This is a genomic window from Paenibacillus sp. FSL W8-0919 (genome assembly GCF_038003785.1).
Lineage (GTDB): Bacteria > Bacillota > Bacilli > Paenibacillales > Paenibacillaceae > Paenibacillus_AQ > Paenibacillus_AQ lactis.
The window spans coordinates 5,561,423-5,619,093 of record NZ_JBBOPV010000001.1 but is presented as its reverse complement, the minus strand read 5'-3'; the positions used below and the strand labels follow the sequence as shown (position 1 = coordinate 5,619,093).

Annotated in this window: 60 protein-coding genes (2 of these 60 running past the window's edge); 55 read left to right on the top strand and 5 right to left on the bottom strand. The window is 52.8% G+C overall.

What is annotated here, in order from left to right; all coding sequences use genetic code 11:
- The 12 genes from NST44_RS25550 to NST44_RS25495 form a co-directional block, all read left to right on the top strand.
- Nucleotides 1-1,582, top strand: the 3' portion of a protein-coding gene (locus tag NST44_RS25550) for a glycoside hydrolase family 3 protein (RefSeq protein WP_028403700.1). Its footprint begins 59 nt before the window's first position; 1,582 of the gene's 1,641 nt are visible here — the last part of the coding sequence; its start codon lies off the left edge, out of view; it ends in the stop codon at nt 1,580-1,582.
- A gap of 172 nt (nt 1,583-1,754) precedes the next feature.
- On the top strand, nt 1,755-4,574 hold the full coding sequence (locus NST44_RS25545) for a stalk domain-containing protein (RefSeq protein ID WP_028403699.1): 2,820 nt from the start codon (nt 1,755-1,757) through the stop codon (nt 4,572-4,574).
- Between the two features lie 271 nt (nt 4,575-4,845).
- Nucleotides 4,846-5,313 carry a Fur family transcriptional regulator gene (locus NST44_RS25540; protein WP_007129695.1) on the top strand — a complete coding sequence of 156 codons (468 nt, stop codon included), beginning with the start codon at nt 4,846-4,848 and terminating at the stop codon, nt 5,311-5,313.
- Entirely contained in the window at nt 5,310-5,561 is a 252-nt protein-coding gene (yidD, locus tag NST44_RS25535; RefSeq protein ID WP_007129696.1) for a membrane protein insertion efficiency factor YidD, read from the top strand. The genes NST44_RS25540 and yidD overlap by 4 nt, the downstream gene beginning before the upstream one ends.
- Before the next feature lie 634 nt (nt 5,562-6,195).
- Complete coding sequence (metG, locus tag NST44_RS25530) at nt 6,196-8,184, top strand: methionine--tRNA ligase (RefSeq protein ID WP_210094693.1); 1,989 nt, start codon at nt 6,196-6,198, stop codon at nt 8,182-8,184.
- Nucleotides 8,185-8,380: 196 nt separating this feature from the next.
- Nucleotides 8,381-9,454 carry a metal ABC transporter solute-binding protein, Zn/Mn family gene (locus tag NST44_RS25525; protein WP_210094692.1) on the top strand — a complete coding sequence of 358 codons (1,074 nt, stop codon included), beginning with the start codon at nt 8,381-8,383 and terminating at the stop codon, nt 9,452-9,454.
- Between the two features lie 104 nt (nt 9,455-9,558).
- Complete coding sequence (locus NST44_RS25520; RefSeq protein ID WP_007129699.1) at nt 9,559-10,308, top strand: metal ABC transporter ATP-binding protein; 750 nt, start codon at nt 9,559-9,561, stop codon at nt 10,306-10,308.
- Nucleotides 10,309-10,328: 20 nt separating this feature from the next.
- A complete protein-coding gene (locus NST44_RS25515) occupies nt 10,329-11,159 on the top strand; it encodes a metal ABC transporter permease (RefSeq protein WP_186311071.1) in 831 nt (276 codons plus the stop codon).
- A 16-nt stretch (nt 11,160-11,175) separates the two neighbouring features.
- Complete coding sequence (locus NST44_RS25510) at nt 11,176-11,889, top strand: cytochrome c biogenesis CcdA family protein (RefSeq protein WP_007129701.1); 714 nt, start codon at nt 11,176-11,178, stop codon at nt 11,887-11,889.
- Nucleotides 11,890-12,055: 166 nt separating this feature from the next.
- A complete protein-coding gene (mntR, locus tag NST44_RS25505) occupies nt 12,056-12,481 on the top strand; it encodes a transcriptional regulator MntR (protein WP_007129702.1) in 426 nt (141 codons plus the stop codon).
- A gap of 116 nt (nt 12,482-12,597) precedes the next feature.
- Entirely contained in the window at nt 12,598-14,154 is a 1,557-nt protein-coding gene (locus NST44_RS25500) for a family 10 glycosylhydrolase (RefSeq protein ID WP_007129703.1), read from the top strand.
- 84 nt (nt 14,155-14,238) lie between these two features.
- A complete protein-coding gene (locus NST44_RS25495; RefSeq protein ID WP_007129704.1) occupies nt 14,239-15,165 on the top strand; it encodes a patatin-like phospholipase family protein in 927 nt (308 codons plus the stop codon).
- Between the two features lie 63 nt (nt 15,166-15,228).
- On the opposite strand, the gene NST44_RS25490 is transcribed toward NST44_RS25495, so the two are convergent.
- Together NST44_RS25490 and NST44_RS25485 are read right to left on the bottom strand one after the other, a co-directional pair.
- Nucleotides 15,229-15,561: a hypothetical protein gene (locus tag NST44_RS25490; protein WP_007129705.1), complete on the bottom strand. Its 333-nt coding sequence runs from the start codon at nt 15,559-15,561 to the stop codon at nt 15,229-15,231.
- Between the two features lie 7 nt (nt 15,562-15,568).
- Nucleotides 15,569-16,561, bottom strand: a complete 993-nt coding sequence (locus tag NST44_RS25485; RefSeq protein WP_007129706.1) for a DUF1385 domain-containing protein — start codon at nt 16,559-16,561, stop codon at nt 15,569-15,571.
- 155 nt (nt 16,562-16,716) lie between these two features.
- Here NST44_RS25485 and NST44_RS25480 point away from each other — a divergent pair, with 155 nt between their 5' ends.
- The 31 genes from NST44_RS25480 (at nt 16,717) to spo0A (ending at nt 43,079) form a co-directional block, all read left to right on the top strand.
- Nucleotides 16,717-17,214, top strand: a complete 498-nt coding sequence (locus tag NST44_RS25480) for a YqhR family membrane protein (protein ID WP_007129707.1) — start codon at nt 16,717-16,719, stop codon at nt 17,212-17,214.
- A 77-nt stretch (nt 17,215-17,291) separates the two neighbouring features.
- Entirely contained in the window at nt 17,292-17,738 is a 447-nt protein-coding gene (gene aroQ / locus NST44_RS25475) for a type II 3-dehydroquinate dehydratase (RefSeq protein WP_007129708.1), read from the top strand.
- 52 nt (nt 17,739-17,790) lie between these two features.
- On the top strand, nt 17,791-18,861 hold the full coding sequence (locus NST44_RS25470; protein WP_007129709.1) for a M24 family metallopeptidase: 1,071 nt from the start codon (nt 17,791-17,793) through the stop codon (nt 18,859-18,861).
- 60 nt (nt 18,862-18,921) lie between these two features.
- Complete coding sequence (gene efp / locus NST44_RS25465; protein WP_007129710.1) at nt 18,922-19,479, top strand: elongation factor P; 558 nt, start codon at nt 18,922-18,924, stop codon at nt 19,477-19,479.
- A gap of 250 nt (nt 19,480-19,729) precedes the next feature.
- On the top strand, nt 19,730-20,983 hold the full coding sequence (locus NST44_RS25460; protein ID WP_028403693.1) for an aspartate kinase: 1,254 nt from the start codon (nt 19,730-19,732) through the stop codon (nt 20,981-20,983).
- Between the two features lie 175 nt (nt 20,984-21,158).
- The gene (locus tag NST44_RS25455; protein ID WP_007129712.1) at nt 21,159-21,425 is read left to right on the top strand and encodes a YqhV family protein; all 267 of its coding nucleotides are present in this window, start codon (nt 21,159-21,161) and stop codon (nt 21,423-21,425) included.
- Nucleotides 21,426-21,528: 103 nt separating this feature from the next.
- Nucleotides 21,529-22,527, top strand: a complete 999-nt coding sequence (spoIIIAA, locus tag NST44_RS25450) for a stage III sporulation protein AA (protein ID WP_340900956.1) — start codon at nt 21,529-21,531, stop codon at nt 22,525-22,527.
- Nucleotides 22,520-23,038, top strand: coding sequence for a stage III sporulation protein SpoIIIAB (spoIIIAB, locus tag NST44_RS25445; RefSeq protein WP_007129714.1), 519 nt, complete (start codon nt 22,520-22,522; stop codon nt 23,036-23,038). The genes spoIIIAA and spoIIIAB overlap by 8 nt, the downstream gene beginning before the upstream one ends.
- Nucleotides 23,039-23,053: 15 nt before the next feature.
- Entirely contained in the window at nt 23,054-23,257 is a 204-nt protein-coding gene (spoIIIAC, locus tag NST44_RS25440) for a stage III sporulation protein AC (protein ID WP_007129715.1), read from the top strand.
- Between the two features lie 10 nt (nt 23,258-23,267).
- Entirely contained in the window at nt 23,268-23,657 is a 390-nt protein-coding gene (gene spoIIIAD, locus NST44_RS25435; RefSeq protein WP_007129716.1) for a stage III sporulation protein AD, read from the top strand.
- A gap of 67 nt (nt 23,658-23,724) precedes the next feature.
- Nucleotides 23,725-24,885, top strand: coding sequence for a stage III sporulation protein AE (gene spoIIIAE, locus NST44_RS25430; protein ID WP_050954025.1), 1,161 nt, complete (start codon nt 23,725-23,727; stop codon nt 24,883-24,885).
- Between the two features lie 37 nt (nt 24,886-24,922).
- Nucleotides 24,923-25,648 (top strand): stage III sporulation protein AF, encoded by a 726-nt coding sequence (gene spoIIIAF / locus NST44_RS25425; RefSeq protein ID WP_340900951.1) that lies wholly within the window; start codon nt 24,923-24,925, stop codon nt 25,646-25,648.
- 14 nt (nt 25,649-25,662) lie between these two features.
- On the top strand, nt 25,663-26,301 hold the full coding sequence (gene spoIIIAG, locus NST44_RS25420; protein WP_007129719.1) for a stage III sporulation protein AG: 639 nt from the start codon (nt 25,663-25,665) through the stop codon (nt 26,299-26,301).
- A gap of 79 nt (nt 26,302-26,380) precedes the next feature.
- A complete protein-coding gene (locus NST44_RS25415; protein ID WP_251536890.1) occupies nt 26,381-27,244 on the top strand; it encodes a SpoIIIAH-like family protein in 864 nt (287 codons plus the stop codon).
- A 170-nt stretch (nt 27,245-27,414) separates the two neighbouring features.
- Nucleotides 27,415-27,915 carry an acetyl-CoA carboxylase biotin carboxyl carrier protein gene (gene accB / locus NST44_RS25410; protein WP_007129721.1) on the top strand — a complete coding sequence of 167 codons (501 nt, stop codon included), beginning with the start codon at nt 27,415-27,417 and terminating at the stop codon, nt 27,913-27,915.
- Nucleotides 27,916-27,970: 55 nt separating this feature from the next.
- The gene (gene accC, locus NST44_RS25405) at nt 27,971-29,314 is read left to right on the top strand and encodes an acetyl-CoA carboxylase biotin carboxylase subunit (protein WP_028403687.1); all 1,344 of its coding nucleotides are present in this window, start codon (nt 27,971-27,973) and stop codon (nt 29,312-29,314) included.
- A 120-nt stretch (nt 29,315-29,434) separates the two neighbouring features.
- Nucleotides 29,435-29,851, top strand: coding sequence for an Asp23/Gls24 family envelope stress response protein (locus NST44_RS25400; protein ID WP_007129723.1), 417 nt, complete (start codon nt 29,435-29,437; stop codon nt 29,849-29,851).
- Between the two features lie 70 nt (nt 29,852-29,921).
- Nucleotides 29,922-30,461 (top strand): alkaline shock response membrane anchor protein AmaP, encoded by a 540-nt coding sequence (gene amaP, locus NST44_RS25395; RefSeq protein WP_251536888.1) that lies wholly within the window; start codon nt 29,922-29,924, stop codon nt 30,459-30,461.
- 15 nt (nt 30,462-30,476) lie between these two features.
- Entirely contained in the window at nt 30,477-30,710 is a 234-nt protein-coding gene (locus NST44_RS25390; protein ID WP_007129725.1) for a DUF2273 domain-containing protein, read from the top strand.
- A 282-nt stretch (nt 30,711-30,992) separates the two neighbouring features.
- The gene (gene nusB / locus NST44_RS25385) at nt 30,993-31,451 is read left to right on the top strand and encodes a transcription antitermination factor NusB (RefSeq protein ID WP_007129726.1); all 459 of its coding nucleotides are present in this window, start codon (nt 30,993-30,995) and stop codon (nt 31,449-31,451) included.
- A 54-nt stretch (nt 31,452-31,505) separates the two neighbouring features.
- Nucleotides 31,506-32,366, top strand: coding sequence for a bifunctional methylenetetrahydrofolate dehydrogenase/methenyltetrahydrofolate cyclohydrolase FolD (gene folD, locus NST44_RS25380; RefSeq protein ID WP_007129727.1), 861 nt, complete (start codon nt 31,506-31,508; stop codon nt 32,364-32,366).
- A gap of 1 nt (nt 32,367) precedes the next feature.
- Nucleotides 32,368-33,735, top strand: a complete 1,368-nt coding sequence (xseA, locus tag NST44_RS25375; protein ID WP_007129728.1) for an exodeoxyribonuclease VII large subunit — start codon at nt 32,368-32,370, stop codon at nt 33,733-33,735.
- Entirely contained in the window at nt 33,719-33,997 is a 279-nt protein-coding gene (gene xseB / locus NST44_RS25370; protein WP_050954023.1) for an exodeoxyribonuclease VII small subunit, read from the top strand. Before xseA ends, xseB begins: the two co-directional genes overlap by 17 nt.
- Nucleotides 33,998-34,019: 22 nt before the next feature.
- Nucleotides 34,020-34,895 (top strand): polyprenyl synthetase family protein, encoded by an 876-nt coding sequence (locus NST44_RS25365; RefSeq protein WP_186311077.1) that lies wholly within the window; start codon nt 34,020-34,022, stop codon nt 34,893-34,895.
- Between the two features lie 124 nt (nt 34,896-35,019).
- Nucleotides 35,020-36,927, top strand: coding sequence for a 1-deoxy-D-xylulose-5-phosphate synthase (dxs, locus tag NST44_RS25360; protein WP_007129731.1), 1,908 nt, complete (start codon nt 35,020-35,022; stop codon nt 36,925-36,927).
- A 19-nt stretch (nt 36,928-36,946) separates the two neighbouring features.
- Nucleotides 36,947-37,813: a TlyA family RNA methyltransferase gene (locus NST44_RS25355; RefSeq protein WP_007129732.1), complete on the top strand. Its 867-nt coding sequence runs from the start codon at nt 36,947-36,949 to the stop codon at nt 37,811-37,813.
- 69 nt (nt 37,814-37,882) lie between these two features.
- The gene (locus tag NST44_RS25350; protein ID WP_007129733.1) at nt 37,883-38,374 is read left to right on the top strand and encodes a hypothetical protein; all 492 of its coding nucleotides are present in this window, start codon (nt 37,883-37,885) and stop codon (nt 38,372-38,374) included.
- A gap of 22 nt (nt 38,375-38,396) precedes the next feature.
- Nucleotides 38,397-38,846 carry a transcriptional regulator AhrC/ArgR gene (gene ahrC, locus NST44_RS25345; protein ID WP_007129734.1) on the top strand — a complete coding sequence of 150 codons (450 nt, stop codon included), beginning with the start codon at nt 38,397-38,399 and terminating at the stop codon, nt 38,844-38,846.
- Nucleotides 38,847-38,899: 53 nt separating this feature from the next.
- Nucleotides 38,900-40,639 carry a DNA repair protein RecN gene (recN, locus tag NST44_RS25340; protein ID WP_340900949.1) on the top strand — a complete coding sequence of 580 codons (1,740 nt, stop codon included), beginning with the start codon at nt 38,900-38,902 and terminating at the stop codon, nt 40,637-40,639.
- A gap of 100 nt (nt 40,640-40,739) precedes the next feature.
- Nucleotides 40,740-42,077 carry a SpoIVB peptidase gene (gene spoIVB, locus NST44_RS25335; protein WP_007129736.1) on the top strand — a complete coding sequence of 446 codons (1,338 nt, stop codon included), beginning with the start codon at nt 40,740-40,742 and terminating at the stop codon, nt 42,075-42,077.
- A 198-nt stretch (nt 42,078-42,275) separates the two neighbouring features.
- Nucleotides 42,276-43,079: a sporulation transcription factor Spo0A gene (spo0A, locus tag NST44_RS25330; protein ID WP_340900948.1), complete on the top strand. Its 804-nt coding sequence runs from the start codon at nt 42,276-42,278 to the stop codon at nt 43,077-43,079.
- Nucleotides 43,080-43,450: 371 nt separating this feature from the next.
- On the opposite strand, the gene NST44_RS25325 is transcribed toward spo0A, so the two are convergent.
- Entirely contained in the window at nt 43,451-44,353 is a 903-nt protein-coding gene (locus tag NST44_RS25325; protein WP_028403680.1) for an ArsR/SmtB family transcription factor, read from the bottom strand.
- A 283-nt stretch (nt 44,354-44,636) separates the two neighbouring features.
- Between NST44_RS25325 and NST44_RS25320 the strand changes: the two genes are divergently transcribed.
- The 6 genes from NST44_RS25320 (at nt 44,637) to NST44_RS25295 (ending at nt 50,282) form a co-directional block, all read left to right on the top strand.
- Nucleotides 44,637-45,878, top strand: coding sequence for an extracellular solute-binding protein (locus tag NST44_RS25320; protein ID WP_007129739.1), 1,242 nt, complete (start codon nt 44,637-44,639; stop codon nt 45,876-45,878).
- Between the two features lie 84 nt (nt 45,879-45,962).
- Nucleotides 45,963-46,838: a carbohydrate ABC transporter permease gene (locus NST44_RS25315; protein ID WP_340900947.1), complete on the top strand. Its 876-nt coding sequence runs from the start codon at nt 45,963-45,965 to the stop codon at nt 46,836-46,838.
- A 62-nt stretch (nt 46,839-46,900) separates the two neighbouring features.
- Nucleotides 46,901-47,815 carry a carbohydrate ABC transporter permease gene (locus NST44_RS25310; protein ID WP_007129741.1) on the top strand — a complete coding sequence of 305 codons (915 nt, stop codon included), beginning with the start codon at nt 46,901-46,903 and terminating at the stop codon, nt 47,813-47,815.
- Between the two features lie 69 nt (nt 47,816-47,884).
- Nucleotides 47,885-48,859 (top strand): glycoside hydrolase family 43 protein, encoded by a 975-nt coding sequence (locus NST44_RS25305; RefSeq protein ID WP_007129742.1) that lies wholly within the window; start codon nt 47,885-47,887, stop codon nt 48,857-48,859.
- 280 nt (nt 48,860-49,139) lie between these two features.
- Nucleotides 49,140-50,027 (top strand): NAD-dependent epimerase/dehydratase family protein, encoded by an 888-nt coding sequence (locus tag NST44_RS25300; protein WP_007129743.1) that lies wholly within the window; start codon nt 49,140-49,142, stop codon nt 50,025-50,027.
- 42 nt (nt 50,028-50,069) lie between these two features.
- The gene (locus NST44_RS25295) at nt 50,070-50,282 is read left to right on the top strand and encodes a hypothetical protein (RefSeq protein WP_007129744.1); all 213 of its coding nucleotides are present in this window, start codon (nt 50,070-50,072) and stop codon (nt 50,280-50,282) included.
- A gap of 157 nt (nt 50,283-50,439) precedes the next feature.
- On the opposite strand, the gene NST44_RS25290 is transcribed toward NST44_RS25295, so the two are convergent.
- Nucleotides 50,440-50,745 (bottom strand): DUF2627 domain-containing protein, encoded by a 306-nt coding sequence (locus NST44_RS25290; protein WP_007129745.1) that lies wholly within the window; start codon nt 50,743-50,745, stop codon nt 50,440-50,442.
- 158 nt (nt 50,746-50,903) lie between these two features.
- Here NST44_RS25290 and lpdA point away from each other — a divergent pair, with 158 nt between their 5' ends.
- From lpdA to lipB, 5 genes are all read left to right on the top strand, one after another.
- The gene (gene lpdA / locus NST44_RS25285) at nt 50,904-52,325 is read left to right on the top strand and encodes a dihydrolipoyl dehydrogenase (RefSeq protein WP_040738619.1); all 1,422 of its coding nucleotides are present in this window, start codon (nt 50,904-50,906) and stop codon (nt 52,323-52,325) included.
- 173 nt (nt 52,326-52,498) lie between these two features.
- Nucleotides 52,499-53,539 carry a thiamine pyrophosphate-dependent dehydrogenase E1 component subunit alpha gene (locus NST44_RS25280; protein ID WP_007129747.1) on the top strand — a complete coding sequence of 347 codons (1,041 nt, stop codon included), beginning with the start codon at nt 52,499-52,501 and terminating at the stop codon, nt 53,537-53,539.
- The gene (locus tag NST44_RS25275) at nt 53,530-54,516 is read left to right on the top strand and encodes an alpha-ketoacid dehydrogenase subunit beta (protein WP_007129748.1); all 987 of its coding nucleotides are present in this window, start codon (nt 53,530-53,532) and stop codon (nt 54,514-54,516) included. The genes NST44_RS25280 and NST44_RS25275 overlap by 10 nt, the downstream gene beginning before the upstream one ends.
- An 18-nt stretch (nt 54,517-54,534) precedes the next feature.
- Nucleotides 54,535-55,929: a dihydrolipoamide acetyltransferase family protein gene (locus tag NST44_RS25270; protein ID WP_007129749.1), complete on the top strand. Its 1,395-nt coding sequence runs from the start codon at nt 54,535-54,537 to the stop codon at nt 55,927-55,929.
- Between the two features lie 137 nt (nt 55,930-56,066).
- Entirely contained in the window at nt 56,067-56,762 is a 696-nt protein-coding gene (gene lipB, locus NST44_RS25265; RefSeq protein WP_007129750.1) for a lipoyl(octanoyl) transferase LipB, read from the top strand.
- An 8-nt stretch (nt 56,763-56,770) separates the two neighbouring features.
- On the opposite strand, the gene prli42 is transcribed toward lipB, so the two are convergent.
- The gene (prli42, locus tag NST44_RS25260; protein WP_007129751.1) at nt 56,771-56,872 is read right to left on the bottom strand and encodes a stressosome-associated protein Prli42; all 102 of its coding nucleotides are present in this window, start codon (nt 56,870-56,872) and stop codon (nt 56,771-56,773) included.
- A 111-nt stretch (nt 56,873-56,983) separates the two neighbouring features.
- Here prli42 and NST44_RS25255 point away from each other — a divergent pair, with 111 nt between their 5' ends.
- Nucleotides 56,984-57,671: the 5' portion of a tripeptidase T gene (locus tag NST44_RS25255; RefSeq protein WP_007129752.1), read on the top strand. The gene runs 440 nt beyond the window's last position; only the first 688 of its 1,128 coding nucleotides appear in the window; it begins with the start codon at nt 56,984-56,986; its stop codon lies beyond the right edge, outside the window.

Sequence of the window (57,671 nt, the reverse complement as noted above, 5' to 3'; positions counted from 1 at the left end):
CGGATTCAATGCGCTGACACCGAATGAGCATGCCAGAGTATTGATCGAACAGCATCAGATCGGCGGCATCTGTTATTTCCGCCGCAATGTGGAGACCCTGCCGCAGCTTGCGGAGCTGTCGGAAGCCCTCCAGCGCATGGCCGCGGAGAAGCAGAGCATCCCGCTCTTGATTTCAATCGACCAGGAGGGCGGCATGGTTGCCCGCATTGACCATGACGGGATCAGCCGCATTCCTGGAAATATGGCGCTCGGCGCTTCAGGCAGCGTGGAGGATTGCTATGAGGTGGCAAGGATCGGAGCCCGCGAGCTGCGCTCCCTCGGCGTAAACATGAACTTCGCCCCTTGCCTTGATGTTAACAATAATCCGCGCAATCCGGTCATCGGGGTGCGTTCCTTCGGCGAGGATCCTGAAGCGGTGGCAGCCCTTGGCGCGGCAAGTATCAGAGGATATCAGGAAGAAGGCGTATCCGCTACGGCCAAGCATTTTCCCGGGCACGGCGATACGAGCGTCGATTCCCATCTGGGCAGAGCGTCGGTTCCGCATGACAGAGAGCGCTTGAACCGGGTGGAGCTGTATCCGTTCATCCAAGCGATCAAGCATGGGGTAGACGCGATTATGACGGCCCATGTCAGCTTTCCGGCGATTGAGCCGAGCGATCTGCCAGCCACCTTGTCCCGCGCGGTGTTGACCGGACTGCTCCGGGAGGAGCTGGGCTTCGAAGGACTGATCGTAACCGATTGCCTGGAAATGCACGCCATTTCCAAAGAATACGGCATACCAGAAGGCGCCATCCGCGCGATCCAGGCCGGGGCGGACTGTGTGCTCGTCAGCCATACGCTCTCGGAGCAGACCGCGGCGATTACAGCTGTCATCGAGGCTGTCCGGAGCGGAAGAATTCCGATGGCGCAAATCGATGCTGCCGTGGGCCGGATCCTGGCTTTGAAGGAGCGTAATGCCAAGCTGGCAGCCGAGCTGCCGGTTCAGCCCGTAGCCCGGGTGAGCGAGGAGACGAAGCAGCTGCTGTTCGATATTGCAGGTAGAGGCATTACGCTTGTCAAGGACGAGGGACAGCTGCCGCTGCAGGCGGAGGAGCCAGTAGCGGTGATCTGGCCGGAGCTGCTTAAGGCAACCCAGGTTGATGAGGCATGGAGCAAGAGCTATACGCTGGGCAACGCGCTTAGAAGTAGAGGGGTCCAGGCGGATGATGTGCGCGTCGGCACCAATATGACCGATGAAGAGGTAGAGCAGGCGCTTCAAGCGGTGAGCGGTTATACGCAGATCGTAGTCGCTACGTATACCTCCGAGAGTCGTCTTCCGGAGGGGCAGAAGAAGCTGGTGGAGCGGCTGTCCGCGCTCGAAGGCGTAACGTTGATCGTCGTTGCGACCCGCAACCCGTACGATCTTATCGATCTCCCGCCGGTTCCTGCGTATTTGTGCACGTATGAAAATACACCGTACTACATGCAAGCCGCTGCGGATGTGCTTCTCGGTAAGCTAAAGCCGGGCGGCAGGCTCCCGGTCGGAATCAGCGAGACTTATCCGCTGGGCTGGAGCTATAACCAGAACGTTGCAAACCGTTAAATCACGATAATTAACGTTAAATCACGTGAAAAACCGGAGCTATCCTCCTGGAGGGGGCTCCGGTTTTACTATTATCCTGACCATTTATAGCAACTTTTCAGGATTTATGGCGTCTAATAGTATGTCTGATAGAGACAGTAGAGACTATAAAGCAGTTTTAAAGGAGTAGAGGATGAACTTCAGAAGAATCTCATTGATCACCGTCCTTGCTGCGGCACAGGTATTTGCAGCCGTTCCGGCAGCGGCAGCATCACCGGATTTGACGGCTCCGGCCCAATCCGCCGGTTCGACGCTGCAGTCCACTGCGGTGGAACAAGGTGAGCAAAGCCTGCAGCAGCAGACGGATCAGCAAGACGTACAGCCAGAACAGCAGTCAGTAGAAGAACAGTCGGTCGAAACGGATTCAATAGAAACGGATTCAGCACAGCAAGAAAGTGCGGATTCGATTCCGGATGAAGCCGAGGGAGTTTCATCATCCGTTGATACGGAGCAAGACAGTAAACAGTCAGCGAATCAGCAGCAAGCAGAGGAAGAGGGGAACGGTTCGGGAGAGACCGGGAATAGCTCCGGTAACACCGGGAACGATACGAACATATCGAGCACCTCCGAAACATCGCCGGCTTCCAAGAATGAGCTTGTGCTTTTGATGAACAGTGACGTGATGTACCATAACGGACAGCGCTATAAGGCCGGGGAGCCGATGGCCGTCAAGAAAGGCGTATCTTATATAGCGGTACGGGCAATGGTCGAGCGTGCAGGTCTTAAGCTCTCTTTTGACAATAAGACAAAGGAAACCATTATCATCAAGGATGGCAATGAGCTCCGCTTTAAGACAGGGAGCAGCAATTATAAAGTAAACGGACAGGTCCGCCCGATGAAGGGGCCGGCCTATATTTCCAACAATGTGTTTATGGTTCCATTAACTTCGATTACGCAAGCGCTTGATATTCCATATACGGTTAATCAATCCGAGAAGAAAGTGATTCTTGACCTGTCCCGTAGCGGCAGCGGAGACGGAGGCAGCAGCGACGGCGGAAGCACGCAGCCTGAGCCGGGAGACGGCAGCGGGGGCAGCCAGGTGCCTAACCTTCCGAATCTTGGTCCTAACGATCTGATCCTGATGATGAACAGCGACGTTATGTATCAAGGCGGCAAGATGTATAAGGCCGGACAGCCGATGGCCGTAAAGCGGGGGGTATCCTACGTCGCGATCCGATCGCTGGTCAATCGGGTAGGGCTTAAGCTTACCTATGACGCGAAGACGAAGGAGACGATTATTATCCGCGGCGGCGACGAGCTTCGGTTCAAAACGAACAGCAGCGTGTACACCGTCAACGGAGAACGCAGAACGATGAAGGGACCTGCGTATCAGAGCAACAATACGTTCATGGTACCGCTGACAAGCATTACGCAGGCACTGGATATTTCCTATAAGGTGGACCAGCCGAACAAACGCATTATACTCAGCCTGAGCACGAAGCCGATCGCGTCCTTCACCGTGTCGCCGGCCGAAATTTATGCCGGAGAGACCTATGTTACGTATCGGACGAATGCCTATTCCCCGACAGGACTTCCCATTGTGGATGAGCGCTGGGAGGGACGGGAGGAGATGTTTAGCCAGCCGGGCACCTACCCTGTCACCTACTCGGTTCAGGATTCAAGCGGCGAGTGGAGCGATCCATACACGCTGAATATTCAGGTCCTCGCACCGAATACGCCGCCGGTCGCCATGTTCACGACAGACAAAGAACAATACAAGATGGGTGAGAAAATCACCTATATCGACCAGAGCTACGACCAGGACCCGGGCGATGAGCTGACTTACAAATGGGAAAATAACGAAAAGGCGTTCTTTACCGCGGGTTCGCACAAAGTCCGGTTAATCGTAACGGATAAAAAAGGCGCGACCAGCACGTACGAGAAGGTCATTACCGTGACGAACGAGGTATTGTATACCCAAGACCAGTTCAACCAATTGTTTACGGATATCGGCGATAGCTATTCATTCAACGGCTCCGTGGTACCGACTTGGGACTTGCTGCCGATTACCCGAAGCTCCGAGCCGACGATGCTGATCCGCAGCAACTCGCCGGAGACGGTGTACCAGGAAGGGATCGTTTATCGGGAGACCGGCAACGGCAGCACCCGGTTCATGATCCATCATATGAACGCTACCGGGAAAAATATGAAGATGTACGTCGTGGCCACCAATATCAACAGCTTACCGACAAGGCTGACAACCGAATATTCCGGCATGGGCGGACCGATCAATATTCCGACCGCAACAGGCAAGGCGGCTGTGCTTCGTTACCTGGAATCCATGCAGTCATCGGCCGATTATCAATCCATCACGATGGCTCCGGGGGAGAGCAGAGTAATTCTGAAGGATCTAAGCGCCCAATCGCTGAAGAACGGGCAGGTTGTTTCCATGCTCGCTGACCTGTATTCGGATGCGCCGATCCGTTATGATGTCATCATGATCGATGAAACGAAAGACCCGATCCAGAAGCTGCCTCACCTGATTTTGCAGTCGCCGGACGGTGTGCATAATCGGGGATCCTATGCGGATTCGACGAGAATCATCGAATCCTACGAGCTTGTAGGCAACAAGCCGGGGCGTCTTGCGATCGGGGACAATACGAATGACCCGAACCTGGAAGGATACGACGGGATTAACGGCTCCTATACAACCAATGCCGGCAATTTCGGCGTCCTGTACAAAATCAAGCTGCACCGCGTAGCGCCGAATACGCTGATCACGCTGAATCCGCGCGGCGGCAAATACATGGGTGCCATGATGGTCAACGGCAAGATTATTCAAACGCCGAATACGAGCAATGGAGCGGTATCCGCTCCGAACGATGCAGCCGTGCTGTATCGAACAGGCAGCTACGAGGAAACGGTGGAATTTCTCTTCACGGCAGCGCCGGGAAGCAGCCTTCCGATCAATCTCCTTGTGCAGCCGCTGCCCGAGTTAAAGAACGAATCCTGATAAGATGATGAAATTGTAACGATGAATGTTGTTAGCACCGGGCACAGCGATCCTAACATGACCGCTCTTTGGTGCAGGGGAGGCTGTTTTCGAACCGTAAATAACGGTTTCGAAGACGGCCTCTTTCCGGCTTCATGGCGGATACAGCTGCGGGCTCAAGCGTAGTGCCATAAACTGACGTTCGGGCAGGAGGGATAACCGCTTTCATTGACGATGGCTGTTTTTTCAGGCATTATTAAGGGAGTTGACACGAACAGGAGGTCACTTGCGTATGCTTACGACGGAACAGATTATTGACGCCATGTCGGAACATGGGCTGCGCATTACCGATCAGCGAAAGACGCTTGCCAAATTGTTTGGAGAGCATGAGGGCTATCTGACAGCCAAGGACGTTTATGAATATATGGGCCGGAAGTACAGCGGGCTAAGCTTTGATACGGTATATCGTAATTTGCGGGTCCTGTATGAGCTCGGCTTGCTGGAGCAGGTTGTGTTTGAGGAAGGCATCAAATTCAGAGGGCGCTGCAGCGAGGATCATCACCATCATCACATGATCTGTCTGCAATGCCAGAAAACGTACCCGATTACGTTCTGTCCGATGCAGCTGACCGACGCGCCGGACGATTTTCAAGTCGTCCAGCACAAATTCGAGGTGTTCGGCTACTGCCGCGATTGCTGCAAGGCGGATGCCGGCGGACAGGCGGCCAAGGGCCAAGGAAAGCAGGAGCAACAGGTATGAGCACCGCACGCCGGGTGGTGAAGGTTCCGATCCACTTCTATCGGAAATTCATCTCTCCATTAAAGCCGGCGACCTGCCGTTTCTATCCGACTTGCTCAGCCTATGCCCTTGAAGCGATCGAAGTTCACGGTGCTCTGAAGGGCTCCTGGCTGGCTGCTAAACGGATTGCCAGATGCCACCCGTTTCATCCCGGGGGGATCGATCTTGTCCCGCCCCGGAAGGGCGAGGAGCCGGCACCGATGGAATAGGCGGTTGCAAGCTGCCAGATGATGAGCGAATAAATTCTATGAAATTGCCCATGCTGTGTTCATAAGAGCAAGATACACCTTGACACTCGTTGTTATGGTTGATTAAAATGGATACAACCTATTAATCGAGATCAAAAAGTGGGATTTTCAGCACCAAGAAGGCTGGATGAAGCTAGGGACTGAGGAGCGGAGCGTACGTTTTGGGTACGTGAGCACCGGAAGGCCCGGCTGAATTCAAGAATCGATGCCGAGTTACTTCTTGTCTCACTTCGTGATCAAAAGACGACTTTTTGATCAACCCTTTTATAATGATTTCCAATGAAGAGATAAGTACGAGAGCTGTCGCCTTGTCCAGAGAGCCGGGGAAGCTGCAAACCGGTCTTGGCGCATTTCGGAAAATGGTCTTGGAGGAACCGCTTTTGAGCGTGCAGCTGAACAAGGATGGCTGCCGTAAAGGAGCGGCGTGAGCCAGCGTTAATGGCGGTCCGCGAATGAAGCGGCAGATGAGCCTGTAACCTGTAAGGGTTGCGGGGAAATTGGGTGGTAACACGTGAGATCAGCTCTCGTCCCATTGGGACGGGAGCTTTTTATGTTGTTTCGAGCATCTCCATTTCATGGCAAAGGAAGGATTACAATGACAGACAAGAAGACATTTTACATTACAACCCCGATCTACTATCCGAGCGACAAGCTGCACATCGGACATGCGTACACGACGGTGGCCGGCGACGCGATGGCGCGCTACAAGCGGCTGCGCGGATATGATGTCCGTTATTTGACGGGCACGGATGAGCATGGTCAGAAGATCGAGCGGAAAGCGGCCGAAGCCGGCAAAACGCCGCAGCAATTCGTTGATGACATCGTGGCAGGCATTAAGGATCTCTGGAAGAAGCTTGACATTTCGAATGAGGATTTCATCCGGACAACCGAGAAACGCCATACGTCGGTTGTACAAGAGGTATTCGAGCGGCTGCTGAAGCAGGATGACATTTACAAAGGCGAGTACGAGGGCTGGTATTGTACTCCTTGCGAATCGTTCTTCCTGGAGCGTCAGCTGGTTAACGGCAACTGCCCGGATTGCGGCCGGCCGGTTGAGCTCGTGAAGGAGGAAAGCTACTTCTTCCGGATGGGCAAATACGTGGACCGTCTCCTGCAGTATTATGAGGAGCACCCGGATTTCATTCAGCCGGTATCCCGGAAGAACGAAATGATCAACAACTTCATCAAGCCGGGTCTTGAGGACCTCGCCGTCTCCCGTACAACCTATGAATGGGGCGTCAAGGTCAAGAGCGATCCGAAGCATGTGATCTACGTATGGATCGATGCGCTGCTGAATTATATCACGGCGCTTGGCTACGGCTCGGAGGACAGCTCGCTGTTTGACCGGTATTGGCCGGCGGATGTACATCTGATGAGCAAAGAGATCGTCCGGTTCCATACGATCTACTGGCCGATCATTCTCATGGCGCTGGATCTGCCGCTTCCGAAAAAAGTGTTCGCACACGGATGGCTGCTGATGAAGGACGGCAAAATGTCCAAATCCAAAGGCAATGTGGTCGACCCGGTTACGATGATCGACCGCTACGGTCTGGATTCGCTCCGTTATTATTTGCTGCGGGAGGTTCCTTTCGGAGCGGACGGCACATTCACACCGGAAAGCTTCGTCGAGCGGGTGAACTCGGATCTGGCCAATGACCTCGGCAATCTGCTGAATCGGACCGTGGCGATGGTATATAAATATTTCGACGGTGAGGTTCCCGCCTTCAAGGCAGGCGTGACCCCTTACGATTCATCCATCGAGGAAGCTGCTAAGGCGGTCTATGATAAGGTCGAGACCGCGATGGAGAATATGGAGTTCTCCGTAGCTCTAACGGCAATTAGCCAGTTCGTCAGCCGCAGCAATAAATATATCGATGAGACCCAGCCGTGGGCACTGGCCAAGGATGAGAGCAAACGCGAAGAGCTTGCATCCGTCATGAGCCATTTGGTGGAGACGCTGCGTGTTGCCTCGATCCTGCTGCAGCCGTTCCTGACCCGGACGCCGAAGAAAATCTGGGAGCAGCTCGGTCTCTCGGAAGGAGATCTGACAACGTGGGATAGCGGCCGCGACTTCGGTGCGATACCGGCGGGAACGAAGCTTCAGAAGGGCGACCCGATCTTCCCTCGCCTCGATCCGGAGCAGGAGGTCGCTTATATCGCCGAAGCGATGACGGGCGGTGCAAAGGCTGCTGAGGAAGCCAAGAACGATCCGCAGCCGGCGGCTTCGGCTGCGGATGCCGAGGAAGCACCGGAGCTGAAGGAGGAAATCGGCATTGAGGATTTCGCCAAAGTCGAGCTTCGTGTTGCCCAGGTTACAGCAGCCGAGCCGGTGAAGAAGGCCGACAAGCTGCTAAAGCTGCAGCTCGATCTGGGCTTTGAACAGCGTCAAGTCGTGTCCGGAATCGCGAAGTTTTACAAGCCGGAGGAGCTGGTGGGGCAGAAGGTCATCTGTGTGACGAATTTGAAGCCGGTGAAGCTCAGAGGCGAGCTGTCCCAGGGCATGATCCTGGCTGCCTCGAAAGGCGATCAGCTCACGCTCGCAACGGTGCCGGAGAGTATGCCGAATGGCGCAATCGTCAAATAATTAGCGCTTGAAATTGAATGAAGAAGGTTAGAAGGGTGTACCCTGTTAACGGGTACGCCTTTTTTCTATGGAAGGAACGATATGAGCAAAAAATTAATAGTAACGGTTACGATGTAGTTGACAATCTCGTTTTTCTTCTCTTATAATCTTGTTAGTAATGTTTACGATTAGATAGAACGGAGCGGGTGAGGGAATCATGAGCAGGAACAAGAAAGCGAAGTGGACATGGGGAATGGCAGCATTGCTGTCGGCACTGCTAATCGTGTCAGGCTGCGGCAGCAAATCCGGCGGCAGCATTGTGGAAGGGAAAATCAATGTCATAACGACCTTCTATCCCATATATGAATTTACGAAGGAAATTGGCGGTGAAGAGGTTAATGTCGTTAATCTGCTGCCGACCGGAGTCGAGCCGCATGATTGGACGCCGAAAAGCCAGGACATGGTCAATGCCTCCAAGGCCCAGTTGTTTCTATATAACGGTGCCGGATTTGAAGGCTGGGTTCCTTCATTTCTCAAGGGACTGAATAAAGATTCCGAGGTGAAGGCCGTCGAGGTAAGCCAAGGCATTCAACTGATTGATGCCGAGGGAGATGACGGCCATAATCATGGAGCCAGTGACGAGGCTGGACATGAACACAGCCATGAAGCGGCCGGAGAGGCCGCAGAAGAAGAGCGTGATCACAGTCACGATGAGGCCGCAGCGGAAGAGCATGCCGCAGGGTCGGGCACAGCCGAAGGAACCAGCCATCATACCGATCCTCATACATGGGTGAGCCCGAAGTCAGCCTTGATCATGGCCGAGAATATCAAGAACAGCCTGGTCGATGCGGATCCGGAACATAAAGCGCAGTACGAACAGCGTTATGAAGCGCTGAAGGATAAGCTTGCTAAGCTCGATCAGGATTTTACCGAACAATTGTCCGGCCTTCCGAAGAAAGACATCGTCGTCTCCCATCAAGCATTCGGATATCTATGCCGGGACTACGGGCTTACGCAGCACGCGATCATGGGATTGTCCCCTGATGCCGAGCCGCGCGCGCAGGATATCGTGAATTTGACGAAAACGGTAAATGAAAAGGGGCTCCGTTACGTATTCTTCGAGGAGCTTGTGTCGGATAAGCTGGCCAAGACCCTTGCAAATGAGGCCGGTGTAGAGACGCTTGTCCTAAACCCGGTAGAGGGATTGACGAAGGAGCAGGCGGAGAACGGAGAGAACTACTTCACGATTATGGAGAAAAATTTGCAAAATCTAAAGAAGGCCTTACAATAATAGAGAAGGGGGGAGCTAAGTCCCCTCTTCTTCCTGTCATTACAGGGTATAAAAGCTGCATAAATTTTGATAGCAAAATTTAAAGATAGAAAGGCGGCCAGGTTATGGAACCGGCAGCACAGGATTGCCACCAAACGATTATACAAATCGATAATGTATCCTTTAATTACCGGGATCAGAAGGTGATTAAGGACTTGAATTTCTCAATTAAAGAGCGGGACTTTGTAGGCATTGTCGGCTCGAACGGAGCGGGCAAGACCACCTTGCTGCGGATGATCGTCGGGCTTCTGCCGGCTGCGGAGGGCTCGATCGAGCTGTTCGGCCAGCCGATCCGCAAATTCCGGGATTGGGAGCGCATCGGCTATGTGCCGCAGAAAAATGCGTTCAATCCGCTCTTTCCCGCTACCGTCCGGGAAGTCGTTCTTTCGGGATTATATAACCGTAAGAAGATGTTCCGCCGCATCAGCCGCGAGGATCACCGCAAATGCGAGGATGCCCTGGAGGTTATGCGGATTCAGGATATTGCGGATAAGCGGATCGGCGCATTGTCCGGCGGCCAGCAGCAGCGCGTGTTTCTCGCGCGCGCGCTGATCAACCGTCCGGATCTCCTCATATTGGACGAGCCGACAATCGGAATCGACGCCGAGACGCAGGCCGGTTTTTTCGACTTGATCACCCATATGCATGCGCATCACCACATGACCTTTCTGATGGTCACGCATGATCTCGATATGGTGAAGGATTATTTGGGAGAATCGCCGGTATCGCATAACGGAAAAATCCAGTTTTTCGTTCGGCATTCCCATGAGATCGAAAACTGCGAGATCGAGGATCTTCAGCATTCTCTCGTTTAAATTAGGTATTAATTCATTGGATGCAAGAGAAGGAGACGTTGTCATTGCTTGATATATTGCAAAGCGATTTTTTTCAGCGGGCGCTTGTCGGGGGAATATTGATCGGCATCACCGCACCGCTCATCGGAATATTTCTTGTGCTGCGCCGGCTGTCCATGATCGGAGATACGCTGTCCCATGTGACGATTGCCGGCGTTGCGCTCGGATTTCTGATTGAAGTATACCCGCTGGCTGCCGGGCTTGTGTTCGCGGTTGCGGCATCCTTCGCGATTGAGAAGCTGCGAAAGGCGTACAAGAGCTATGCCGAGCTGTCCATTGCGATCATCATGTCAGGCGGCGTAGCGCTCGCGTCGCTGTTCTTCACGCTGGGAATGGGCTATAATACGGATGTCATGAGCTATCTGTTCGGCAGTATCTACACTTTGGATACGACGGATATATATATGGTTGGCGGCGTTACCGTTATCGTCATTGCCGTGGTCTTCCTGCTGCTTAAGGAATTTTTCCTGTTAAGCTTCGAGGAGGACGCTGCCAGCGTCAGCGGACTGCCGGTCAAAGTGATGAACATGGTGATCACGGTATTGACCGCGCTCGTCGTCAGCACGGCGATCAAAATCGTCGGCGCACTGCTCGTGTCCGCGCTTCTGACGATACCGGTTGCCATCAGCCTGCTTCTGGCACGCAGCTTCCGGAGCTCGATCATTCTGTCCGTGGTCATCTCGGAGATCGCCGTCATCGGAGGTTTGATGCTGGCCGGCGTATTTAACCTGGCGCCTGGAGCAACGATTGTACTGCTGCTGATCGGCCTGCTCATCGTCGCATTGGTCGGCAAAAAGGGTTTTACGACGTAAGGAGGTCTAACATTCAATGGCTGATATTAACGTCGGCATCGCATTTGCAGCCGGATTCGCATCCTTTATATCCCCATGCTGCTTGCCGTTATATCCGTCTTATTTATCCATCATCACCGGCATGTCGGTCAATGATTTGAAGAATGAGCAGAACCGCAAGGAGGTCCGCTTCCGGACGATGACGCATACCCTTGCGTTCATTCTTGGTTTTTCGGCGGTTTATTACACCCTTGGATGGGGAGCGGGGCTGTTCGGGGAGTTCTTCATGGAGTACCAGGACCTGATCCGCCAGCTGTCCGCGCTGTTAATCATTGTTATGGGGCTTATGCTGGTCGGCATTTTCCAGCCCCGATTTTTGATGAAAGACCGGAAATTCAACTTTAAATCCAAGCCGACCGGATACATAGGAACCTTTCTGTTCGGAATCGGATTTGCCGCAGGCTGGTCGCCTTGCGTCGGACCGATTCTGACCGCGATTATCGCGCTTGCCGCTTCGGATCCCGGCACATGGTTTCCGCTGATCACATCTTACTCGCTGGGCTTTGCCGTACCGTTTTTTATTCTGGCCTTTTTCATCGGATCGACGCGGTGGATTTTGAAGTATTCCAGCATCTTGATGAAGGTGGGCGGCATATTGATGATCCTGATGGGGATCCTGCTGTTTACGGACCAAATGTACAAAATCACAATTTGGCTGCAGGGCATTACGCCTGAATGGCTGAAATTTTGATGCTGCTTGGCTCCTTTTGGCTCCAGGCTCTTGGATATTGGTAAATGATGGGATATTCAGGGGGCCAGGACTTGCCAACAGGTCTAAAAAACATGTATCATTACAAGAGCAGGTAAATTGAGGTTTTGGTACAGGTTATGTAATTATAGAAGAGAGAGGGAAGAAGATGCCGACACCTAGCATGGAGGATTATTTGGAGCGCATCTACAAACTGATTGACGAGAAGGGATATGCGCGCGTTTCGGATATTGCCGAAGGCTTGGAGGTTCACCCCTCATCCGTCACGAAAATGATTCAGAAGCTGGACAAAGACGAATATTTGATATATGAAAAATATCGCGGCTTGGTACTGACCAGCAAAGGGAAGAAGATGGGCAAGCGGCTCATGGAGCGCCACCATCTGCTCGAGGAATTCCTCGAAATGATCGGTGTTCAGGATGAAAATATCTATAGGGATGTTGAAGGAATCGAGCATCATTTAAGCTGGGATTCCATTACGCGTATCGAAACGCTGGTTGAGTATTTCAAGCGGGACGAGAACCGGCTGCAGGAGCTGCGGGACATTCATAACGAACTGGTTAGCGAATCGTAATGGGGCATCTGTCCGCTTGTGACAGATGTCTTTTTAAACGGGTAGGCATATTGAAGATGTTGGGTTCATAGGTTAGCATTACCTGCAAATTTCATATTTTCGGAGGATTAATAGAAATGAAGCTTCGGCGATGGTTACTTGTATTGATCATGCTGCTATTATGTCTCCCGTCGGTAGTCTCCACAGCACAGGCGAAGTCGGCTGGTATCAGCATACAGCTGGACGGCGTGAAGCTGGAAAGTGACGTATCCCCATACATACTGCCAAAAGTGAACGTGACAATGGTTCCGACCCGGGTCATCAGCGAAGGACTTGGCGCTTCGGTCGTCTGGGAACAGTCCAAACGGACGGTAACGATCCGTAAAGACGGCAACACCCTGCAGTTGACCTCGGGCAAAACCTCCGCATTGGTGAACGGATCAGCGGTTGCGCTGGACGCTTCGGTTCAGATCAAGCAGAGCCGTGTTATGGTACCCCTCCGATTCATCAGCGAAAATCTTGGCTTGAAGGTAGAGTGGAACCAATCGGCGCAGCGGATTTCGCTCTTCTCGGGCTCCGAGGTTACCCCCCCGCCCGTCTCTACGGTCGAAGAGGTAAGAGGAGCTTGGATTTCGACGGTATTTAATCTCGACTGGCCGTCGCCTAAGAGCACGAGCGAACAGCAGAAAGCAGAATACATCGCGCTCCTGGATTCTCTCCAGGAAGTCGGCATCAACACCGTATACGTTCAGGTTCGTCCGGCCGGGGATGCCCTGTATCCATCGGAGCTCGTTCCTTGGTCAAAGGTGCTGACGGGGATACAAGGGGCGGACCCGGGCTATGATCCGGTTGCTTTCATGGTCGAAGAGACGCACAAACGGAATATGGACTTCCACGCGTGGTTTAACCCGTTCCGGGCCAACACCGACGTGCTGACCGCGTCGCTGGATCCGTCCCATGTCGCCCTTGCGCATCCGGACTGGATCGTAAACACCGGCAAGCAGCTGTACATCAATCCGGGAATTCCGGATGCGCGCCAACATATTATCGACACGATCATGGAGGTTGTAGATCAATATGATATCGATGGGGTGCATCTGGACGATTACTTCTATCCGTCCAATACGACCTTTAAAGACGACGCAGCTTACCGCTTGTATAATGATGGTTCGTATACGAACATCGGCGATTGGCGGCGGGCGAACATCAATGATTTTGTAGCTTCTTTAGGCCAATCGATACACGAGTCCAAGCCGGGCGTCGAGTTCGGCATCAGCCCGTTCGGTGTGTGGAGGAACGCCTCCGTGGACAAGACAGGGTCCGATACGAAAGCGGGCGTAACCGCCTACGACAGCATGTATGCCGATGTTAGAGCCTGGATCCAGAATGGCTGGATCGATTACGTTGCCCCGCAGATCTATTGGAGCATGAGCAATTCAACGGTTGATTACGATAAGCTGGTGGACTGGTGGGTGAACGAGGTAAAAGGCACGGGCGTCGATCTGTTGATCGGCCATGCCCCATACAAGCTCGGGACGTCCGAGGTCGGATGGCAGAGCGCATCGGAAATTATCAATCAGCTGAAGTACAATCGAGGATTTTCTGAGATCAAAGGCAGCATCTTCTTCCGTGCGGAGAACATTTTGAGCAATCCGTTAGGTCTTAAAGAGCAATTGCAATCATATTATAAATAAGATTTGGCGCACGTCCTACAGGTATGAATCATCCCCCGCCCTCATACATAGTCATTAGACCATGTGAGGCGGGGGATTTTCTGTATGCAGATCAATGCGGTTTTTGAAGGCGGCGGGGTCAAGGGCATCTCTCTCGCCGGCGCTGTTAAAGCAGCCGAATTGGCGGGGATCGAATTTAGCCGCGTTGCCGGAACGTCCTCCGGATCGATCGTCGCGTCCGTGCTTGCAGCAGGGTACCGAGCGGATGAAATCCGGAAGATCATTGAGGAGACTCCATTTCATACCTTCCTCCAGCGCGCACCGGTGTTCAATGCAAAGATCATCGGACCGGCTTTGAGGGTGTTGATCAAGAAGGGGCTATATTCTGGGGAAGCGCTGGAGAACTGGATCCGAAAAATTTTGCTGGACAAAGGCATATTCACCTTCTCCGATATTCCGGCCGGTAAGCTCTACATCGTTGCTTCGGATATTACGAACGGCAGACTGCTGGTGCTGCCGGACGATTTGCGCCAATACGGCATTAATCCGGCAACGTTTCCCGTCGCCAAAGCGGTGCGGATGAGCTGCAGCATTCCCTATTTTTTCGACCCGGTCATTCTTCGGCTCATAGGCAGAGCAGCTAAAGGGAAATCGTTCGCCGAACAATTTGTATATATCGTGGACGGGGGGCTGCTTAGCAATTTTCCGCTGTGGCTGTTTGACCGTGAATCGAAAGGAGGCCCGAAGCCTCTGCCGGTGCTCGGCTTTCAAATGGTGGGGAAGAACAGCAATTCACCGCATGAAATTGACGGTCCCTTCAGCATGCTGACGGCGATGTTCGAGACGATGCTGTCGGCGCATGATGAGCGGTATATCGAGCAGCAAAACCGCAGCCGCACCATCAAAATCCCGACCCTTGGCATCGGCACGACCCATTTTCACCTGACCAAGGAGGAGAGCATGAACCTGTACAATTCGGGCTTGACGGCAGGCACGCAGTTCTTCTCAAGATGGAAACCCGAACAGATGTGAATAAGTAAACAATAAAGCGCAGATTCCGAGGCTGCTGAAGCCTTGAAATCTGCGCTTTTGCTTCTAGTGATATTTCGGTAGATCATCGGAAGGGTCAGACTTGCCCTTCTGACCGTCGATGACCTGGAACGGATACTGTTTGCGTGTTGCGGATGGGCTTGTTTTTCTCGTCGGTTGGCTCTTGCGCGCCAGCTTGGCCGCGGTTCGCTTGGACGGCTTCACCTTCGGACGCTTGTTAAAGCGGCGGGGCGGAAACTTGTACAGCACATAGACGATTGCGACGATGATGGCCGGAATCAGCACCATCATCCTTGTGCTCGGGCTAATCAGCAGGCCCAAAACGCCTACTGCGGCTAACCCGATAGCCGTCCAAAAAATGATCGCATGCCTTCTCATGGATTCATCACCCTTTCGCGGGATCCAGCACACTTCCTGTCACAGTTTGCGACACGGGAACATTCTCGTATTGGGCATCTAATTCACGCATTCTGTTAAAGGATGCGATGGATACTTCGACTTGGTCATCCGTCGGCTCCTTCGTTGTGAGCAGCTGCAGCCACAACCCCGGGTAACCGAGGAAACGGAGAACGGGAATATCTCGCATGGCATTGGTAAGCTTCAGGAACTCAAAGGAAATGCCGAGCACGACCGGAAGAAGAGCGATTCGCTGGATGATCCGTTCTGTCATCGTATCCCATGGGACAACCGAATATACAACGACACCGAGCACGATGGTCAGCATCATGAAGCTGCTGCCGCAACGGTAATGCAGCCTTGTATACTTCTGCACGTTCTTGACGGTCAGCTCTTCACCGGCCTCATATGCGCTGATCACCTTATGCTCGGCGCCGTGATACTGGAACAGCCGCTTGATGACCGGCGTTTGGGAGATCGCCCATAGATAGACAAGAAGCAGGATCAATTTAATGATACCTTCAATCAGGTTATGCACGATATAGTTATCAAATGTATTCCCGAATAAGAAATCCTCAACAAAAACCGGCACGAGGGTAAAGAGCAGCTTGCCGACGATAAAGGACAGCACGCTGACCGCGGCAACGCCGATGATCATGCTTAGGCTCCAGCCGGATTCTTCCTTCTCCTTCTGCTTCTCACGCTCCTCCGGATCCAGGCTGTCGTCAGCGAATGCATCTGCGGAGTAGTTCAGATGCTTCGAGCCCTTGATGGTTGAATCTATCAGACTGACGATGCCGCGAAGAAGCGGAACCTTCCGCAGCTTCCGTACCCATTCCTTATCCTCGCGAGGCACCTCTAGAAACTTGATCTCATTATTCTTGCGACGAACGGCCGTTACGTTGACATGCTTGCCGCCGAACATAACGCCTTCGATTACAGCTTGGCCTCCATAGCTGATCGGGGTTGACTTTTGGGACAACCAGTTCACCCTCCCTGACATGTTTTTCGTTCTATTAACTATTGTATCGAATTTTGAAAGTAATTTCTAGTTGGATTGACCCGTGGGAAGCGGAGCATACTATCTGCTAAAGAAGGGAAGATGAGCATCGACTACCAAGCGAAGGAGGATTCAACATGACCGAAGGTCAATTTCGACAGGAGAACAAGGTGACGAATCCGTTTTTGTACGCCCTGGAGCTGGGGTATTACGCTGGGCTGATTTGGGGAGCAGTAAGATGGATTTTTTATACGCTGAAATTCACGAGGGTGGTGCCCGGCTTCTTGATGGAGCCCTTCTTCAAGCATGAGTTTCTCGTCACCGCGGCGGGGCAGATTGCGGGCTGGCTGTCGTTTATCGCGTTCTCCGTTATCGCTTCGCTGATTTACGTGTTTCTTTTCCGCAAGCTCAAAGGTCCCTGGCCCGGCATCATTTACGGCGTCATTTGGTGGATCGTGCTTTATATCGCCCTCAACCCTTGGCTCCGGTTTACGGCTCCGGTTAAAAAGCTGACGTGGGATACGAACATATCCGAGTTTTGCATTTTTATATTATGGGGACTCTTTATCGGTTACACGGCTGCCCAGGAATTTACCGACGAACGGATGCGCGAGCCGAAGCAGGTTACGGGTTAAAAACAATAAACTTCTCAATCCGATACCGCCTATGGTAAAATAGCACTTGGTTATTTGACGAAAAGGTGGGAAACCCTATGAAAACCATATGGGTGATAAACGGACCGAATTTAAACCTGCTCGGCTTCCGGGAACCGGGGATATACGGTTCGCTCAGCCTGCAGGCGATCGAGGATAATTTGCGCAAGCAAGCGGATGCTGCGGGGATCGGGATTACCTTCTTTCAGTCTAACCACGAGGGTGCGATCATTGACCGGATCCATGAAGCGATCGGGCAGGCGGATGGAATACTGCTGAATCCGGGCGCGCTGACGCATTACAGCTATGCTGTGCGCGATGCGGTCAGCTCGGCGCGGATTCCCACCGTGGAGGTTCATCTTTCGAACATTCATGCTAGGGAAGAATTCCGTCATACTTCCGTCATTGCGCCTGTTGCTGCCGGTCAAATCGCGGGCTTCGGCGCGGCCAGCTACACGCTGGGCTTGTCAGCCCTTTTACAAATTCTGGAGACCAGGGAGGCATAGCGGCGTTTGGATACCCGCTTTGATCCCGGCATGGGTGAGAGGAGATGGAACAATGAGCAGCAAACGAGTAGCAGGACTGCGCGAGAAGCTCGAGGCCAAAGGCTTGTCGGCCATGCTGATCGGTAGCCCGATCAACCGCAGATATTTGACAGGGTTTACGGGATCCGCAGGATATGTGCTGATCACGAAGGAACAGTCGTATCTGCTGACGGATTTCCGTTACATGACACAGGCTCCGCAGCAAGCGACCGGCTTTAAGGTCATTGAGCACGGAGCGAAGGTTATGGATACCGTAAAAGAACTGCTTCAATCCGAAGGCATTGCCTCGCTCGGTTTCGAGCAGGACCATGTTACATACGGGGTTTATTCCGGTTATACGGAGCAGCTTGCACCGATCAGCCTCGTTCCGGTATCGGGTCTGGTCGAGGAGCTCCGTATCATCAAGGATGCCGAGGAATTGAAGATCATGCAGCGCGCTGCCGATTTGGCCGATGAAACGTTCAGCCATGTGCTCACATTGCTTCAAGCGGGCAAAACCGAGCGCGAAATCGATCTGGAGATGGAAATGTTCATGCGCAGCCGCGGCGCGACTTCCTCCTCCTTCGACACCATCGTCGCTTCCGGAGAACGTTCTGCGCTACCGCACGGCGTTGCCAGCGACCGGGTGATTCAAGGCAATGAGTTCGTCACCTTTGATTTCGGCGCACTCCTGGATGGATACTGCTCGGATCTGACCCGGACGGTAGCCCTCGGCAGCCCGGATCCGAAGCTGAAGGAGATCTATGACATCGTGCTCGAAGCACAGCTGCATGCGCTTGCGCATATCAAGCCAGGCATGACTGGACGCGAGGCCGATGCGCTGGCACGCGACATCATCACCCGGTACGGATATGGCGAGTATTTCGGGCATAGCACGGGACATGGACTGGGCATGGAGGTTCATGAATCGCCGCGACTGTCCAAGGCGAGCGACGATATCCTGAAGCCGGGCATGGTCGTAACCGTGGAGCCGGGCATTTACTTGCCGGGTCTTGGCGGTGTCCGTATTGAAGATGATATTGTGATCACGGAAACGGGTATTCAAATATTGACAAGCTCGTCCAAAGATTACACCGTGCTCTAATGAAAGGCCGCAACAACGAACAAGAATTATTCAAACCGTATCCTTTAGGAGGGAAATTCAGTGATTTCAGTCAATGATTTTAAAACAGGATTAACCGTAGAAGTGGATGGCGATATTTTTACCGTTTTGGATTTTCAGCATGTTAAGCCAGGTAAAGGCGCCGCATTCGTACGCTCCAAATTGAAGAACTTGCGCAACGGCAACACGGTGGAGAAAACATTCCGTGCCGGTGAAACGATCGGACGCGCGCAAATTGACAACCGCGGCGTGCAGTACCTGTATGCAAGCGGACAGGAGCATGTGTTCATGGATAACGAAACCTATGACCAGTTCAGCTTGACCAGTGAGCAGCTGGAATGGGAACTGAATTTCCTGAAGGAAAACATGAATGTTAACATCATCAGCTATCAGGGAGAAATTCTCGGGATCAACCTGCCGAACAGCGTCGAGCTGAAGGTAGTGGAAACCGAGCCGGGAATTAAAGGCAACACAGCGACAGGCGCTACAAAAAATGCGAAGGTGGAAACAGGCCTCAATGTGCAAGTTCCGCTGTTCATCAATGAAGGCGATGTGCTTCTGATCGATACCCGTGAAGGAAAATACATCTCCCGCGCATAAGGCTGGCTTATTAGGCGAAACGATCTAATCGCCCCGCCTCTGCCAATATCTTCTGTTGCAACGCGACTCCTGTACGTCAAGTACGGGAGTTTTTTATATTTTCTAGATTGAAGGGCGCTCAGAGCGGCATTTCTTTCAGACGAAAGCCTTGACGGAGGGTGTTACTTTCGTATTATACTGTTTTAAAGTGAGAAACCATGAACCAATGCACTGGTACATACTGATTATCATGTGGGGAGTGAAAGAGGCATTGTCATTGTACGTTATGAAATTCGGAGGCAGCTCTGTAGGCGATACAGAACGCATGAAGCGCGTGGCCGGACGAATTGTAGAGAAACAGGATGAAGGCCATCAGTGCGTTGTTGTTGTATCCGCGATGGGGGATACCACCGACGATCTGATTGATCAAGCTAAACTATTAAACGAGAACCCGCCCGCACGGGAAATGGATATGCTGTTAACGACCGGAGAGCAGATCTCGATCTCGCTTCTCTCGATGGCGATTCATAGTCTAGGGCGCAAAGCTGTATCCTTTACGGGATGGCAGGCCGGATTCCGGACGGAAGCCGTCCACGGCAAAGCCCGTATTACCGATATATCCCCGGAGCGCGTGCACAAGGCGCTGAATGACGGAAATATTGTCATCGTTGCCGGCTTCCAGGGGATGTCGGAAGAAGGCGAAATCACGACCCTCGGCCGCGGAGGCTCGGATACGACCGCGGTGGCGCTGGCTGCAGCGATTTCGGCCGATGTGTGTGAAATCTATACGGATGTGGACGGGGTATACTCTACCGATCCGCGCGTAGTAAAATGCGCACGGAAGCTCCCTGAGATTTCATACGATGAAATGCTGGAGCTGGCGAACCTTGGGGCAGCGGTGCTTCATCCCCGAGCAGTTGAATACGCCAAACACAATCAAGTGAAGCTTGTTGTTAGATCAAGCTTTAATCATAACGAGGGAACGGTTGTTAAGGAGGAAACGAGCATGGAACAAGGTGTAGTGGTCAGCGGTATCGCATTCGACAAGAACGTTGCCAGAATCAGCATTATGGGTGTTGCCGATACCCCTGGCATTCTGGCGCAGGTGTTCGGCGAACTGGCCAAAGAAGGGATCGACGTGGATATCATCGTACAAAGCGGTGTCCAAAACGGGGAAGCAGACTTTTCCTTCACCGTATCCCTGCATGACCGGGAGCGTGCTTTGTCCGTCATCGAACGGATCCGTGGCGAGCTTCCGTACCGCGACGTAACCTCCGAGGACAATCTGGTGAAGGTATCGATCGTCGGCGCGGGCATGGTAAGCCACCCTGGCGTTGCCGCCCAAATGTTCGACGTGATCTCCCGTCAAGGGGTCAGCATTAAGATGGTCAGCACCTCCGAGATCAAAGTATCCTGCGTGATTGACGGAAGCAATCTCGAAGGCGTCGTTCAAGCACTTCATACGGCGTATGGACTGGACACCGACCAGCAGGCAAGCGTCGGAGGCCCGCAGGTTCGCCGCTAAGTTCATATCATTCTAGTTCGGTTCATAGAGCAAAGACTGTCTCAAGGGCAAATGCCCGGGGGCAGTCTTTTTTTTGTTGTGAGATTCGTGTCTATGAAATAAAAAAATAGAGATAAATTCGGGGATGAATGCATATTTTTAATCATCACGCAATGGAAGAAGGAGGGAGAACTTCATGTTGGACAAGTTCGTCGCCAGCATGGCAACGCTTCGGCTGTTCTCGGGCAGCCTCGAGATCGTTGCTGCGATTGTCATGCTGCGGCTGAATCAAGTAGATAAAGCGCTCGCCGTCAATTCCGCGCTAGCGTTTACCGGCCCGCTCATTCTGATCCTAACCACGACCATCGGGCTTGTAGGTATGGCGGATAAGCTGTCATGGGGGAAGATCGGCTGGATATTGTGCGGGGTTGCCTGCCTCTTATACGGAATCTTAAAAAAATGATAGATTCCCGTCATAAATGCAGGGTACAAGCATACACATGGGATAAGAAATCTTTTTAACAGAAGGCAGATTTTCAAAAAAGGACAACTTGGGGGAAATTGATATGACACTGAATTGGCTGGGGCTGTTTCCCGAATCCGTCAAACGAATGCTGCTGAACCTGCCGAGTGAGCTGCTGGAGCATGTGGAGGAGGTGCGAATCCGGGAAGAGCGTCCCCTCGAAATCAATTCGCAGGGCAGATACCACTTCCTGGATCGAAACGGCGGATTGACGCTGCGGCCGGAGGAGGCGTACAAGCCGACACGGGAGGATACACACAGGCTGCTGGATCTGATCAGTAATCATTCCCTTTACACGATGGAAGAGGAGCTGCGGAAAGGATTCATAACGATCCCCGGCGGGCACCGGGTCGGGCTGGCGGGGCGGACGGTTCTCAGCGGAGGGAAAGTGGAGCATATCCGGGATATCAGCGGCTTTAATGTTCGGATTGCCAAAGAGATCCGCGGGGCGGCCGACGAGATGCTTCCGCATTTGCTGGACCGCAAACGCAAGCGTGTCATGCATACTCTGATTCTTTCTCCTCCTCAGCATGGAAAGACGACGCTGCTTCGGGATCTGGCCCGGCAAATCAGCTATGGCCAGTGGGGGGCAGGGACCGTTCGATGGCCTGGCATGAAAGTGGGCATTGTGGACGAACGCTCCGAAATCGCCGGCTGCCAGCGGGGGGTTCCCGGGTTCGATGTCGGTCCCAGGACGGACGTGCTGGACGGTTGCCCCAAAGCAGAGGGCATGATGATGATGATCAGGTCCATGTCGCCGGACGTTCTCATTGTGGACGAGATCGGCCGGGCCGAGGATGCGGAGGCAGTTGTTGAGGCGCTCCATGCCGGCATAAGCGTCATCGCCACGGCTCACGGCTCTTCCGTCCAGGACATGCGGGGACGTCCTGCTCTGTCGGGACTGATCGAGAATCGAATGTTTGAAATGTACGCGGTTCTCAGCCGCACCGGGGATGCAAGGTCGTTCAAGCTTTATGACGGAGGGCAGCGAACGCTTCAGTCCGCTCCCAGCGGTCCGCCTGGCGGTGATGCCTATGCTTAAACTGGTAGGTGCTTTGCTCGTCATTGGTGCAGGAACGCTCGCAGGCTTCTATCAGGCCCAGCAGTTTGCGGTCAGACCAAGGCAGCTGCGGGAGCTGATACTGGCGCTCCAGCGGCTTGAAACCGAGATCAGCTATGGCTTTACGCCGCTTCCGGATGCACTGGAACGAATCAGCGCCTCTCTCCGGGATCCACTGAAATCCTTGTTCGCCCAAGCCGCGCAGTATATGAGGCCGGATTATGGCTTATCGGCAGAGGACAGCATACGCAAGGCTCTGGAGGATTACTGGAAGCGGACTTCCATGAAAAACGCCGAGAGGGAAGTGATGGAACAGCTCGGCGGCGTACTTGGCACCAGTGACAGGCAGGACCAGATGAAGCATATTGCGCTGGCCGCCCAGCAGCTGAAGCATGAAGAAGAGGCGGCAAGGGATGACCAGGCGAAATATGAAAAGATGAGCAAAAGTCTGGGGCTGTTAATTGGAGCATTGATCGTCATTTTGATCTTTTAGCGAGGTGCCAAGGAAATGAACATTGAAGTCAACGCCATCTTCCAGATCGCCGGGATCGGCATCATCATCGCCATGATTCATACGGTCCTGAAACAGATGGGCAAAGAGGATATGGCACACTGGGTGACTCTCATCGGTTTTGTGGTGGTGCTGTTTATGGTCGTAAGGCTGCTCGATGATCTGCTTAAGGAAATCAAAAGTATTTTTCTATTCCAGTAGGTGGACCTTTATGGAAATTATCCAGGTGGTAGGCCTCGGTCTTATCGCTACCGTACTGATTCTGGTCGTCAAGGACCAGAAGCCGTTATTTGCCTTCCTACTCGCCGTGGCGACCTCCGTCATGATCTTCCTGTTCCTGATCGGAAAGATCGGCGACGTGATCCGGATGCTGGAGGATTTGGCCGAGAACTCCGGCGTCCAGATGATCTATCTCAAAACGGTGCTGAAGATTATCGGGATAGCCTACATCGCTGAAATGGGGGCGCAAATCGTAAGGGATGCCGGTCAGGAATCGATCGCTTCCAAAATAGAACTGGCGGGAAAAGTGCTCATATTGGTACTCGCTGTACCGATTATCGGGATCATCATCGAGACGGTCCTGAAGCTCCTCCCGGCATGATTAAGGAGGGAGGGGCGTGGCACATGCAGGATCATCGAGGAGAACCGGTTTATACAGGCTGATCGTAATGCAGCTCATGCTGCTGGTGTCCGGCATGTTCATAAGCATCGCCCCTGCAGCCGCTGCCGAAAATCCTGCCGGGGACTTGGTAACGGAGCAAACGGAGCAGCTTCCGACCGAGCAGGTGGAGAAATATTGGGAGCAATTGATGAAGGATTACGGCGGATTCTTTCCCGAGGGCAGGACGCCGTCCCTGATGGAAATGCTTCTTCCGGGCGGCGATGGCTTCAGCTTTAAAGGCATCATGTCCGGCCTTGGAAAGTATCTCTGGCACGAGGTGCTGTATAACGGAAAGCTGCTAGTAACGATCATCATGCTGAGTATCATGAGCTTGATCCTGGAAAACTTGCAGACGGCCTTTGAGAAGGGCACCGTGAGCCGGGTAGCGTACACGATCTGCTACATGGTTGTGCTGGTCATTGCGGTCAACAGCTTCAGCGTCGCGATCGGCTACGCCAAAGACGCGATCACCGGCATGATCGACTTCATGATGGCGATGCTGCCGCTGCTCTTTGCCCTCATGGCATCGATGGGCAATGTGGTGACCGTCTCGGTCGCGCATCCCTTGGTGATCTTCATGGTACATACGGTGGGAACCTTGATTAGAACGATCGTATTTCCGCTGCTCTTCTTCTCGGCACTTCTGCACTTGGTCAGCTCGCTGTCCGTAAAGTACAAGCTGACCCAGCTTGGCAATCTGCTCCGGGGCATCGCGATGGGCTTCCTGGGCGTCATGCTGACCGTCTTCCTCGGCGTCATCTCGGTGCAGGGCATCACGAGCTCCGTGACGGACGGGGTCACGATCCGAACGGCCAAGTACGTAACCGGCAACTTCGTTCCGGTGGTGGGAAAAATGTTCGCGGATGCGACAGATACCGTAATCTCGGCATCGCTGCTCGTTAAAAATTCAATCGGTCTGGCAGGGGTCATCATCATCTTGTTTCTCTGCGCATTTCCGGCGATCAAGATTTTGACCCTTGCCCTGATCTACAATCTGGCGGCAGCCGTCATGCAGCCGCTGGGCGACACGCCGATCACAACCTGCCTGCAGGCGATCGGCAAGACGCTGCTGTACGTATTCGCCGCACTGGCTGCCGTGAGCATGATGTTTTTCCTGGCGATTACGATTCTGCTTACCGCAGGCAATATAACGGTCATGATGCGGTGACGACGGGCTTGCCGGCCAAGGTAAGGGGGGATGATCGATGGACTGGCTTTCGGATTGGCTCAAAAATGTCATCATGGTCGTGCTCTTCGCCGCTTTCGTAGACCTGATTCTTCCGGGGAAAGCACTCGAGAGATACGCGCGACTGGTTCTGAGCCTGATCATCCTACTTACGCTGCTCAGCCCGATCATCCGCTTGCTGACAGACCCGCCGGAACAACGGCTGGCCCAGGAACTGGAGCGGCAGGAAAAAGGGCTCCCGCAGGAGATGCAGCTGGAATCCATTCTGGCCCAAGCCGAGAAGCTGAAGGATGTGCAGCAGAGCCAGAGCCTGGAGTGGGCCGGCAGCGAGCTTGCCCGCGTCATGAAAGAGGAAATCGCAGCCGAGACGGGAGAAGCGGTGCAAGAGGTTGAGGTCGTGCTGGCAGCAACCCGGGCGGAGGACGACTCGTATACGGGAGCGGATATCCGCTCCGTGGATGTGAAGCTAAGCGGACCATCCGATGCTGCCGTTTCCGAAGAGGGCTCCGGGGCGAAAGAGCCGATTGGGATAACCCCTGTCGAATCGATTGAAGTAAATTTAGAGTCCGGCACAACGGATAACAATGGCAGTCAAGCGCCGTCTCAAGGTCGCGAGGCAGTAAGCAAAGATTACAAAGCACGAGAGGAACAGATCGTCAAATACATCAGCCAGAGATGGGATCTTAACCCGGATCTGATTACGATACATTTGCCGGAGCATGGGCAGGATGACAAAAAGTTATAACGGAGGTGAGGATGATGGGAAAATGGCTGAAGCGGCTTGAACAGTGGCTTGGCGGCGGCGCCGGCGGAGCCAAAAAAATGCAGACCTTCCGCTGGCTGATTATACTCGGTCTCATCGGCGTCGCAATCATGCTGTTCAACTCCTTCGTCAATGTAAAGAAGCTGGATCATGAAAATATCGGCCGCGAGCCGCCGGAATCCGCGGCCGTATCGACCGGACAGGGCAGCGAGCCCGCCGGCGGAAGCAGCGAGTTTGAGAGCATCGAGCAGGATTTCGAGATGCGGACGCGGACGATGCTGGAGCAAATCGTTGGGGTTGGTGCCGTGGATGTGATGGTCACCGTGGAATCCACGGAGGAGCTTGTCGTTCAGAAGGACATCAAGGACACCCAGGAGCTGACCGAGGAGACCGATGCCAACGGCGGCAGGCGCCATGTCACGAGCTATCAGCGCGACGGGCAGATCGTGACTTATGATTCATCCGGTAAAGAGACGCCGATCGTCACTAAGCGGATTAAACCGCAGGTTCGGGGCGTGCTCGTCGTAGCCAAGGGAGCAGAGAACGAGATCGTCAAGAACTTGATCGTGGATGCCATCCAGCGGGGGCTGAATGTACCGTCCCACCGCATATCGGTTGTCCCGCGAAAGCAGTAGCAGTGTTTTACCGCCCGAATGAGCAACTCATACGAGGCTCAAAACCAAGGCTTTTTATTCCAAAGGAGGATACGTTCAAATGAATAACAAAAGACAAACCATATGGTTGGTTTCGATGCTGAGTTTAATGGTGATCCTGTCAGCGTACTATCTGTTCACGGATGAATCCAGCACGAAAGCGCCGCCTGTCGCCGAAAGCACGCAGGTTGACGGCCAGAAGCCTGCAGCCGGCCAAGGCGCAAACGGCACAAGCGACGAGCTGGTTGTTAACGAAGTGATCGAGGAAGGAACCGACGGAGATTCCGGCGCGAACGAGCAGAATGCCGAGAGCACGGACACTGGAGCACAGACCGGCAGCGAAGATCCGGCTAAAGCGGCACAGGGAGATCAAGGCAAAGAAGGAGAGCCTAGCAAAGAAGGAGAGCAAGGCAAGCAAGGAGAGCAGGAGCAAGCCGGAACCAAGGACAGCGCGGAAGAGCCTAAGGTAACGGAGACCAAAGAGGGTGAACAGGCGCCTGCGGAAACAAGCAGCACGCAAGGGGGCAAAACCGAGCAGGAGGTGCTGGAGGAAGTAGCGGCCCAAGCCTCCTCGGCGCGAGCTCAGCTGGATGCCTATAAGCTGGACCGGGAACAGAAGAACATGAAATTATATGACGATTTGATTTCGAAGATCGACAACCATGAGAGCAAGCCGGAGGAGACGGCACAGGCTTCCGAGCAATTGAAAGAAGCGGAGGAAAAAGAGGAGATCATTCTCAACATCGAGGCGCAGCTGCAGCAGCAATTCGGCAATGCCGTCGTTAAAGAAGAGAGCGAGAAATACAATGTCGTCGTGCTCAGCGACAAGCTTGACGCCAAAGGCGCCGCCGATATCGTCGGTCTCGTCATGAAAGAGCTGAAAGTAACGCAGGATAAGGTTACGGTTCAATATGTTGCCCCGTAAAAGCATCCGCTGTTTTTCAACATAAATCACCTTTATACGATAAACATTGCGGAGTCCGGGATTTCCCTGGACTCTTTCTATTTCGCTCGATTGTGATATAATACTCTAAGCTATCGACTGACTGTCCGAATCAGGGCTTCTACAGAAAGTGAAGGAGTGAACGACTGATCATGTTTAAATTAAACGAGATTAAAGAGCTTATTAAGCTGGTGGATGAAACATCCGTACATGAATTGGAAATTGAAAATGAAGGCACGCGTTTGTCCATTAAGAAGCCGAACCCTGCCGAAGCCGTTATTCAGCAAGTAGCGCCGCAAGCCTACATTCCTGCGCCTCAAGCCATGGCACCGCAAGCTGTACAGCAGCAGGCCACGGTCAACCAGGCTCCTGCCGCGGCAGCGCCACAGGAAGCAGCGGAGGTTAACAGCTCATTACATAAGATCGTATCACCGATGGTAGGGACCTTCTATCGCGCCCCTTCCCCTGAAGCGCCTTCTTTCGTCAGCCCCGGGGACAAGGTAACCGAGAAGACAACGGTCTGCATCATTGAGGCGATGAAGCTGATGAACGAGCTGGAGGCCGAGGTTAAAGGGGAGATCGTCGAAGTCCTCGTCGAGAACGGCCAGCTGGTCGAGTTCGGGCAGCCACTGTTCCTGGTGAAGCCGGAGTAGTGCACGCTGTACTCGCCATGAGCGGGAGTCTTATGAGTCCGAAGGAGGTTACTTCATGACATTTCAAAAAGTCTTAATCGCGAACCGCGGCGAAATTGCAGTCCGCATCATCCGCGCATGCCGGGAGCTTGGCATCTCGACGGTTGCGGTATATTCCGAGCCTGATAGGGACTCTCTGCATGTTCGCCTTGCCGATGAAGCTTACTGCATCGGTCCGACGTTATCGAAGGACAGCTATCTGAACTTTACGAATATTATGAGCGTGGCGACATTGACCGAATGCGATGCCATCCATCCGGGATACGGCTTCCTTGCCGAGAATGCCGACTTCGCCGAAATCTGCGAATCCTGCAACATCACCTTTATCGGTCCGTCTGCCGATGCCATTAACCGCATGGGTGACAAGGCGGTTGCCAAGCAGACGATGAAGGATGCCGGCGTACCGGTTATCCCTGGCTCAGACGGGCTGATCGAGGATTTGAACGAAGCGATTATGCTGGCCCGCGATATCGGCTATCCTGTTATTATCAAAGCCACCGCAGGCGGCGGAGGCAAGGGCATCCGGATCGCCGAGGACGAGGAAGCGCTGATTAAGCAGATTACGACGGCCCAGCAGGAAGCGCAGAAAGCCTTCGGCAATGCCGGCGTTTACCTGGAGAAATATTTGACGGGAATGAAGCACGTCGAAATCCAAATTATTGCGGACAAGCACGGGAACGCGGTCCATCTCGGAGAGCGCGATTGTTCCGTTCAGCGCCGGAGACAGAAGCTCGTTGAGGAAGCGCCTTGTCCGGTGATTACGGAAGAAGTACGTACCCGGATGGGAGAAGCCGCCGTGCGCGCAGCCAAGGCGGTCCAATACTCCGGAGCGGGTACGCTGGAGTTCTTGCTCGGTCCGGACGGGCAGTTCTATTTCATGGAAATGAATACGCGGATCCAGGTGGAGCATCCGGTAACCGAGATGGTAACCGGAGTTGACTTGATTCAGGAGATGATCTCGGTTGCTGAAGGGAATCCGCTCAGCTTCACCCAAGAGGATATCGTCATCAACGGATGGTCGATCGAATGCCGGATCAATGCCGAGAATCCTGACAAAGGCTTTATGCCGGCACCGGGTACGATTCAATTCTACCTTCCGCCGGGAGGACCTGGCGTGCGCGTGGACAGCGCGGCTTATCCGGGCTATACCATTTCGCCGTATTACGATTCCATGATCGCGAAGCTGATCGTATGGGCGCCGACTCGAAACGAAGCGATTGCGAAGATGAAGCGCGCGCTTTCCGAATTCGAGATTGAAGGCATTTATTCCACCATTCCGTTCCACCAAAAACTGATGAACCATCCAACCTTTATCAAAGGCGATTTCGATATTAAGTTTTTGGAAGAAAATGAGGTATAAATCGTTTGGCCAAGTTTGTCATAAACTTGGCCGAATGGTATAGTATGAGTAATAAGAGCGCATGCCTTAAGCAGTCCCTCGAGCATCCGCAAACTTATTCCCGAAAGGTGTGTTGAGACTATGGCTGAGACATTGCCAACTACAGAATTTGAACGTACGGATATCGGTGAGATTCAGATTGCGCCGGAAGTCATTGAAGTTATCGCAGGGCTTGCAACGGTGGAAGTCCGCGGGGTTGCAGGAATGAGCGGCGGCTTTGCCGGCGGCATCGCTGAGCTGCTTGGCCGGAAAAATCTGTCCAAAGGCGTCAAGGTAGAAGTCGGACAACGCGAAGCGGCTGTTGATGTATCCGTTATCGTTGAGTACGGACATCGTCTTCCGGAAGTAGCGGGTGAAATCCAGCGCAACGTGAAGCGGTCCATTGAGAATATGACAGGTCTTACCGTCGTTGAGGTCAATGTACATATTCATGATGTTCATTTCATGAAGACAAGCGAGAAGAACGACGATCTGGATCTGGTGCAGCGCGTGAAATAAAATGGATCATTTCATAGCCCCCGGCAGCAATGTCGAGGGTTTAATCTAATTTAAGGAGGCTGTGCGGGTCGTGGCCAAAATCATGGACAGACTTCTGCTGTTTATATACAGCTTGAGTATCGGTGTTATATCTGTAGTTGCCATCCTCCTGTTAAGCGGTGCGGTTCCGTACCATTTGACGTTTGCCCAGGAGCAGCAGCTCGTTCTGGCGGGGATTATCATTGCTGCCGTATTGTTTCTCCTCAGCATCCGGTTCTTTTACATTTCGGTACGTCGCGACCGTTCCACGCTCAATTCGATCGATCAGCGCACGGAGTTTGGAGACATTCAGATTTCGGTGGAAACGATTGAAAATCTGTGCCTGAAGGCAGCTTCCAAGGTGCGAGGCGTGAAGGATCTGAAGTCCCGAATCAAGGTGTCCCAATCAGGGCTTGAGATTGCGATCCGTGCCGTGGTGGACGGCGAGGAATCCATTCCTGCGCTGACGACCGAGGTGCAGAAGCAGGTGCATGATTTCGTTGAAGAGACGACGGGAATTCCAGTCTCGTCCGTATCCGTATATATCGCTAACGTGGTTCAGGCGCCTAGCTTTAAGAGCCGCGTGGAATAGAGGTGAATTTCCCAAATGCCTTGGAAAGAAATATGGGAGAGTCACAGAGGGCGGATCTTCGGTGTCGCCGGCGGTCTTGTGTGCGGACTGATTTATCTATTATCCGGTTTTTGGGATATGCTGTTCTTTGCATTAGTGGTATTTATCGGCTATACGTTTGGCAAACGCAAGGATTTGAACCAAGGCTCCATCTTCCACTTTCAGGAATGGGGGCGCTGGTTGTCCGAGCGTTGGCGGCCGTTTAAATGAACCCTGTGATATGCTTCTTTCGGCAAAAAAGCTAAAGGACAGGTTAATGATGCCTTTTTTGCAGAAAGCAGCGGTTCACAGGTTTTTTTATTGTGAGGATTTTGGTGAAGATCTAAAGTACAAGCAGCAATATATAAAGAGTTTAACGGTTTAGCTCGTCTATATATTGCTTTCATAAGCTGCTGAAAATCGAGTTTTGCAAAAGACTGGTCAAAACTTTATGGAAAATTGATAATACTAATCAGAAAAATGGATTCAGGCAGGGTCCACAGGAGGAACAAAATGAAAAGACGTGTAGCTAGGGAGATCGCCGTTCAAAGCCTGTATCAGATGGAAATGAACGAAGTCGACAGCCTGGAGGCTGTATCGATGCTGCTCTCGGAGGCGGCCGAAGAGAATGAGACGGAGCGAGTGATCGGCGACGAGGTTCAGATGAAGGAGTATGTGCTGCAGCTGGTCAACGGGACATGGAATTCCAGGGAAACGATTGACCAGCTGCTCGCTCATTACTTAAAAGGCTGGCAGGTTAGCCGCCTTTCCCGCGTGGATCGCCAGATTCTCCGTCTGGCTGTGTACGAGCTCGGATACCGCGATGACGTGCCCGGTAAGGTGGCCGTCAATGAAGCGATCGAGCTATCGAAGCATTTCGGTACCGAGGAATCGGGTAAATTCGTAAACGGCGTATTGGGCCGGATTATCCAGGAGCTGGATCAAGTCAAAGCGAAGTTGCAACAATCATAATTCTACGCCCAGGATGGCAGGCGGATCATTCAATCATAGTGAGGAGAGATTAGGATGACAGCAGCAACGATCATTAATGGTAAACAGATATCCGAAGAAATTCGCGAAGGGATCGCGCTGGAGGTGCAGCAGCTGTCGAAACAGGGCGTGCGCCCGGGCTTGGCGGTTGTGCTGGTGGGTGACGATCCGGCTTCCCATGTTTATGTCCGAAATAAGGAAAAGGCGTGCCACGATCTCGGCTTTTATTCCGAGGTGCACCGGCTTCCTGCCGATTCCAGCCAGGAAGAGGTGCTAGCTCTGGTGGACAAGCTGAATAAGCAGTCGTCCATTCACGGGATTCTTGTTCAGCTTCCGCTCCCCGGTCATATTCAAGAGAAGGCGGTAATTGATGCGATTGCCGTTGAAAAAGATGTGGACGGGTTCCATCCGGTCAATGTGGGCAACCTGGTCATCGGGGACGACAGTCTGCTGCCATGTACCCCGGCGGGCGTCATTGAGCTGATCAAACGGACAGGCGTCGAAATTTCGGGCAAGCATGCCGTCGTTATCGGCAGATCCAATATTGTGGGCAAGCCGGTATCGCTGCTGCTGCAGCGGGAAAACGCCACCGTGACGATGTGCCATTCGAGAACGAGCAACATGCCGGAAATCGCGAAGCAGGCCGATATTTTGGTCGTTGCCATCGGCCGGGCGAATATGATTGACGCCAGCTATGTCAAGCCGGGCGCCGTCATTATCGACGTCGGCATGAACCGTCTGGAGAACGGCAAGCTGGCGGGAGACGTTGATTTTGCGAGCGTGAAGGAGATCTCGGGTCCGATTACGCCAGTTCCCGGAGGCGTCGGTCCGATGACCATCACGATGCTGATGAAGAATACGCTGCTGGCCGCCAAACGGCTGAGCGGAATTGAATAATATGAAATCCGTGGATCCGGGACGCGTCCTGTCCGTTAAGGATTTGAACCGATATATTCGAATGAAAATGGAAGGCGACTCCAGGCTGTCCGACGTCTGGATTCGCGGGGAGATTTCGAATTTTACGCATCATTCCAGCGGACATATGTATTTTACGTTGAAGGATGAAGGCAGCCGAATCCGGGCGATCATGTTTGCGAGCCATAATCAGCGCTTGCCGTTTATCCCGAGAGAAGGCTCGAGGGTGATAGCCAGAGGCAATGTCTCCGTCTATGAGCGGGACGGTCAATATCAGTTCTATGCCATTCAGATGCAGCCGGACGGAATCGGCAGCCTGTATCTCGCTTACGAGCAGCTCAAGTCAAAGCTGGAGGAAGAGGGCTTGTTTTCGCAGGAGCTTAAACGCCCGCTTCCGAGCTATCCCAAGACGATCGGTGTGATAACCTCACCGACCGGGGCAGCTGTTCGCGATATTATAACAACGATTCAGAGACGGTATCCGCAGGCGACTGTACAGCTGTACCCGGTCCTGGTTCAGGGAAAGTCGGCAGCACCCTCCATTGTTAAGGGAATCCGTGCGATGAACGAGCTTGGCGAAGCGGATGTGCTCATTGTCGGCCGGGGCGGAGGCTCGCTGGAGGAGCTATGGGCATTCAACGAGGAGATCGTCGCCAGAGCGATCCATCAATCGAATATTCCGGTGATCTCGGCTGTCGGCCATGAGACGGATTTTACGATCGCCGATTTTGTAGCCGATGTGCGTGCAGCGACGCCGACAGCGGCTGCGGAGCTTGCAGTTCCGAGCCGCGCGGAGCTGAAGGGACAGATTGTGCAGCGCCAGCGGCAGCTGAATCAAGGGCTTCAGCAGCGGCTTCAGCGAAGCCGGGAGCGCCTTGCGAGACTTCAGCGCTCGCCGGTGCTGAACCATCCTCGCCGCTACATGCTGCAGCATGCCGAGCGCTTGGACATGCTCTCCTACCGATTGCAAGGAACGCTCAAATCGCAGCTGTCGCTCTACCGTCAGCGCCAGCGGTCGCTGCATCAGGGATTGATCAGATCCAATCCGCGCGCCCAGGTCGAGCAGGCATCGCTGCGGAAGGAGCAGGCGAAACGCCGCCTGATGCTTGCCATGCAATCGATCCGCAAAGCCAAGCTGTCCCAGCTGCAGACGGAGATCCGCCATCTGGATGCGCTTAGTCCGCTTAAGATCATGTCCCGAGGGTACAGCCTGGTTTATGATGAGCAGGAACAGAAGCTGATCAAATCAGTGGAAGATGTGCAGCTCGGCGATTTGGTTCAAGTGAGGGTCAATGATGGCCGGCTGCAGTGTCAAGTGTGGGGAATAAAGGAGGATGAAGAACGTGTCTAGTGAGGCAAAAGACTTGATGGAGATCAGCTTTGAAGAGGCGATGGCACAGCTGGAGCAGATCGTCGAGCAGCTGGAGGACGGGGACGTCCCTTTGGAGAAGGCGATCGACTTGTTCCAGCAAGGGATGAAGCTGTCTCAAATGTGCAGTCAAAAGCTGGAGCAGGTTGAACAGAAAATCGAGATGATTGTCGAAGAAGGCGGGGAGCTCAAGCGCAAGCCCTTCGGCGGCGCACTTGATGAGACAGGTGAATTGAGTGAATAATAGACTTCCTTTTCAGCAATATATGAATGACATCTGTGACAGGCTGGACAGCGAGCTTACGGCCCTTTTTCCGGAGGGATGGAAAGTTCCTGAAACCCTTCATCGATCGATGACGTATTCCTTAATGGCAGGCGGAAAGCGTCTGCGTCCGCTGCTGGTCATCGCGGCTTGCGAAGCAGCCGGCGGAAGCAGAGAAGCGGCTCTGCCGGTGGCGTGCGCCGTTGAGATGGTGCATACATATTCGCTCATCCATGACGATTTGCCTGCGATGGACGATGATGATTTCCGGCGGGGGAAGCCTACGAATCATAAAGTGTTCGGTGAAGCAGCGGCGATTCTGGCGGGCGATGCGCTGCTGACGCATGCTTTTTACAGCATTGTGCAGTCCTCGCGCAAGCACGGGATTCCTGCCGATCGGGTGCTGTCGATTGTGGAGGACCTTGCGGAATATGCCGGGCCCCGGGGAATGGTTGGCGGCCAAGTGGCCGATATGGAAGGAGAGCAGGGATTAACCAGCCTTGAGCAGCTGGAGTATATTCATCTGCATAAGACAAGCGATCTGATCATGTTCTCCCTCATGGCTGGAGGACGGGTAGCAGGCTGTTCAGAAGCCCAGATCGATTCGCTTCGCTCCTTCGGCAAGCATATCGGGCTGGCCTTCCAAATCCAGGACGATATCCTCGACTTGATCGGCGATGAGGCCAAGCTTGGCAAGCCGACGCAAAGTGATGTGAAGCAGGAGAAGGTGACCTATCCGTTTTTTATCGGCTTGGAAGCCTCCAAGCGGGAGGTTGAGCGTCTGACCGCCGAAGCGAAGAGCGCCATTTCCGAAGGGAATTTTCCGGACCCGTCCAGACTGCATGAAATTGCAGACTTTCTCTTGGCTCGGGACCACTAGAGCGGGGTTACTTGCACACCGATTATTTGTGATATAATGTCTTTAAATGGCTGATGATAGCGCAGCCTTTCATGGTTTATGAATTGCTAACTTTACTTTATCAAGGAAAGCGGGGAGATTCTTCGTGCTGCTTCCAAATATCAAACATCCCAACCAACTGAAAAAACTGTCGGTGGACGAACTTGAGGACCTGGCGGTGCAAATCCGTCAGTTTCTGATTGAAAAGCTGTCCGTGACCGGCGGTCATCTTGCACCGAATCTGGGAGTGGTTGAACTCACGCTGGCCTTGCACTATTGCTTTGACAGCCCTCGTGACAAGATGATTTTTGACGTGGGCCATCAAGCCTATGTCCATAAGATATTGACGGGACGGATGGATAAATTCGACACCTTGCGTAAATACAAGGGCTTGTGCGGTTTTGTGAAACGTGCGGAAAGCGAGCATGACGTCTGGGAAGCCGGCCACAGCAGCACTTCCCTCTCGGCAGCGATGGGCATGGCGATGGCGCGGGATTTGAAAGGCGACAACAACCGGGTAATCGCGCTCATCGGCGATGGCGCCCTTACGGGCGGGATGGCGTTTGAGGCCCTGAATCATATCGGCCATGAGCGGAAGAAGCTGATGGTCATCCTGAACGATAATGAAATGTCGATTGCTCCGAACGTCGGGGCGATGCATAACTATTTGAGCAAAATCCGCTCGGACCGCTATTATTTGCGGGCGAAGGACGAGGTCGAGATGCTGCTCAAGAAAATTCCGGCGATCGGCGGCAAGCTGGCGAAGACCGCGGAGAAAATGAAGGACAGCCTCAAATATATGATGGTTCCCGGCGTTTTGTTCGAGGAGCTTGGATTTACGTATTTGGGACCTGTGGACGGTCATGATTTAAGCAAGCTGATCGATACGCTGCAGCAGGCCGACAATGTCGACGGGCCGGTGCTGATTCATGCGGTAACCACCAAGGGCAAAGGCTACCGTCCTGCCGAATCGGATTCCCATAAGTGGCACGGCATCACGCCGTACAAGATCGAATCCGGCCAAGTGCTGAAAGCGGTAGGCAATCCGATGTATACGGAAGTGTTCGGACAAACGCTCGTTGAGCTCGGCGAACAGGATGAGCGCATCGTTGCGGTCACGCCGGCAATGCCGGGCGGCTCGGGCTTGATTCCGTTCGGCAAGAAGTTCCCGGACCGGATGATCGATGTCGGCATTGCCGAGCAGCATGCGGCGACGCTTTGTGCCGCACTGGCCATGGAAGGCTTGAAGCCGGTATTTGCGGTATATTCCACCTTCATGCAGCGGGCATACGACCAGATCGTCCACGATATCTGCCGCCACAATGCCAACGTGATGTTCGCCATCGACCGTGCGGGCTTTGTCGGCGCTGACGGCGAGACCCATCAAGGGGTGTACGATGTGGCCTTTATGCGCCATATTCCGAACATCGTCATCATGATGCCGAAGGACGAGAATGAGCTTCGCCATATGATGAAGACGGCGCTTGACTATAACGACGGGCCGATCGCCTATCGCTATCCGCGGAACAATGTCCGCGGCGTTCCGTTGGATCCGGAGCTCAAGCCGATCCCGATCGGTACATGGGAAACAGTCCGCCGCGGCGAGGGCTACGCGATTTTGGCGGCCGGTCCAATGGTGCAGCTGGCCGAAGAAGCGGCCGATCTGCTTAAGCGGGAGGGCATTTCCGTTGAGGTTGTGAATGCGCGTTTCTTGAAGCCGCTTGACGGCGATATGCTGAAGAAGCTGGCGGCGTCCGGAACGAGCATGATCGTTCTGGAGGAGGTTTCGCAGGCCGGCAGCCTTGGCAGCAGCGTGCTGGAGTACTTTGCCGAGCAAGGTATTCATGACGCGGTTGTCTCGTTAATGGGGATTGAGGACAGGTTCATTGAGCACGGCAGCATCCAAGAGCAGCGGGAAGAGGTCGGATTGACGCTGGAGGCGGTATGCAACGAAATCCGCAGTCTCAAAACTGCTCGTACGGCTACGCTCGGGAAGAGAAGTTTTACGTCTTAGAAACCATCAGGAGTGTTTTATGGAATCATCTCACAAGGAACGTGTTGATGTCCTGCTTGTGGAGCAGGGATATTATGATAGCAGGGAGAAAGCCAAGTCTGCCATTATGGCGGGTCTGGTCTATGCCGGAACCGAGCGAATCGAGAAAGCCGGCATGAAAATCCCGCGTACGACGGAGCTGAAAGTAAAGGGCTCTGTGCATCCTTATGTAAGCCGGGGAGGTCTTAAGCTTGAGAAGGCGATCTCTCATTTCGGTCTCGATATGAAGGGCAGAACGATGCTGGATATCGGCTCATCCACCGGCGGTTTTACCGATTGTGCGCTTCAGCATGGAGCCAGCTACGTCTATGCGATCGATGTCGGATACAATCAGCTCGATTGGTCGCTCCGGAACGATGAACGTGTATGCGTCATGGAGCGGACGAATTTCCGCTACATGACACCCGAGGATCTGAAAGGCCCCCGGCCGGATATCGCCAGCATCGATGTATCTTTTATTTCGCTGCGTATCATTTTGCCGACGCTCAAGACGCTTCTGGACAGACCCGGAGATGTGGCAGCTTTAATCAAGCCGCAATTCGAGGCAGGACGGGAGAAGGTCGGTAAATCCGGTGTTGTCCGAGACCCCAAAGTACACAAGGAAGTTTTAACGCAGGTGCTTCATTTTGCTGAAGATATCGGATTCAGGCTGAACAATCTGACCTTCTCGCCCATCACGGGCGGCGAAGGCAATATTGAATTCCTGGCCCACTGGCGGCTTGAGCCGGAGGACGCGGCTGAAACGGAAGAACCGGTTCAGCACATGGATCATGCCGAGCTGGATCAATGGATCGACAGCATTGTTAAGCAAGCAGCTCATACATTCACGGGAAACTCATCGAAATGATGGGTTTCTTTTGCTGAAAAAGAGGAATTTATGTTCCCATCCGCGAATATCAAAATTCGAGGTGAGAGGATGAATGAGCGTTATGATGGATTGTTGATGGTGCTGCTTGGCATCGTGATCGTGCTCTTGATCGGCTACAGGGTCAACCGCTGGCTGATGTCACCGCAGCCCGACCTGCTCCCGGGAATCCCGATCAATGACCGCATTCCGGATCACCCAGTCATTGGGTTGCTTGAACAGGAAGGATATGAGGTTGTCGGGGGTAAAGTAAAGGTAAATCTGTCGTTTGACACGGGACACAAGCCGATTCGCAGCAGACTATTCATTGATTACGTCGCATCCGGCAGCAACGGGGAGCTGTATATGGTTAAACTGGCACGTGAACGGATGCCGGTGGACTGGACAGGGGCGGGTATCCGGGATCGGCTGATGCCTTACCTGCTGCTGTACCCGGAGTGTGCCGGGCTCCTGTATGTAGATATGAACGAGCAGGAAGTGCACCGACTCACCATGGATTGGTCCGATGAGGAATGGAATGGAAATGACGAATACAACACCTAAATTTCGGGAGGCTCTTACGAATATGAAGGGACAACGCCATATTAAAATCAGGGATATCATTACCCACCAGGACATCGAAACGCAGGACGAGCTGGTTGATGCTCTCCGTGCCGAGGGTTTTCAGGTGACGCAGGCTACGATATCCAGAGATATTAAGGAATTGCTGCTGATCAAGGTACCGACCGATGACGGAAGGTATAAATATTCGATGCCTACGGATCAGCGTTATAATCCGGTGCAGAAGCTGAAGCGGGCGCTGGTGGATAATTTCGTATATATTGACCGGGCCGGCAATCTGGTTGTGATGAAATGCTTGCCGGGCACCGCAAACTCGGTAGCCGTGCTCCTTGACAATATGGAGTGGAGCCAGATCATGGGCACGATATGCGGGGATGACACCATTTTGCTGATTTGCCGCACGGAGGAGGACGGAGAACACGTTGTATCTCAGATCAAAAGCTATATCTCTTAAGATTGGTTTTCGCGAGGCATACATCCGATTTACGGGTTTAGGGGGTTAAAGGGATGTTAAATACGTTATCCATTCGGAATTTGGCTGTTGTTGAGAGCGTGGACGTACAATTCTACCCGGGCTTTCATGTTCTTACAGGGGAGACAGGCGCGGGAAAATCCATCATCATCGATGCGCTTGGGCTGATTGCCGGCGGGCGCGGATCGGCGGATCTGATCCGGTACGGCTGCGATAAGGCGGAGATTGAGGCGCTGTTTGATCTTCCCCCGGCACATCCCGTGTGGCAAACACTAACGCATTTAGGCATTGAGGCGGATACCGAGGAGCATTTGCTGATCCGCAGAGAGCTGACATCGCAAGGAAAAAGCACCTCCCGCATTAACGGTCAGCTTGTGAACTTGAGTATGCTCCGTGAGGTAGGGGAGAAGCTCATCAACATTCACGGCCAGCATGAGCATCAGAGCCTGCTGCGTTCGGAACAGCACATGAGCCTGCTCGATACGTACGGGGAGAAGATCATCGGCCCGGCCAAGCGTAAATACCAGGAGCTGTATTCGGAATTCAGCAAGGTGGAGCAGGAGCTCAAGGAACTGCAAGAGACGAGCCAAAAGGCATATCAGATGCTCGACATGTATCGGTTCCAGCTGGAGGAAATTGCGGCGGCCCAGCTAAAGCCGGGAGAGGACGAGGAGCTGTCCGAGGAGCGTGTCAAGCTGTCCCACAGCGAGAAGATGATGGACTCCGTCGCAGGCGCCTACGAGCTGCTGTACGGGTCATCAGGCTTGGAGGCGGTCAGCCGGGCGCTCAGTCGGCTAGAAGATGTCTCGGCCTATGACGAGAAAGGGCTGAAGCCGCTCGTGGAGCAGCTGCAATCCGCTTATTATCAGCTGGAGGATGCCGTGTTCCAGCTGCGGGATTACCGGGACGGCATTGAATTTAATCCGGAGCGGCTGAATGAAATCGAGCTTCGTTTAGATATGATCTCCGGTTTGCGGCGGAAATATGGGGATAATGTGGAGCAAATTCTGGAATACTACGGGAGAATTCAGCAGGAAACCGACATGCTGGAGAACAAGGACGAATTTATCCAGGGATTGGAGAAACGGCGGGACGAGCTGCTCGCTGTGGCTCTGGAAGCTGCCAAGAAGTTGAGCGATGCGCGTAAGCGGTGTGCGCGGGATTTGGCGACCCAAGTGGAGCGTGAGTTGAAGGATCTTCAAATGGAACGAACCCGGTTTGAGGTTCGTCTGGAGCTTCAGGATGCGCCGGATGGTTACGAATATGAAGGACAACGAATCCGATTGACGAAACAAGGGATCGATACGGCGGAGTTTCTTATATCGGCGAATCCGGGAGAACCGCTGCGCCCGCTCGCTAAAATTGCGTCCGGCGGCGAAATGTCCAGGATCATGCTCGCCATGAAGAGCATCTTCGCCCGGCATGACCAAATTCCGGTCCTGATCTTTGACGAGGTGGATACCGGCGTTAGCGGCAGGGCCGCTCAATCGATCGCGGAGAAGCTGTTCCTGCTCGCCAAGACATGCCAGGTATTCTCCATCACGCACTTGCCGCAAGTGGCATGCATGGCCGATCATCAGTACTTGATCGAGAAGAAGGTCGTATCTTCAAGAACGATGACCCAGGTGCAGAATTTAAGCGAAGAGGGGCGGATCAAGGAGCTCGCACGGATGCTCGGCGGAGTCGAAATTACCGAAAAGACACTTCATCATGCCCAGGAAATGCTCAATCTGGCGGCGGCGCAAAAGGCTTCCAGAACGGCTTCGGGTCAATGATTGACAGTTATAAAAGCCAGGGGGCAGGGTAACTTAAAGGTACGCAATTGGCGACCACCTTTTCGTCAAGCGAAAGAAGAAAAAGGGAGCGTGACAGCCATTGAAGCCCAACCTCAGGAGAAAACTGCTCGGTTTCGTTCTTGCTTTCCTTCTTTGTTACCTTGGAACTGCTGAGCCTGTCCAATCTTTTGCGTCATTGCCTGATGAGCTTAGGTTGATTGCCGGCCGGCAGGCCCGTCTGGACGTGGCGATGCCCGTCCAAGCCCTCGCTTCAGTCGATCGTCCCGATGTGGTGCAGTTAAACGGCTCCCGGGCGTCGAAGCTCCAAGTATCATTAAAGCAGCCGCTCCAGCTATATCCCCAGCAAAGCGGCACAGCAGAAGTTACCCTGAAATTATTCGGTAAAATTCCTTTGAAGACAGTCCATGTGAATGTGATGCCGGAGCTGAAGGTGTTCCCTGGCGGACAGACAATCGGCGTTAAGGTTAAATCCTCCGGCATCCTGGTGGTCGGACATCATCTCGTTCGCGCTTCGAACGGGGCAAAGGTATCTCCCGGCGAAGCTGCAGGTCTCAAGCTTGGAGATCTGCTCACCGCCATGGATGGCAAACCGCTGACCGATGTAACGAAGGTGGCCGAGATCGTGGAGAAGGCGGGGAGAGCCAAACGACCGCTTGATATCACGTTCAAACGCAGCGGCAAGGTCATGAAGACAAAGCTGAGTCCTGCTTTCGACGAGGACGATAAAACCTGGCGTCTAGGGCTTTATATCCGCGATTCTGCTGCAGGGGTGGGCACCTTAACCTTTTATGCCCCCCACCAGAAGGTGTATGGCGCGCTCGGCCACGTCATTACCGACATGAATACCCAGACACCCATTGAAGTGGGGAGCGGGCAAATCGTGCAATCCAATGTCACATCCATTTCAAGAAGCGAAGAAGGGGAACCAGGCGAGAAACGGGCGACCTTTTCCAAAGACGGCAAGGTGCTTGGTAATGTTGAGCGCAACACCCATTTCGGCATTTTCGGCAAAATGAAGGATCTGCCGGAGCATGGTCTGTACACGGAGCCGATTCCAATCGCCATGTCCCACGAGGTGAAGGAAGGGCCGGCTGAAATACTGACCGTGGTCGAAGGCCAGGAGGTCGAGCGTTTCACCGTTGAGATCGTTCATGTCTCCAAACAGGATGCACCCGCAACCAAAGGGCTTGTACTCCGGATCACGGATCCTAGGCTTCTCAAAAAGACCGGCGGAATCGTGCAAGGCATGAGCGGCAGTCCAATCGTTCAAGACGGCAAGTTGATCGGGGCGGTCACCCATGTGTTTGTGAATGATCCGAAATCCGGCTACGGCTGCTTTATCGAGTGGATGCTTCAGGACTCCGGCGTACTACCCTCTGCAGAATCAAAACCAACACAAAATCTTAAGGCAGGTTAATGCCTTGAGATTTTTTGTCGTAATACGACGAAATACATATTAATTTGAAATAAAATATTTAATTATAAATCAACTTCAAAAAAAAATAAAGAAAAAATAATTTTCGACAGAAGGAATTTAAATCCGTCTGTCGAAAACCATATACACAAGAAAAATAACCAAAAAATCCTAAGTGATCGGATAAAGGAGGAGCACGAATTGCAAAAGATTGAAGTATTATTGGCAGACGACAACCGTGAATTTACGAATTTGCTCGGCGAATACATTTCGGATCAACCCGATATGGTGGTTTCCGGAATCGCTTATAACGGGGAAGAAGTACTGAGCATGATCGAGGAAACGGGAAAAGTACCGGATGTGCTGATCCTTGATATTATTATGCCGCATTTGGACGGTCTCGGCGTACTTGAGCGTCTAAGTGATATGAATCTGTCCCCGCAGCCGAAAGTGATCATGCTGACCGCATTCGGTCAGGAGAACATCACCCAGCGGGCTGTCCAATTGGGAGCTTCCTATTATATTTTGAAGCCGTTCGATATGGAGGTGCTGGCTAGCCGGATCCGCCAGCTGGTCGGTTCCCCAAGCAATCTGTCGTCCAGCACGCCGTTTACGAACGTCAAATCCAATGTCGTACCAATGGGCAAGGGCAAAAATCTGGATGCGAATATTACCTCGATCATTCATGAAATCGGCGTGCCTGCGCATATTAAGGGATATCAATACCTGCGCGAGGCCATTACGATGGTGTACAACAATATTGAAATTCTCGGCGCGATCACGAAGACGCTGTATCCGGCCATCGCCGAGAAATTCAAGACAACGCCATCCCGCGTGGAGCGTGCGATTCGTCATGCCATCGAGGTTGCATGGACGCGCGGCAACATCGACAGCATCTCGCATCTGTTCGGCTACACGATCAACATCAGCAAATCCAAGCCGACCAACAGCGAATTCATCGCGATGGTTGCAGATAAGCTGAGAATCGAGCATAAGGTCTCTTGAAATGATGGTGTAACGCGGAAATCTGACGGGGATTAGAACCGGTGTCCGTTAGTCCTTTATCGGACATGACTTCGTATGTCTCGATAACCGATATGCGGTTTCGTTCGAACTCCTGAGCTTTCCGTATTCACCTCGAGCAATTGCCATTATCGATCGGATGTATTTAAGCTGAAATACGAAACGAACTTTGCAAACCTTCCTTACCATCCAATGAGAAGCTCATAACCGGGTCCCTTTCTATGTGCTAGGGACATCGTGTTGTGGGCTTTTCTTATGGCATCGAGAGTACAGCTTTGAAACAAAAAAGGGGTCCTTCCTTTGGTCCGCAGACCTTCAGGAAGAACCTCTTTTCATCGTTTCCCGGGCAATAATTACAGATAGTAGAGCTTAAACTCGATATCCTGGTCATGATTGCCGAATTTTTTGCCAAAGATCGTAGCCCCGCCGACATGCTCGGCATCCTCTTTAACCTCGATCCGAAAGGTCCAACGGTCACAGGTCGTATCCAGGTCCTGAACGGAGATCGCGGACAGCGGGTCACCGTCAATATAAGTGCCGTGCGATGTAATCCGTATGGTCTTCAGGAGCCCATACTGGTTAATATTGTGCGGCCACCAGTCCGGCGTAAACTTCCCTCTCGTATCCGCAAAGTCACCTGGACTCGTCCAGGTGCCGAGCTCGATGCCATTTAGCGAAAACGTAATGTCCGAAGGCCAGACGTCATTGGAAAATGGAAATTCAGAGGAGATTTCCAAACTGATCTCGAACTGCTGCAGCTTCTCGTCCTTCTTGAGGAAGTTCGGGATGTTGTATTGAACGAACCCCTCGGTGAACCATAGAATTTCCGCGTCCACGCGCTTCGGATCCATAAAATATTTCGGTTCGTCGACTCTTCCGATAAATTCCTTATCGGTTGCCAGACCGCAGGTCGGCTTAAGATCATAGTCCGTGTAGTGCCCGATCGGCACCGAGGTCTCGTAAGAGGCGAAGGAATGAAAGATTTTTTTGGGAAAATTGATTTCGATATGATCGACCTTCAAAATCGATATTTTCTGCTGACCCGATTTTCCGGGCACCTTCTCGGTCTTGATGATTCCGGCATCCTCCAGCTTCTTGATATGCTTGGTGACAATCGCGCTGCTGAGCTGAAGCTCGTGGGCAAGGTCCTTGATGTTCATTTTATTTTTGGAGAGAAGCTGGATAATCCGAATTCGAACCTCGCTCGCCAGCGCTTCATAGACGACAAGAGAGGATTTGTCTATTTCCAACTGCATCGATCCCACTTCTTTCAATTGGATTTCATTTCCTGACTTCCTTAACTAATATGAATGATACCACAACTATGGTTAACCTGTACATAAATCAACCAAAATAATCAATCAAAATAATGATGGTTTAATTAACTAAAACATTAATCAAATAGAAAATAATATAATTAAATTTATAGAAATGTTATTGACACCGTTTTCAAGGTGCATGTATACTGGACAACAGTTAATCGTTTCCATAGCGTTTGAATGAAAGGGTTAACGAAATGAATTGTAACAGGAGGAGAACGTGTTGAAGAAAAAGATGGGGGTTTCATTAATACTTGTATTGTTGGCCGTATCCGTATTATCCGGTTGCGGCAGCGGGGACAAAAATACGATAACCTTCTGGACGCCTCTCACAGGGGACGACGGCGCGTACATGGATCAACTGGTGAAGGACTACAATGCCACAAATCCGGAGTATAAGGTTAAGCACGTCATCACATCAGACATGTATACGAAGATCTCTACGGTTCTCAACTCCGGCAAGGGTGTTCCCGACCTGGCCATCATCCATGCGGATCGTGTTCCCGGCTTTGTCAAGCAAGGGGTCCTTGAGCCAATGACCGGTGTTATGCAAGCGCAACCAGAGCTGAAGGAAGAGAATTATTTGCCGCAGGCTTGGAACACAGGCAATATCGACGGCACCCAGTACACGGTTCCCCTGGATATTCACAGCAATGCGATGTACTACAACAAGGATTTGCTTAAGAAGTACAATGTGGAAAGCTTCCTGGACGATGATGTCGTAACGATTGAAGAAATGCTGTCGCTCCAAGGTAAGCTGGACGAAGGGGATTATGTCGTTAACGATGCCTTGTTAGGCTGGGTGGTGCTGGCACAGATCCAGAACCTCGGCGGCGACATTCAGCAGGACGGCAAGCCGGCCGTAAATACGGAAGTGATGAAGCAGGCGTTCCAAGAGATTAAAAAGATTGCCGATGCCGGTCTGATGACACCGTTCGGCGAGGACGGCTACTTGATGTTCCAATCCGGCAATGTGCTGTTCTCGACAGACGGAACCTGGAGCTCGACCGCTCACGCAGCCGTAGAGAACCTGAATTTCGGCGTGACAAACATCTACTCCGCAAATGCGGACAAGTTCACGAACCGCGCTTCCTCGCATCTGTTCGCGATGCTGAATAACGACAAACGGACAGATGAGAAGGAAGCAGGAATCGGTCAGTTCCTGGAGTTTATTCGCCAGAACTCGATGGAGTGGGCAAAGGCAGGACAGATCGTCGCAAGTAAGCAGGTCATTGAAAATCCGGAATACAACAAATACATCCAGTCCTTCTTTACAGCGAGCGATAAACAAATTGAGTCCTTGTACATTTATACTTACGAATACTACCCTTACGTAGCTGAAGCCGTTGATACGTACGCCGCAGATATCGTGCGCGGAAACGTTGATATCGATGAAACTCTCCAAACGATGCAAAAGTTCGTCGAGGATAAAATCGCTGAGGGCAGTAAGGCAGCGGAATAGGCCGTGCGCATGAACCGATAGCAAAAAAGCAATGTGCCATCCGATCATGGCGCATTGCTTTTCCCAAAGGAGAAATGAAAGGGTATGAAAAAGAAGTCGCTGACACCTTATTTCTTTGTAGGTCCACATTTGATTCTGTTTGGCGTATTTATTTTTTTGCCGACCATCTACGGTATTTATGCATCATTCACACAGTGGAACCTCATCAATGATCCGGTCTGGGTCGGACTGGCCAACTACAAAACGATTTTGTTTGATACGGAGTCTACGTTTTACACGCAGTTTTTTAACGGGATCAAGAACACGTTGATTTTCGTTGTCTTAAGCGTTCCGATTCTAATTGTCATTCCGCTCTTGATCGCGGTGGCGCTGGAGCATAAAAAGGTGAAAATGAAAGGGCTTATGCAGTCCATTCTGTATATCCCCGGCTTGATCTCGATTTCAGCCGCAGCGCTGATCTGGTCTTTGATCTTTAACAAGCAGCTCGGCATTACGAACAATCTATTCGGTTCCGAAACGGTATGGGCGGCCAATCAGCCTTACGCCTGGCTTATTATCATCGTAATCACGGTATGGGGTGGAGTTGGGGGCAATATGATCATCTACCGTGCTTCGATCAGCGGCGTGTCCAAAGATCTGTACGAGTCGGCCGAAATGGACGGAGCCGGGCCGATCCGGAGATTCTCAAGCATTACCCTGCCGTCGATCCGTTTCCCGCTGATTTATACCTTCGTGATGACAACGGCCGGGGCGTTCAACGTATTCGGGCAGCCGTTAATGATGACCGACGGCGGGCCAAGACAAAGCACCACCGTGTTGATGATGTACATCCGTCAGCTTGCCTTCGGCCATGGGGAATCCATTGCCGGTATGGCATCCGCCATGGCGGTCCTGCTCGGACTGGTCATTCTCGTCATCTCGGCATTCCAGTATTACGTGATGAATCGGAATGCTTCATAGCCGCTTTGCAAACTGCGGCCGGCTAATCTAACGCCAAACGTTAAAAGGTAGGTGTACTGTACATGTCGAACCCGGTGTTGAAGGATGCGGAGACGGCTCCAAGGGCGGCTAACCGCAAAGGCGTCCGGTCATCCTCATCCAGCTTGAATATATCGAAATATTTAGCCTATTTGTTTCTTATCGTTCTATGCGTCATATGGGTCATTCCCGTAATTTTCGGCATAACGACATCCTTTCGTTCCCAAACGGAGGTCGTAACCACCGGCTTTCGGCTGCTGCCGGAGAACTGGATCTTCGATAACTATGTTGCGATCCTGGAAAATACGTCAACCGCGCCGATCCTCCGCTGGCTGATGAATTCGGTCTTTATTGCGACGCTGCACACACTGCTGGTCATTGTCGTGATTTCAATTACGGGCTACGGATACTCCCGTATGAACTTTAAGGGAAGAGACACGCTGTTCTTCACGCTGCTTGGCATTTCCTTCTTTCCAGGCGTCGTTAACCTCATCCCGTCCTATAAAATCATTGACGCCTTAGGCTGGGTGAATACGTCCTGGGCGATGATTATTCCCGGTCTTGCGGGAATGGGGAATATCTTTCTCGTCCGCCAGTTTATGAAAGGCATTCCGAAGGATCTCGACGAATCCGCCAGGGTTGACGGTGCCGGTGATTTCCGGATCTATTATTCCGTTATATTGCCGCTCATCAAACCGGTGCTGATCGTGTGCGGGCTGTTTTCCTTTACCGGATCCTGGAATGATTTCCTCTGGCCGGTCATCGTATATACCGATGTCGAGAAAATGCCGGTTACTGCGGGGCTGCTGCTGCTTCAGGATATTTACGGAAATTATCGCATGATCGGGCAATTGATGGGGTCGGCCATTCTGGCCATCATTCCGACTTTGCTGTTATTTCTTTTTGCCCAGAAGTATTTTGTGCAGTCGATTAATCTGAATGCCGGGATTAAAGGCTAAGGAAACAGACCTTTTGGGTCCCAGCCAATAAATATAAAAAATCATTATACTTGGATAGGAGTTATCATCATGTCAGAATTGAAATTGAACAATCCCCTCATCGAGCAGAGGGCGGACCCTTGGATTTATAAGCATACCGACGGTTATTATTATTTCACGGCTTCGGTTCCCGAGTACGACCGGATTGAGCTGCGGCGTTCCCGTACCATCTCTGGATTGGCGGAGACGGAGGGAACAACGATCTGGGTGAAGCACGAAACCGGATGGATGAGCGCCAACATCTGGGCACCGGAAATTCATTACATCGACGGCAAATGGTATGTGTATTATGCCGCTGCGCATACATCCGAAACTAGAGACGGATTATTCGATCATCGCATGTTTGTGCTCGAGAATGAAGCTGCGAATCCCCTTGAAGGCGAGTGGGTCGAGAAAGGGCAGGTTGTGACGAAATGGGAGTCTTTTGCCTTGGACGCCACAACGTTCGAGCATCGCGGTACACGGTACTATGTGTGGGCTCAGAAGGATCCCGGCATTCCCGGGAACTCCAATCTGTATATCTCGGAAATGGAGAATCCATGGACACTCAAGGGAGAGCAGGTCCTTATCTCCAGGCCGGAATATGATTGGGAGAAGCAGGGATATCTGGTCAATGAGGGCGCGGCGATCTTGAAGCGGAACGGCCGGATATTCATGACGTATTCAGCAAGTGCAACTGACCATAATTATTGTATGGGGTTGTTAACAGCGGATGAGAGCAGTGATTTGCTGAATCCGACTTCATGGGTGAAGTCGCCGGAGCCGGTATTTGCTACCTCGGAGGCCAACGGACTGTATGGACCCGGGCATAACAGCTTCACCGTATCGGAAGACGGCAAGCAGGATATTCTCGTCTATCATGCGCGAAGCTACAAAGAGATCGAAGGCGATCCGCTGTACGACCCGAACCGCCATACCCGGGTACAGCTGATCCGGTGGAACGAGGACGGTACGCCGAACTTCGGCGTGCCGCGGCCGGATACGAAGCTTGTCAACGCCGACTGATTCGATTGCATGAACAATAAGAGCTGCCAGACATCCGTTGCTACGTACAATGGAATGCTGGCAGCTTTTTGGTTTTAATGGGCATTAACGAGAGGATAAGGGCAGGATTATCCTGGACGATGGACGTTGGACGAAACTTGTCGAAACATAGCTAAAAAAGGGATAGCAGCCCTAAACCGGCAGCTCGGACGGATAGCTTAGAAGGAATATCGCCCCGTAATGGAGAACAAAGGTACAGTGCGAATTTTCGGTTCATTAAATCGTGTGGGAGGAATATGCAATGGCTAATATATTGGTCTTGGGCGGAACCCGTTTTTTTGGCAAACGACTGGTCCAGCGCCTGATCGATAACGGGGACGAGGTCACCATTCTTACGCGGGGCAACCATCAGGACCCGTTCGGCCGGCATGTGCGGCGGATTGCGGCGGATCGGAAAGATCCCGGCGCGCTGAAGCGGGCTGCCGGTGAAGCGGATTGGGATATCGTGTATGATAATATATGTTATACGCCGGAGGAAGCCGGGCAAGCAGCCGATATATTTGCAGATCGAACGGGCCATTACGTGCTCACGTCGACGCTGTCGGTTTATGATTTTGCTGATCATTCGCTCCGCGAGGAGGATTTCGATCCATACCGGTATCCGATTATTATGAACGACCAGCAGGACTACAGCTATAAGGAAGGAAAGCGGCAAGCTGAAGCGGTGCTGTTCGGGAGGCATAATCTGAACGTTACGGCGGTGCGGCTCCCGATCGTGCTTGGCCCTGACGACTATACCAAGCGGCTGCTGTTCCATGTCGAGCATGCGGCTGCCGGCGAGCCGATCGGATTGCCGGCGCCTGATGCGGAAATATCGTTCATTCATGCGGAGGAGGCTGCCGAGTTCCTCCAATGGGCAGGGACAACCCGGTTCGAAGGGCCGATTAATGCCTGCTCTGACGGAACGATAACGATTCGTGAGATTATGGGAATGATCGAGAAAGAGATCGGCAGATCGGCGCCGCTTATCCCGTCTGCGTCCCCTGAGCATATGTCTCCGTTCGGAATTCCGGACAATTGGACGATGGACAACACGAAGGCGTCTGAAGCCGGCTTCCGGTTTTGGAATTTAAGGGATTGGATGCCCCGGTTAATATCCGAGCTATCAACCGATGTGAGGTTAAAGTAGCTTATAAGCGCAGGTGAGGCTATCCAGAAAGGAAGAAACAGCATGAATGACAAAATCGAAGCTTTCAAGGCGCGAATCCAGCAGTTGACGGCTGACGGAAAATGCTCCCCCGAGGCTGCTGAGCTGATCGACGAAATGTACGCGGAGCTTGAGACGGCCTACAAGCAGAACCTGAACCTGAGGAAGACGGCGCTTAAGGCCGTATCGAAGCAGGAGAGAATGTCCAGCAAATTGAAGGATGCGCTAATGGAGTAGTTAGGTTCTGATTCTGTAATATGAACGTCAGTCCAAAAGGAATGAAGACTTCGATTCTCAAATGTTCATAATCGAAGTTGAACTAGCTAAAGGGGATGCCCGAAAGATCTGATAGATCTCAAGGACATCCCCTTTTCTCAGTGGACCATGCCTTCCGTCAGCTTCCGGATGAGGTTCCCGGCTTCGGTGCGGAACGCTTCTTCTTAAACCGGGGGCCGACATAATTCCGCTTACGGTCACGAAACAGAATCCAGCCGCCAAGAAAGCCGATGCCGATTACAAAAAGCGCAAGACCGCCAAGGAATGGAAGCCAGCCGAAGGAGGGATTGGTCACGCGATCATCTCCATGGACGGCGATATATAGGAACACCGCATCTTTCATCATTAAGAAGCCTTTCATCGCCATAAAGCCGGGAACGACCAATATAAGAATGGCGATAAACCGGGAAATAATCATTTTCATAAGGAGATTCCTTCCTGAGACTGATGTAAAGTTCTATCGTTTATCATACCTTTTTCCATAGGAGATGTCTATTTGGTTTAGGTGTCTTTCGATTTTGTGTTCAGCTAAAAAGAGAGTACAATGAGAGAGAAACTGGACTTATGTTGGAGGTGCCGATTGTGGCAATTACATGTGATGTAGCGATACTTGGCGGGGGGACCGGAGGATATGTTGCAGCCATCCGGGCGGCCCAGCTTGGAAAAAATGTGGTCATCATTGAACAGGACAAGCTCGGAGGAACCTGCCTGCATCGCGGATGTATTCCGAGTAAAGCCTTGCTTCGGAGCGCCGAGCTATTTGCAGAGATGAAGGATAGCGAGCGTTACGGCATCGAGTCAGACGGCGTCCGTTTATCGTTTGGCAAAGTGCAGCAGAGGAAAGAAGGCATCGTTCATAAACTGTATCAAGGCGTTCAATATTTGATGCGGAAAAATAAAATTACCGTGGTCCAAGGAAAAGGGAGAGTCATCGGGCCTTCCATCTTCTCGCCGCGGAGCGGGGCGGTAGCTGTGGAGCTTCCGGACGGCGAGATGGAGACGGTCGTTCCAACCCATCTGATTATTGCCACCGGTTCCAGACCACGTCATCTGCCCGGGCTTGAGCCGGACGGCGTACATATCCTGACCAGCGACCATGCACTCCAGATGGAGGAGCTCCCTGAATCCATCATCATTGTCGGAGGCGGCGTTATCGGCGTGGAATGGGCCTCGATGCTGAATGATTTCGGCGTGAACGTCACCGTGGTCGAGGCGGCGACGCATCTTGTGCCAGCGGAGGATGAAGAGATCGGACGGGAGCTTAAGAAGCAGCTTGCCGGAAGGGGCGTCAACATCCTGACAGGCGCCAAGCTGCTGATCGAAACCTGCGAGGTTCAAGAAGGACGCGTTACGATTATGCTCGAGCATGACGGCGAGAGCAGGACGCTGACAGCCGACAAGCTTTTGATGTCCGTAGGAAGGGTTGGCAATACCGACCAGATCGGCCTGGAGAATACCGATGTCCGCGTGGAGAACGGAGTCATTGCCGTGAATGCGAACATGCAGACGACCGAACCGCATATTTATGCGATCGGCGACTGCATTGGCGGTCTTCAGCTTGCACATGCCGCCAGCCATGAGGGGATCACGGCCGTGAATCATCTGGCAGGCGAGGCCCATATGACTTATCGCAAAGAGTGGATTCCGCGCTGCATTTATTCCCGTCCTGAGGCGGCCAGCGTTGGCCTTACGGAGAAGGAAGCCCGGGATCGCGGGCATGCGGTCAAGGTCGGCAAGTTTCCATTCTCCGCGATCGGCAAAGCGCTGGTCAACGGGACGCAGGAAGGCTTTGTAAAAGTGATCGCCGATCAGGAGACGCAGGATATTTTGGGCGTGCATATGATCGGTCCGCACGTTACGGAGCTGATCGGGGAAGCGGCACTTGCGCAGGTGCTGGATGCCACGCCTTGGGAAGTAGGAGCAGCGGTTCATGCGCACCCGTCTTTGTCGGAAATCATAGGCGAAGCGATGCTGGCCGTGGACGGAAAATCGATCGGTTTATAGGCCTAAAGGCATTCTTTGTGGAATCCCTCATTTCTTTTTGGTTAAAAAGGGATTATAATAACATTAAGCCAAGTCTTAGTACCAGGTTTTAATACTTGCTCTGATATGCTACTGTTGACGGTGCGACTGCACCGATCCTGGAGGGCGAGGCTCATGATAAAGGAGGGATCTCCATGAAAGAACAAGAAACGATGACTTCGAAGACCAATCGGCATGAACAGCTTGGGCTTACAGACGGACAGGTTCTGGACATGTACAAATATATGGTGCTGGCGCGCAAGTTCGATGAGCGCAACCTGCTGCTGCAGCGTGCCGGCAAAATTAATTTTCACGTATCCGGGATCGGACAGGAGGCTTGTCAGGTCGCTGCGGCTTTTGCCCTCGACCGGGAGAAGGATTATTTCCTGCCATACTACCGCGATTACGGATTTGTGATGGCTGTAGGCATGACACCGCGAGAGCTCATGCTGTCGGCATTTGCCAAGGCGGAGGATCCGAACAGCGGCGGCCGGCAAATGCCCGGGCATTTCGGGAGCAAGCGGCTGCGTATCGTGACAGGGTCCAGCCCGGTCACAACGCAGGTTCCGCATGCGGTAGGCATCGCGCTGGCTGCTAAGATGCAGAAGAAGGATTTTGTTACGTTTGTTACGTTTGGCGAAGGTTCGAGCAACCAGGGAGATTTCCATGAGGGCTGCAACTTTGCCGGCGTCCATAAGCTACCTGTTATTTTGATGTGCGAGAATAATCAGTACGCGATTTCGGTTCCGATTCACAAGCAGCTCAGCGGCAAAGTGAGCGACCGTGCGCTGGGATATGGTTTCCCGGGCATTCGGGTAGACGGCAATGATGCGCTAGCTGTATATGCAGCAGTTAAGGAAGCGCGTGAGCGGGCGATCCGCGGCGAAGGGCCGACACTGATCGAGTCGATGATGTATCGTCTGTCTCCGCATTCCACCTCCGATAACGATTTGGCTTATCGGACGAAAGAGGAAGTCGAAGAGAACTGGAAGAAAGACGGCGTGGTCCGGTTCAAGAATTATCTGATCGATTGCGGATTATGGGATGAAGCGCGGGATCAGGATCTTATTGCACAATTGAATCTGGAAATTAAAGAAGCGACCGAATCCGCAGACAATGCGCCATTCCCTAAGCCGGAAGATACGCTTCTTCACGTATATGCCAGTGATGAAGGAGGGGCTCAAGCATGGCGGTAATGGAGTATATTGATGCCATTCGACTTGCAATGAAGGAAGAGATGCAGCGGGATGAATCGGTATTCGTGCTGGGCGAGGACGTTGGCGTTAAGGGCGGCGTCTTCACCACAACGAAAGGCCTGATGGAACAGTTCGGAGAAATGCGCGTGATGGATACCCCGCTCTCGGAATCGGCGATCGCCGGCGTAGCCATCGGAGCCGCCATGTACGGCATGAAGCCGATCGCGGAGATGCAGTACTCGGATTTCATGCTTCCCGCGACCAACCAGATCATCAGTGAAGCAGCCAAAATCCGTTACCGCTCGAATAACGACTGGAGCTGTCCCGTGGTTATCCGGGCGCCGATCGGAGGAGGAATCTTCGGCGGCCTGTACCATTCCCAGTGTCCGGAATCGATATTCGTCGGGACACCGGGCCTTAAGATCGTCGCCCCTTTCTCGGCGTATGATGCGAAGGGATTGCTGAAGGCAGCGGTACGCGATCCGGATCCGGTCCTGTTCTTCGAGAATAAAAAGTGCTATAAGCTGATCAAGGGCGAGGTTCCGGATGACGATTACGTCGTACCGATCGGGAAGGCGAATCTGCTTCGGGAAGGGGCCGACATTACGGTGATCGGCTATAGTCAGCCGCTGCACTTCGTGATGCAGGCTGCCGAGGAGTTGGAGAAGGAAGAGGGCATCACCGCCCACGTGCTCGATTTGCGCACCTTGCAGCCGCTGGATCAGCAGGCGATTATGGATGCGGCCCGTCAGACGGGGAAAGTGCTGATCGTGCATGAGGACAACAAAACCGGCGGTGTTGGCGCTGAAGTAGCGGCGATCATTGCCGAGCACTGTCTGTACGATCTGGATGCGCCGATTATGCGTTTATGCGGTCCGGATGTGCCGGCGATGCCGATCAGTCCGCCGATGGAGAAGTTTTTTATGCTGAACAAAGATAAAGTCAAAGAATCCATGCGTCAGCTGGCGCTTTACTAAGAACAGGGAGTTGTGAGCATGTCCGATAATCAGAAATTAACCGATGTTGCGATGCCTCAGCTCGCGGAATCCCTAGTTTCCGCAACGATTGCCAAGTGGTTAAAGAAGCCGGGGGATCCGATCGAGCAGTATGAACCGATCTGCGAAGTCATCACGGATAAAGTGAATGCCGAGATTCCGTCGACGATGGATGGCGTGATGGGAGAATGGTTGGCACAGGAAGGCCAAACGGTGAACGTAGGTGAAGTTATTTGCCGGATCGCTACCGCGGCTGCTCCGGAGCGTACGCCATCCGCTCAGCCTTCGGGCTATCCCGCACAGGCTTCCCCAAGCCGTACGGTTTCGGCGGAAGGAGAATCCATGCGTCACCGGTACTCTCCTGCGGTTCAAAGCCTGGCGGCAGAGCACCAAATTGATTTAAACCAGGTACAAGGCACCGGAATGGGCGGCAGAATTACACGTAAAGACGTTCTGGCCTATATCGGGCAGGGACGACCGGCTGCTGCCGCAACCGCAGCTTCCGGCATGGTCTCGAATGAAGCCGAGACGGCGGCACAACGATCAGCTTCGCCGTTCGAAGGCATGCAGCGCCAGACGCCTGCCGCACCGACGCCGCCGCCCGGAACGCCCATCCCGGATGTGCGTCATTCCGGGCTTCACTTGACCGAAACGCCGAAGATCCCGACCATCGAAGTGGAAGGCATGGAAAACGGGCGCTCGGAATATTTTATTGATGTTACGCCGATTCGTAATGCGATTGCGAGAAATATGCGCCAAAGCGTCACCGAAATCCCGCATGCCTGGACCATGATCGAGGTGGATGTGACCAACGTCGTGCTGCTGCGGAACAAACTGAAGGATGAATTCAAACGGAAGGAAGGGGTCAATCTCACCTATCTGGCATTCCTGCTGAAGGCGGTTGTCAATGCGATCAAGGATTACCCGATCATGAATTCCTTCTGGGCTGTCGATAAAATCGTTGTCAAACGGGATATCAATCTGTCGCTGGCCGTAGGTACGGAGGATTCGGTGCTTACACCGGTTATCCAACGCGCTGACCAGAAGAATATCGCCGGCCTTGCCAGAGAGATCGACGAGCTTGCGCGCAAGACCCGCGAAGGCAAGCTGACTCTCGATGACATGCAGGGCGGTACCTTTACGGTAAACAATACGGGCTCCTTCGGCTCCATCCTTTCTTACCCGATTATTAACTATCCGCAGGCAGCGATCCTGACGTTCGAATCGATCGTGAAGAAACCGGTCGTGATCAATGATATGATCGCAGTCCGTTCCATGGCGAACCTGTGTCTGTCATTGGATCACCGCATTTTGGACGGCGTCATCTGCGGCCGGTTCCTGCAGCGGGTTAAGGACAACCTGGAGAGCTTCAGCCTGGATACGAAGCTGTACTGAGTTGGAACAATTCTTGGTGGTAACATCTGTAAATCGACTAAGCAACACCTGTAAACGCCCGTGCATATGCTCACGGGCTGTTGTGATCATGGCATTCATTCGGATATTGGACCCCAGTGGAGAGAAGGGTGAGCACAATGACGAAACCGTTAAATGTCTCGTACACGCCGATGCTCGATTACGGCATGGCCTGGGAGCTGCAAAAGCTCCATGTAGCGGAAATCGACAAAGGGGAGCGTCACGAAAGCCTGATGCTCCTCCAACATCCGCCTACCTATACGATAGGCTCGCAGCGTCATCCGGAGCATTTGCTGCTCAGCAAGGAAGAGCTGGAGAAGAAGGGCATTGGCCTGTTCGAGATCGATCGTGGCGGGGATATTACATATCATGGACCCGGACAGCTGGTCGGGTATCCGCTCTTAGTGCTTGAAGGCGGCAAGGGGCTGGATTTGCACGGATTCCTCCGCAGCGTGGAGCAGGTCATTATCGATTATTTGGCCGCGCACCAAATCGAAGCAGGCCGCAAGCCGGAGTATACGGGCGTGTGGGTCGGCGACCGCAAAATATGCGCGATCGGCGTGAAATTCAACAAGCGCCGGCATGACCGGGGATTTGTCACGAGCCACGGCTTCGCTTTTAACATTAAAGCGGGCATCGCCGAATCCGGCTTCACGGGAATCATTCCGTGCGGGATTCAGGAATATGGCGTGACATCGCTGGAGGATTGCACCGGCCGCACCTTCGAAGTCGAGGAAGTAGCGCGGGAGATCGTGCCCTACTTCACCAAGGTATTTTCCTATAAGGCGCATTGGCCGGATAAAGTCTGGACATAAGCTGTCGCTTAACGTAAAAGAAGGGGCTCCAGGACAATAAGCAGCGTGGATCCGATCATGGCGATCAGCATGAGATAGATAAAAACTCGAAACCATTTTTTACGTTGCATGGTGCAGCTCCTTTGAAAAAGTTTAATGATGTACATCATTATAGCAGCATTTATTCCGTTTGGAAGGCTATAAGTCCATTGTATCGTAACTGCGAAAGAGAGGGAAGTCCAGTGATCTCAAGAGAACGAATCATTCAAGAGTTTATGGAACTGGTTCAGGTGGACAGCGAAACGAAGCATGAAGAGGCGATATCCGGCGTATTAAAGGAAAAGTTCGGAAGCCTTGGCCTCGAGGTCGTTGAAGACGACGCAAAGGATAAGACCGGGCACGGAGCAGGCAACCTCATCATAACCTGGAAGGCGGAAGGCGCGGAGAAAGCGCCGAAGGTACTGTTTACCTGCCATATGGATACCGTTACACCCGGCCGGGGAATTAAGCCGACGCTCGGGGAAGACGGCTGGATTCGCAGTGACGGGACGACGATTCTCGGCGCGGACGATAAGGCCGGAATCGCCGCTTTACTCGAAGGGATCCGGGTGATCCAGGAGAACAAGATTCCGCATGGCCAGATTCAATTCGTCATCACCGTCGGCGAGGAATCCGGTTTGGTCGGCGCTCGTGCGCTCGATCCGAAATACCTGGAAGCAGAGATGGGGTTTGCGCTCGATTCAAACGGAGAGCTGGGTTCCATCGTCGTTGCCGCTCCGACCCAAGCAAAGATCAAGATGATTATTAAGGGGAAATCGGCGCATGCCGGCGTGAATCCGGAGGATGGCATCAGTGCCATCCAAGTCGCCTCCAAAGCGATATCCAAAATGAAGCTCGGGCGCATCGATAAAGAAACGACAGCGAACATCG

Excerpts from the sequence above, each read along its gene's own strand:
- NST44_RS25545 (WP_028403699.1), top strand. The coding sequence starts at position 1,755 with ATGAACTTCAGAAGAATCTCATTGATCACCGTCCTTGCTGCGGCACAG.
- NST44_RS25540 (WP_007129695.1), top strand. The coding sequence starts at position 4,846 with ATGCTTACGACGGAACAGATTATTGACGCCATGTCGGAACATGGGCTG.
- yidD (WP_007129696.1), top strand. The coding sequence starts at position 5,310 with ATGAGCACCGCACGCCGGGTGGTGAAGGTTCCGATCCACTTCTATCGG.
- metG (WP_210094693.1), top strand. The coding sequence starts at position 6,196 with ATGACAGACAAGAAGACATTTTACATTACAACCCCGATCTACTATCCG.
- NST44_RS25525 (WP_210094692.1), top strand. The coding sequence starts at position 8,381 with ATGAGCAGGAACAAGAAAGCGAAGTGGACATGGGGAATGGCAGCATTG.
- NST44_RS25520 (WP_007129699.1), top strand. The coding sequence starts at position 9,559 with ATGGAACCGGCAGCACAGGATTGCCACCAAACGATTATACAAATCGAT.
- NST44_RS25515 (WP_186311071.1), top strand. The coding sequence starts at position 10,329 with ATGCAAGAGAAGGAGACGTTGTCATTGCTTGATATATTGCAAAGCGAT.
- NST44_RS25510 (WP_007129701.1), top strand. The coding sequence starts at position 11,176 with ATGGCTGATATTAACGTCGGCATCGCATTTGCAGCCGGATTCGCATCC.
- mntR (WP_007129702.1), top strand. The coding sequence starts at position 12,056 with ATGCCGACACCTAGCATGGAGGATTATTTGGAGCGCATCTACAAACTG.
- NST44_RS25500 (WP_007129703.1), top strand. The coding sequence starts at position 12,598 with ATGAAGCTTCGGCGATGGTTACTTGTATTGATCATGCTGCTATTATGT.
- NST44_RS25495 (WP_007129704.1), top strand. The coding sequence starts at position 14,239 with ATGCAGATCAATGCGGTTTTTGAAGGCGGCGGGGTCAAGGGCATCTCT.
- NST44_RS25490 (WP_007129705.1), bottom strand. The coding sequence starts at position 15,561 with ATGAGAAGGCATGCGATCATTTTTTGGACGGCTATCGGGTTAGCCGCA.
- NST44_RS25480 (WP_007129707.1), top strand. The coding sequence starts at position 16,717 with ATGACCGAAGGTCAATTTCGACAGGAGAACAAGGTGACGAATCCGTTT.
- aroQ (WP_007129708.1), top strand. The coding sequence starts at position 17,292 with ATGAAAACCATATGGGTGATAAACGGACCGAATTTAAACCTGCTCGGC.
- NST44_RS25470 (WP_007129709.1), top strand. The coding sequence starts at position 17,791 with ATGAGCAGCAAACGAGTAGCAGGACTGCGCGAGAAGCTCGAGGCCAAA.
- NST44_RS25455 (WP_007129712.1), top strand. The coding sequence starts at position 21,159 with ATGTTGGACAAGTTCGTCGCCAGCATGGCAACGCTTCGGCTGTTCTCG.
- spoIIIAA (WP_340900956.1), top strand. The coding sequence starts at position 21,529 with ATGACACTGAATTGGCTGGGGCTGTTTCCCGAATCCGTCAAACGAATG.
- spoIIIAB (WP_007129714.1), top strand. The coding sequence starts at position 22,520 with ATGCTTAAACTGGTAGGTGCTTTGCTCGTCATTGGTGCAGGAACGCTC.
- spoIIIAC (WP_007129715.1), top strand. The coding sequence starts at position 23,054 with ATGAACATTGAAGTCAACGCCATCTTCCAGATCGCCGGGATCGGCATC.
- spoIIIAD (WP_007129716.1), top strand. The coding sequence starts at position 23,268 with ATGGAAATTATCCAGGTGGTAGGCCTCGGTCTTATCGCTACCGTACTG.
- spoIIIAE (WP_050954025.1), top strand. The coding sequence starts at position 23,725 with ATGCAGCTCATGCTGCTGGTGTCCGGCATGTTCATAAGCATCGCCCCT.
- spoIIIAF (WP_340900951.1), top strand. The coding sequence starts at position 24,923 with ATGGACTGGCTTTCGGATTGGCTCAAAAATGTCATCATGGTCGTGCTC.
- spoIIIAG (WP_007129719.1), top strand. The coding sequence starts at position 25,663 with ATGGGAAAATGGCTGAAGCGGCTTGAACAGTGGCTTGGCGGCGGCGCC.
- NST44_RS25415 (WP_251536890.1), top strand. The coding sequence starts at position 26,381 with ATGAATAACAAAAGACAAACCATATGGTTGGTTTCGATGCTGAGTTTA.
- accB (WP_007129721.1), top strand. The coding sequence starts at position 27,415 with ATGTTTAAATTAAACGAGATTAAAGAGCTTATTAAGCTGGTGGATGAA.
- accC (WP_028403687.1), top strand. The coding sequence starts at position 27,971 with ATGACATTTCAAAAAGTCTTAATCGCGAACCGCGGCGAAATTGCAGTC.
- NST44_RS25400 (WP_007129723.1), top strand. The coding sequence starts at position 29,435 with ATGGCTGAGACATTGCCAACTACAGAATTTGAACGTACGGATATCGGT.
- NST44_RS25390 (WP_007129725.1), top strand. The coding sequence starts at position 30,477 with ATGCCTTGGAAAGAAATATGGGAGAGTCACAGAGGGCGGATCTTCGGT.
- nusB (WP_007129726.1), top strand. The coding sequence starts at position 30,993 with ATGAAAAGACGTGTAGCTAGGGAGATCGCCGTTCAAAGCCTGTATCAG.
- folD (WP_007129727.1), top strand. The coding sequence starts at position 31,506 with ATGACAGCAGCAACGATCATTAATGGTAAACAGATATCCGAAGAAATT.
- xseA (WP_007129728.1), top strand. The coding sequence starts at position 32,368 with ATGAAATCCGTGGATCCGGGACGCGTCCTGTCCGTTAAGGATTTGAAC.
- xseB (WP_050954023.1), top strand. The coding sequence starts at position 33,719 with ATGAAGAACGTGTCTAGTGAGGCAAAAGACTTGATGGAGATCAGCTTT.
- NST44_RS25365 (WP_186311077.1), top strand. The coding sequence starts at position 34,020 with ATGAATGACATCTGTGACAGGCTGGACAGCGAGCTTACGGCCCTTTTT.
- NST44_RS25355 (WP_007129732.1), top strand. The coding sequence starts at position 36,947 with ATGGAATCATCTCACAAGGAACGTGTTGATGTCCTGCTTGTGGAGCAG.
- NST44_RS25350 (WP_007129733.1), top strand. The coding sequence starts at position 37,883 with ATGAATGAGCGTTATGATGGATTGTTGATGGTGCTGCTTGGCATCGTG.
- ahrC (WP_007129734.1), top strand. The coding sequence starts at position 38,397 with ATGAAGGGACAACGCCATATTAAAATCAGGGATATCATTACCCACCAG.
- recN (WP_340900949.1), top strand. The coding sequence starts at position 38,900 with ATGTTAAATACGTTATCCATTCGGAATTTGGCTGTTGTTGAGAGCGTG.
- NST44_RS25325 (WP_028403680.1), bottom strand. The coding sequence starts at position 44,353 with ATGCAGTTGGAAATAGACAAATCCTCTCTTGTCGTCTATGAAGCGCTG.
- NST44_RS25315 (WP_340900947.1), top strand. The coding sequence starts at position 45,963 with ATGAAAAAGAAGTCGCTGACACCTTATTTCTTTGTAGGTCCACATTTG.
- NST44_RS25310 (WP_007129741.1), top strand. The coding sequence starts at position 46,901 with ATGTCGAACCCGGTGTTGAAGGATGCGGAGACGGCTCCAAGGGCGGCT.
- NST44_RS25305 (WP_007129742.1), top strand. The coding sequence starts at position 47,885 with ATGTCAGAATTGAAATTGAACAATCCCCTCATCGAGCAGAGGGCGGAC.
- NST44_RS25300 (WP_007129743.1), top strand. The coding sequence starts at position 49,140 with ATGGCTAATATATTGGTCTTGGGCGGAACCCGTTTTTTTGGCAAACGA.
- NST44_RS25295 (WP_007129744.1), top strand. The coding sequence starts at position 50,070 with ATGAATGACAAAATCGAAGCTTTCAAGGCGCGAATCCAGCAGTTGACG.
- NST44_RS25290 (WP_007129745.1), bottom strand. The coding sequence starts at position 50,745 with ATGAAAATGATTATTTCCCGGTTTATCGCCATTCTTATATTGGTCGTT.
- NST44_RS25280 (WP_007129747.1), top strand. The coding sequence starts at position 52,499 with ATGAAAGAACAAGAAACGATGACTTCGAAGACCAATCGGCATGAACAG.
- NST44_RS25275 (WP_007129748.1), top strand. The coding sequence starts at position 53,530 with ATGGCGGTAATGGAGTATATTGATGCCATTCGACTTGCAATGAAGGAA.
- NST44_RS25270 (WP_007129749.1), top strand. The coding sequence starts at position 54,535 with ATGTCCGATAATCAGAAATTAACCGATGTTGCGATGCCTCAGCTCGCG.
- lipB (WP_007129750.1), top strand. The coding sequence starts at position 56,067 with ATGACGAAACCGTTAAATGTCTCGTACACGCCGATGCTCGATTACGGC.
- prli42 (WP_007129751.1), bottom strand. The coding sequence starts at position 56,872 with ATGCAACGTAAAAAATGGTTTCGAGTTTTTATCTATCTCATGCTGATC.